The following is a 55,421-nucleotide window of genomic DNA, read 5'->3' as shown; positions in this document are numbered from 1 at the left end:
AAGCGGAGAGAGCTTCAGCGTCGAAATCCCTGAGTTCTTCCTTATTGCGCCTCACGCCCTTCATTAAAAAAACAGGTCCAGTTTTCATTAAAACTCTAGGACTCTAAAACCAAGCTGTGCTAAACCCATTTTCGATTTTGGGAGCGTTATGGCTTGGTTTAAAAATCTAAAAGAACTTTTGGGATTTGATAAAGCACCACACTGTCTTTGTATGGTGGTTTCAGAACAAGAAGGCGCTGAAATTTGGGTGGAAGGCAAAAAGACCAACTACCGGACGCCTAAAGCCATCGCCATTCCCAAAGGCAAAGACGTGAACATCATAATCAAGATGGTCGGCCATCACGATCACCACGCCACCGTTCGCAGTGAGCACACTCTTTCCTATTACTATTGCAACTTAGACCGTGTGCCCCTTAGACTGATCAAGAATGAAATCCATCGATCTGCCTCTTTATAAAAAAACAAAACGCCTGGTGATTCGTCCTTTCGCGGACTATGACTATGAAAACTGGGCCCAAGCGTATTCTTCTCTGCGGCCACCCCAAAACGAATGGGATGAAACCAATTGGGCTGACAGTGAACTCACGAAGAAGAAATTCAAAGAGCTGCTTAAAGAACAGTTGAAACAAAGACAAACGGATAAATTTTATTCTTTTGGGGTTTTCCGCAAAGACGACGGCATGCTTTTGGGTCGCGTGACCTTGATGGATATCTCGCGCGGGATTTTTCAAAACGCCTACCTGGGTTATCAAATCTTCAATATTTACTGGGGGCAAGGCTATGCCCAAGAGGCCTGCAAAGCCACCATCCAACTGGCCTTTAAAAATCTAAAACTGCACCGCGTGGAAGCCGGCATTTCACCTAAAAACAAAAGATCACTAAAAACTGCAAAAGCTTTGGGCCTGCGTAAAGAAGGCGTCAGCAAACGCCGCTTGCACGTCAATGGCAAATGGTCCGACATGGAAATCTGGGCGCTGACACGGGAAGAGTTTTAATTTTTCGAACGACTTCTGTCGATCGACCAGAAAACATTTTCTTTATATTCGGACGTATAGACTCGAATGGAGATCAAGATAAACGGCCGCTTCCTGTTTTCGTCTTGGTCAGGGGTTTTGGAAAAAAAATTCTTAAATTTCTTCCAGATCTCAAGCCATATACTCGTGAAGCTGACATTTAAGCTTGGCCATTCCACGGGAAGAGCGTGAAAGGCTGAGCCCGTTGTCGCCCATTTTTCAGGACCCTTCTCTGTTTTGTATTTAATAATTTCATTAATTATTATCGACCAGTCATCCGTAAGATCAGAAGCTCGCCCTGCTTCAGCTTTAACCAGCGCTCCTAAAAAATTCTTCATATCAAATATCGGCCCAACGTTGCCGCCATCACGATGCTCCAGGCGGGGCGACTTTTCTTGCAAAATCTTTTCCGAGATCTGATCATTCGTTCGCGCATCATCAATAAACCAAAAACCACTTTTTTTGATTTCTGAAGAATTGGAAAAATCGCGAAGCGTTTGTTTGGGATCGATCTGAAGAGGCGTCTCGATGGCAAACTTATCACGCCATTCATAAAGAGCTTTCTGATTCCGGGTCGAAGCATTGTCTTCATTTTCTGTCTGCTTCACTTGAAAAAGATAAGCGCGCTTTTCATTTAAGCGCTTTTGCGGATCACCTGCGACTCCATATTCAAAGTCCAAATGAAACATGACATCGGCAAGTTCGACCACTTCCTTACCAAGAGGCTTCACGCGAGGACTGTTGTGCAAGTGCGCGACACCGATGACGAACTTGGCATTTCGACCAAGAAGTTGCGCCATGATGGCATTGAGGTCTTGCAAGAAGCCATCTTCCAGCAATTTCCGCAAATACTCTGTCTCCCTCATCGACCACCTCGTGTAATCAAGCTTAAGTTTGATTGAAAAACGACGCAACCCCTATCCATGAAGCAGGACTAGATGGACGAAGCCTACAGTTCAAGACTGAAAACGAAAAGGAAGAATCAAGGACTGCGCTGAAAAGTCTTCCAGCCAGAATCTGTTTTTTGATAAATAAAGCGTTCATGCAGACGGCCGCTCAAACCGAACCAGAATTCGATTTCGGTTGGGATTACTCGCCAACCACCCCAATGCGGAGGACGTGAGACCACTTGGCCATCAAATTGCTTTTCATATTCCGCCACACGTCGTGCTAACCAGTCCCGATCCGGGATGACTTCACTTTGATGGGAAGCCCAGGCTCCGATTTGACTCAGACGCGGACGCGTCGCGAAGTAGGCATCGCTTTCCTCAGCCGAAATTTTTTCGGCCTTTCCGGTGATACGGATTTGCTGCCATAAAACAGGCCAGTAGAAATTCAGACAAAGCGTGGGATTGGCTTCAATGTCTTTTCCTTTATGGCTTAGGTAATTGCCATAAAAAACAAAGCCCCCCTTCGACACCTCTTTAAGATAGACGATGCGAACGGAGGGCACACCCTTTTCATCCACTGTGGCCACAGACATAGCATTGGCCTCAGGAACTTGCTTTGCGATCGCCTCTTTAAGGAGGCGATCAAAATGCTGAAAAGGATCTATCGATATATCGATCATTATTTTTTCTTTTTTGTATCTTGTTTAACGATATCGATCAACTCAACGTCGAAAACCAAAACTGAATTTGGTGGGATACCAGGACGACCAGAAGGACCGTAAGCCAATTCAGGTGGGATGAAAAGTTTTGCTTTGCCGCCAACTTTCATCAATTGAAGAGCTTCTGTCCAACCTGGGATCACGCCGCCTACTGGGAATTCAGCAGGTTGACCACGATCGTAAGAAGAATCGAACTGTTCGCCGTTCGTCAAAGTACCTTTGTAGTGAACTTTAACTACGTCTTCTTTTTTTGGCGAAGCGCCTGTGCCTTCTTTTTCAGTGATGTACTGAAGACCAGAAGCCGTGGTTTTCACGCCAGCCGCTGATTTGTTTTTTTCCAAGAAGTCTTTGCCTGCTTTAGCATTACCTTCAGCAGCTTCTTGTTGTTTCTTCATCGCCATTTCTTGAAGTTTCATCATCGCGGCTTGCATGTCTTCTTTAGACATTTCGTTTTTACCCGCAGATGCATCTTTCAAAGCTTGCGCCAAAGCGTCCGCATCGAAATCGATGTTTTGTTGTTTCAAGTTACCACCGATTTGTTGACCGATAGCATAGCTCGCCTTTTTCATATCAGTGTCGAGCTTAACTTTCTTTTGGCAAGCAGTTGTAAATGCCATAGCAGCTACAACGAGACCGCCAAGTACTAACTTATTCATGTTGTCTCCTCATAAGGGTTGTTAAATTTGGCAACGCCCTATCTTGCGACGAAATCTTGCCGTTTCAAACAGATAACGCACCCGGAAAAAAGCAAAAACGTCGCTAACGGGAAAGGCTTTGCAGGAAGGCGACAACGTCTTTTCGAGGACCTTTGAACAGCACATGGACTTGTCGGCGCTCTAAAGACGAAAGGTATAAAGGATCATAGTAGTACTGGAGCAGCTTTTCGATCCACACTTTGTTCGGTTCAAGGTCGGCATGCTGCAAAAACTTAGACTCCGCCTGCTCCAGATCGGCAAGAACTTCCTGACTTCTGGCCCCGCCCAGCTTTCTGTGGATCGACAAAACAGCCTGACGGTATTTCGCAAACAGATTCAACGCCTGACTTCGCAAAATCTGCTCTTCTTCCGCGCACCGAAAATGCGGCGAGGCGCTTCGGCCAATGTCCGTGTTAATCACATAATCAGAAAAGATATTCTGCACTCGTGCCTCAAACGGTTCTTCCAGCCACAAGACCTCAGAACTGCGCAGTCTTTCAAAGAAGTCTTTGGGTTGGCAGACCCGCCCGATCAAGCGACTTTCATCCTCCACCACAGGGCGAACATCTGAAGTCCTTTTGTCCTCAAGCTTTAAACACTCCAAAGCCAAGGAAATTTCGAAGTCGACTTGGGTCGGCTGTGGCGTCGGCAAAGAACCAAAGGCCGAGCCGCGATGACGCGCCAAAAATTCTAAATCCAAAGTTGGACGAAACTTGTTCACCTCTTTCAAGAGTTCGGTTTTACCGCTTCCGGTAGGACCGGAAACCACCAGAAGCTCACGGTGCAGACAAAAGTCATTCAACTGATCTGAAAAAAACTGCCGGGCTTTTTTATAACCACCCGCGATGAGAGGAACCTGAATCCCCACTTCCGCCAACCACGCTTGCGTGATTTGAGAGCGTTTGCCCCCGCGAAAACAGTAAACCACGGTGTCGGGATGGGCTTGCACAAACTGTTGCCACTGTCGCACCCGAGCTTCCTTCACCGATCCAGACACAATCTGATAGCCCAAAGCCACGGCGGCGTCTTGCCCCTCGCGCTTATAGGTTGTCCCGATAAGAGCTCTTTCTTCATCGTTTAAAATGGGAAGATTCACGGCCCCGGGCAAATGCCCTTGCGCAAATTCCACGGGCGCACGCACATCAATTAAAGGAGCGCCGGAAAGGAAAAGATTCTTGTACTGTGAAAATTCAATTCTATTCAAAAATCACCGCGTTATCCTGACGAGGTAAAACCTCACCAATGATTTCAGCAGATTTAAACTTGGCTCGCAAGGCCTGTACAGCGTCCCGACTGATTTCGCGAGAAACACTTAAAAGCAGACCTCCACTAGTTTGCGGGTCGTGAATCAGAAGCTTATGAAGATCATCCAGATTTTTGACATCCATCGAAGCTTCAGTGTACTGGGCATTGGAGCGATGGGCCTTCGTCAAAAAACCCTTTTCAAGGAACGTCAAAGCTTTGGCAAAACGTGGCACCTTTTCCAAAGAAATTCGTAAGCTGACTTGGCTCGCATTTGCCATCTGCATTGCATGCCCCGAAAGGCCAAATCCCGTGATGTCCGTCGCGGCATGCACCGAGGGTTTCGTCACGGGCGTCAAATAGTCGACGGCATTGTTCACGGTCGCCATACTTTGCAAAGCTTCCGCGATGTCCTCTTCAGAGGACTCACGACGTTTCAAAGCCGCCGTCAAAGTTCCTGTCCCCAGAGGTTTCGTGAGAATCAAATGATCTCCCACCTGAGCGCCGGCATTTGTCCACACCTGCGCAGGATGCACAAACCCTGTGACCGAAAGACCGAATTTTAAAGTGTCATCGTCAATTGAATGTCCACCGACGAAGTTGGCATTGGCTTCCGCGATTTTATCACTGGCCCCTTGCATGACATCGACAATCACGGATTCAGGCAGAGTCGCTAAAGGAAAAGCTAAAATTCCTAAAGCCGTTTTCGGCAGACCGCCCATGGCATAGACATCGCTCAACGCATTGGCCGCGGCAATTTCGCCAAAGAGCTTTGGGGTGTCCACGATGGGCGTAAAAAAATCCAAGGTTTGCACCAAAGCCACGTCTTCCGTGACCTTGTAAATCGCCGCATCATCAAAAAGTCCCCCATCCACCAGCAAAGCTGGATGAGCCACCGGAAACTTCACTTGCTGAAGAATGCGGCGAAGTTCCGAGGCGGCCACTTTCGCAGCACAACCTCCCTTTTGCACAGTTTGCGTGAGTGCGATTTTTTCAGAACTCATGATTGTTTATGAGTGTCTTTTTGCTCTTGAGATTGATTCAGAGGTTTTTCTTTGTTCTGAGAAATCTGCGGGTTGGCCTCGCGCTCATGCGGATCTTCATTCAAAGCCTTTTTAAAGCCACGGATAGATTCCCCCAAAGAACGTCCCAAACCGGGAAGTTTGCTTGGGCCAAACAATAGAAGTGCGATGCCGCCGATCAATAGGATTTCAGTCCAACCTAAATTCATAAGGTCTCCTCGTTACAAGGCCCAACCTACTATAAGGCCTATTGCATGGCAACAAAAGGCCGTGCATTATATTGGGAAAGGAGGCAACATGCTAAGTCTCATCTTGACACTCTTTTTGGTGGGTGATGCACATGCTCAAAGTGGCGTGAATTCGACAAAATACTTCGAAGCCGAAGAAGAACCCGAGAAACCCGATGAATCCAGAAGCTTTACTGCAAAGGTCAAAGTCGTCCGCGAGGAAAGCGACGGCGTCGACGTCTTCTTTGAAGGAGAAAAAGCCAAGGGGGCTTACTTCCTTTCCCGATCTGTGGAGCACTACGGCAAAATCGTTAAAGATCTCGAAAAAAGCAAGAAGCCCAAAGGCCCCGCCGTGGCCGTGACCGCTGATAAGAATAAGAACATCAAAAAAGTCGAAATCAAAAAGGTCGAGGCGACCTCGGACTTCAAAATTCCCGATGATCCAAATCAAAAATGGGACTTTGGTAAACCACCGGAATAAGCTCTGAATCCTGTTGCGTAAGCGCCTGGGAAGTGCGATTTTCATGTCCTCAACATGGAAAAATCTCGGGCGCAATGGCTAAAACAATCCTGGCTGTACCTTAAACGCATTCTTATTCTGAATGTGGTTTTTCTATTCATTGGCTTTCTTTGGCGTTTGGGGTTCTTCCTCGTTTATGGAAACATGAATGAGGTCTCTCAGGTCCCCGGGGATGTGGCGCGCGCGTTCGTCCTGGGCGCACGCTTTGACAGCACCATTCTTTTTTATATCAATGCGATCCCGTTCCTGGTGCTGTTTCTGGCCAGTCTTTGTGCCTGCACCAAACTGAGCAAAAAGCTCTTGCAGCAGTTGTTCACCCGCTTTACTCGTTTTCTTATTCCCTATTACACGATCATGCTTCTTATCGTGACCTTCATATCCGCGGTGGATTTTGGTTTTTACAGTTTCTATCAGGATCGTATCAACGTTTTGATTTTCGGTTTTATCACTGATGACACCGTGGCCCTGATCAAAACTATTTGGCGCAATTACCCGATGGTGTGGATCACAGTGGGTCTGGCTCTTTTCACTTATCTTTTGTGGAAGGGTCTGAAAATCAATTTCACGCAAGGCCGAGAGTGGTGGCCTTGGCGCCTGGAGCGTGTCTCTTATCCGGCCTTCGTGCTTTTTTTCTTTGTGGTTTTTCTTGTGAACGGAGTCGGCGCTCGTGGGTCTCTGGGATTATTTCCTTTGAGCGAAATGGACACCGGCATATCAAAATCCATTTTTGTGAATCATTTAAGTTTCAATGGCACGCGGGCCTTCACTCGGGCTATCGAACTCAAAGCTCAACAGACTTCTCAATGGGACAGCAATCTTCGCCATTTTGGTTACGGCGACAATTATCGACAGGCCTTTGCGGACTTCTATCACCTGACTCCGGATCAAGTCCCCGCCGACCCTTTGACGTTGATGAAACACCGCACGCCCAAAAATGCTTGGGCAGAAAAAACCAAACCCCATGTTTTACTTCTGACGATGGAGTCCTTGGGAGCTTACTGGTTCCAATATGATCAGCCCGATTTTGATCTGATGGGTCAGTTCAAAAAGCACCTGCAAGCTGACACTTATTTGACTCACTTCCTTTCTAGCAGCAACGCCACGATTGGCAGTTTAAGCTGCCTGATGATCGGCTCTGCCCAACGCCCCATCAGTGAGTTTCTTTCTGAAAGTGACTACCTTCAGGTGCCCTTCCGAACCAGCCCCGCACGGATTTTTAAAGAGTCCGGCTATAAAGCTCGCTTTCTTTATGGTGGCAATCCAGGCTGGCGCGAAGTGAATAAATTTGCGGTGGCGCAAGGCTTTGACACCGTTGAAGGTGAATTCGAAATGACCGAGGTGCTGGGGGGATTGAAGGAACGTCACGATTGGGGCGTTTACGATGAAGATGTGTTCGACTACATTTTCAAAACCTTGAGTGACGCCAAGGAACCGCAGTTTTTATTGACCATGACGACCACCAATCATCCGCCCTATCAGTTGCCGACAACATACTCGGTGCCTGAACTTAAGCCCCCGCAAGAACTCACGTCGCGCTTAATCGGTGATGCGGCCTTGGCGGAAAAACGCTTTAAGACCTATCGTTATTCAACTGATAAACTGGGCGAATTTCTCACGCGTTTGAAGAACTCGCCCTTAAAAGACAAAGTGATCGTCGCCGTGACGGGCGATCATACATTCTGGATTGTGAATTTTTCTGAACAAGAGCTTTTACAAAAAGGCTCGGTGCCCTTCTATCTTTATGTCCCTTCCGCCGTGCGCAGGAAGCTGGACCCTGACGCTTTCGGTTCACAGGCCGACATCGCCCCCACCCTTTACAATCTGGCGCTTTCCGAAAAGGACTATTATTCGTTGGGTCGTGATCTGTTTGGCAAAGACGGCGACTTCGCTGTCAACGCTTCCAATCTGATTGTGGATCGCACTGGTGGTGTCTTAGCCTCTGGGCATGCCACTGACGATCACGCACTTGACTGGCAAGGAAAGTATGAAAGATTAGTGGCCGGGGAAATGACAGAGTCCAAAAAAGCCCTGTCGTTGAAATACAAATCCCTGATGGGCATTTTGGATTTTTACTTTATGAAAGAAAAACAAGATCAGAAAGGACACCGACACCATGCGGATTCTCGTCGTTGAAGATCAAGTCAAAATGGCGACCTTTCTAAAGAAAGGCCTGGCTGAAGTCGGTTACGCCGTGGACCTGGCTGAAAGTGGCTCGGCGGCTGAATCCTATATGGCTCAAGGCGATTACGATCTTGTCATTCTGGATGTGATGCTGCCGGATCAAAGCGGTATCGACACCGCCCGCCACATCCGTCGCGATGGCTATGAAGGGCCGATTCTGATGCTCACGGCGCTTTCCACAACGAAGGACAAAGTAAACGGTCTTGACGCCGGGGCTGACGATTATTTGACGAAGCCTTACTCTTTCGATGAACTTCATGCCCGTGTGCGCGCCCTCTTACGCCGTAAAGGTGCTGCCAACAATGGCAATCACAGCAACACGTTGAAATACGCCGACCTGGAATTGGATCTGATCCAGCGCAAAGCGCGCCGTTCAGGCCAGGAGATCTCGTTAACTACGAAAGAATTCGCGTTGCTAGAATACTTCATGCGCAATCCTGAGCGACCGCTGGGGCGAGTCTCTATTGCTGAGCATGTATGGGATATCCACTTTGATTCCGAAAGCAATGTGATTGACGTTTATATCAATCTGCTGCGTAAAAAAATTGACGCTCCTTTTGCGAAACGACTGATTCACACAGTTGTGGGCACGGGTTATGTTCTTAAAGAAAATCTATAATTTTCTTTCCAGCTTCAGCATCCGTCTGCGTCTGTCGTTGATCTTCGTGTTGATTTTCGGAGCCACGACCATTTTCTTTAACATGTTTCTTTTTAAGATGATGATCGACACCCTTCAGCAGGACTTTGACGATGCCCTCTTCAACTACTCCGTCGACGTCTCTGAAGGCATCGAAATCGGTGTCAAAGGCGACTTAAGCTTTCCTCCTTTGCGTTTGGATCACGGTAAAATTCTGCCCTTCCCACTGGGAACAGCGCTGATCCAAGTACGTCACAGCTCCGGTGCGGTTTTGGCCCGTGTGGGAAATTTCGGGGAGTTCAATCCACCCTATAAAAAAGACTTTGACCGCATTTGGAAAGGCGAGGAAGCCACTTACCGTACCATTGAGCACATCCGTAACATCCCCTCGGCAGAAGCCGACTCTTATCGCCTGATCTCTTTTCCTCTGGACAATGCCGCCAAGCCTCAGTTGCTGTTGCAAATTGCGGTTCCTATGACTTTGATGGAGACTCAGATTTCCCAGCGCCTGACCTTGCTGCAAGTCGGGATTCCCTTCGTGTTGTTGATTGCAACTTTGGGGGGAATGTTCCTTTCGGCGCGCGCCCTGAACCCCGTCAACAACATGATCAACACGGCCAAGGAAATTAAAGCCAGCGAACTGTCCCAACGCGTCCCGATTCCCAACGCCAATGACGAAATCAAAAAGCTCGCGCTGACACTGAATGAAATGCTGGATCGAATTCAACAAGCTTTTTTAAGTCAGGAGCGCTTCGTCGCGGATGCCTCTCACCAATTACTGACTCCGTTAACGATCATGCGGGGCGAACTGGAGCTTCTGCAAAAAGCAGAAAAGCGGGATGTTGATCAATTCATCAAAAGCGCGCTGCAAGAGGTGGACAATCTTTCCGGCATTGTGCAAGAGATGCTTTTGCTAGCGCGGGTGGATGCGGGCATTGGCGCTTTGAATTTTCAGGATCTAGCCCTGGACGAAGTGATTTTTGAAGTCCTGCCCCGTTGTGAGAAACTGGCCAACTCCAAAAATATCAAATTGAAGCTGAATATTAATAATGAGACCAAAGACGATCGCAAAATGGTCCGCGGTGATAACGATCTTTTACAGAACCTTATTGTTAACATCATTGAGAATGCCATCAAGTACTCCCCCAATAACGAAGTTGTGACGATGACTCTCGTTTGGCGGGATGAATTCACGCAGTTCATCGTTGAAGATCACGGCCCGGGTGTTCCCGAAGATCAACTCCCCTTCATATTTGAACGCTTCTCGCGCGGTTCAAATATGGAAACCCGTGTTAAAGGCTTTGGTCTTGGTTTGGCGATCGCGCAAAAGATCGCCATTCTTCATAACGCCAAGTTAAACGCCCAGAACCATCCTGGACTAGGCGCGCGCTTCACTTTCGAAATTAAAAACATTTAATTCCGTTTTAATCGTGGCTTTAACCTTCTTTGCTAGCATGACTCTTGTCCGATTGAAGCTAACTAAAGAACCAATGGAGGTTACTATGAAAATCGCTTCTGTTTTGATGACTGTTGTATTTGCTGGTGTTGTTGCTCAAGCTAACGAACCTGCTAAAACTGAAACTGCTCCAACAGCTCCTGCTGCTGCAGCTGCTCCTGCTGAGACAAAAGCTCCAGCTAAGAAAAAACACGCTAAAAAAGCTGGCGAAGTTAAAGCTGAAACTAAAGAAGCTGCTCCTGCTGGTCACTAATTCCTTCACGGAATTAGCGAGCGCATAGCTCTCTAGTGAAAAGGGAACCTTACGGTTCCCTTTTTTTATTTTTTCAACTCCGCGCATTCCTTCGCGAAGCTTTGCCAAAAACCTGCAATCAACTCTTGGCTTTTCGGATCGATCAATTTTCCATTTTCGTCAAAGGCCTTCGCGGCATTAAAATAAAACTCGGGCTGCCCCATGGTGGGCATATTCAGGTACGCCAAAACCTGACGAAGGTGATGTTGGGCACCAAAGGTTCCAATATTTCCGATGGAAGCTCCCATCACCGCTGCGGGTTTGCGATCCCAAAGATTCTGTCCATAAGGACGAGACCCCCAGTCAATCGCGTTTTTCAACACACCTGGAAAGCTGCGATTGTATTCGGGTGTGATAAATAACGCCGCATCCGCCTCTTTGATTTTATTTTTAAACTGCTGAGCGATTTCGGGAGGATTGTTTTCCAAATCCTGACTAAAAAAAGGCAGCGTGGCGATATCAAAAGTATCAATTTCAATATCCTTGGGTGCCAGATCCTTGACGGCTTTGAATAATTTTTTATTCAAGGAATTCTTACTGATACCACCAACCAGCGTGAGCACTTTCGTGGGCATGACAGACCTCCTGACTCCAGTTCATCAGAAATCATTCTGTCAGAACTGCCAAGAGGTCAGTCCAAAAAACAAAGCGGGCTCTCAACCCGCTTTTCTTTTACACCAGACTTTCTTCAATCTCTTCCTTAGAAAACTCTGAAGGTCGTCGCACCGATTTCACCTCGCCCGCTGAAATCTCGACGATCTGATCACAATCGGCGATAGTTCCCAGACGGTGCGCAATGATCAGCATTGTCACTCCGGCAAAAGACTGCCGAATGACTTTTTGCAAAATCGCATCCGTTTGCACATCCACACTGGCGGTCGCTTCATCCATCACGATCACCCGAGCTTTGGTCAGAAGGGCGCGAGCTAAACATAGAAGCTGCCTTTGCCCCTGGCTTAAATTCAAACCGCCCTCGCTGACCACCGAATGCAGGCCTTGTGGCAACTCTTTAACATGTTCCCACATCGAGGCATGTTTTAAAGCGGTGATCACGTCCTCGTCCGTGTATTCGTTGTAACGATCCAAGTTATTTCGGATCGTCCCTAGGAATAGCGTGGGATCTTGAGGAATGATCGCCAAATTACGGCGCAGTTGTTCTAAAGGCACAGAGGCAATTTCAACACCATCAATTTTTATACAGCCCTCTTCCGCTTCAATGAAGCGAAACAAGGACTGAAAAAAGGTGCTCTTGCCCGACCCCGTGCGACCGATGATGCCCACGCGTGTTCCGGCGTCGACATGGAAGGTGATTCCCTTAAGGACCAGTGGCAGATGCGCGGCGTAGCGCACTTTCAGATTCTCGACGGAAATTTCTCCTTTGTCCGGCCATGCGGGGGGCAGCGGTGTTTCGCGAGCCACAACGACATCTTTTTCCGCCGGAAGACTCGAAAAAAACTTCAGACGCTCAATCGACGTCATGCGCGATTCAATATCCGCAAAGATACGAACGCCCCAGTTTAGAAAACCCCAGAAGGACAGCGAATACAATGTCACCAACCCCGCCGTCCCCGCATCCATCAGTCCGTAGCGTGCCGACACAGTCACACCTATGGCCGTCGACATTGAAATAAGTCCACCGATCAACGGAATGCGCGACGAGAACCATCGATTGATCATGAAATGCGAATAAAACATTTTCTGACTGTAGGCGAGCTTGTCATAAAAATTTCGCATGAACCACGACGACTTATTGAAGCCACGAATCACCGTCAATCCCTGTAAGGTCTCTTTGAAATGCGCATAGCGTGGAGACCGGGCGACACTGTCAAAACGTTTCACTTCGCGAGCCGGACGACGATAATCACGTTGTAAGACATAGTAGAGCGCCATCACAGGACCGATAACGAAAATCATCATCGGCATCAATCCCAAGATCAAGGCAATGGACACCAGGACCTGCAAAGCGCAGTGCACGGCGGAATCAAAACTCCACTGCAAGTACACGTCCACCGATTCAATGTCGCGCGAAAATCTTTGGATGATTCGACCTACCGGCGTTGAATCAAAAAAGCGGACCGGAGACTTCAAAACACTTTGCAGCATTTTATCGTGCATGCTTTTGCCGGCACGAATTCCCCGCTCTAACCAAATCAAATGGTTCAATAAAGACCCCACCAAGACGGCCAGACCAATCAAACCATAGATGCCTATGGCTGATAACGCAGCCCACTCACTTTGATGACCTGAATAATAAGAAAGCCAAGCTTTTTGCAAAAGCGGGAGCAAAGTAACACCGATAGCTCCAAACAAAAGCACACTCAAAATCAACGGCTTCGTGTACTTTCCATCACCGCCCAAAGAGCTGATGTAGTCCCAATATACTGAGCCCTTCACCGCCCCCACTTCTCTTTCTTCATCCTCGGTCACACGGTTTTTCTTTTCATCGATTTCTTCTGAAGAAGCCGCGGCTGTTTCCGGCGTAGAAACTTCCTGAGGCGGAGTCGGTGCAGAATGCTCCCCTTGGGTTTTTCCATGCTCTTTATAAAACTCTGCGAAGGGCTGACAGATTTTTAGAAGCTCTGCAAAGCTTCCAAGTCCCTTGGCTTCGCCATTTTCAATATAAAGAATCTGATCAAAACGCGGTAAGTGCTCCAGGCGATGCGTCGCCACAATACGTGTGACATCTTTCCAGGCGCCAAACAAAAGGCGGTCGCATAAAAGATTTTCTGTCTCGGCATCCACGGCGGAAAGAGGATCATCTAAAAGAACGATCTGCGGGCGACGCAAATAGGCACGCGCCAAAGCAACCCGTTGTTTTTGGCCGCCAGAAAGATTCACTCCTTTTTCGCCGATTTCGGTGCGCAGCCCTCCTGACCACTCTTTCAGGTCTCGGCTAAGGCAACTGTTATGCAAAGCCCGACGTAAATCTTCTTTGGAAACGTTTTCGCCGAAGGACAGGTTTTCCAATAGCGTGGTGTTAATGATGTAAGCTTCTTGAGGCACGAACGCCATGCGCGGGCGTTCGCCAGCTAGAACCTGCGGAAACAGGATATGTCCCCGAGTGGGAGCCACCTCCCCCAACAGGGTCGCTAACAAAGAACTTTTACCAGCGCCCACGGGACCCACGATAGCTACGGAACTTCCCGCCGGAACTTTTAAGTCAATATTCTTTAGAACCTCTTCCTGTGATTCCGGATAGGTCAAAGACAGGCCCTGGATCTCAAGCCCCAACGGCTGATCCTTCAGGGAACTTTCTTGTGACGAGATCTGCACTTCTTCCTGCTTCAGGAAATTAAGAATACGTCCTGCTCCGACTACTGCCGTGGTGTAACGGGAAATCAAACGCGATAAATCACCAAAGGGCCCTTCCAAAAGACCAAACAGCGAAATGCACGTAAAAATCACAGCCGCATCCAAAATCTGCCCGCGCCAGGCATGCACCGCCAAAGCAACAAACAGAACAAGGGTGGAAACACCCAAGTAACCCAACGATGAAATGACTTCGGCTCGGGCTAAGCGTCGGCGGCTTAAAAGTTCTTGTTCACGAACTTCAGTCACTTCCTTAGACACACTTCGTTCCCAGGCAAAATACTTCACCACGCGAATGGAGTTCAAAGCCTGAGTCATCAAAGTCACACGGCGATCGCGATGTTTCATCATCTCTTCATCCAGATGGGTGAACTTTTTGGCGACATAGCTTGTCAGGGGCGCCAAAGTGAATAACACCGCCAATGCCGCCAAGGCGGACCAGCCAATATAATAAAAAAGCATCGAGACAACACCGACAATCAGAAAGAGTGACGATGCCAGGTCGCCGATGATCTGTGGAAACTCGGACACGGAATCACTATCGGAACTCATGTGGTTCACGATGTCCCCCACCTGACTTTTTTGGCGTGCGGTCTGACTTAGCTTCAGGCTGTGGCTAAAGATTTTCTGATTTAAGATGTTCGTCGTGATCTGATAAGCCTGAAGCAGGTTGTAAAAGTAATGCTGCAAACACAAGCCGGACAAAAAGCCGCACAGCCCCAAAAGCAGACCATAAAGCAATGCTTCCGGAAGCGATTGTTCCGTAACACCTTGAGAAATCAAACCGACAAAACGATTTACAAAAACGGGTGATAACAAAGCCAGCACGGAGCTGGCGAAGTACCAGGAGTAACCGACCCGTAATAATTTCTTCAGTGTGCGAATTATCGAAAACAGAAAGGCTTTCGGCGTCGTCCACTGAAGGGGTTCTAAAGAAACTGGTAAAGTTTCAGGATGAAGATGTGCCGGCAAAGGCAGTAAGTCGCCTTCATCTATATTTTTGGTTTTCGCAAGCTTCACCAATGGGCTGACTTGGGAAAAGAGCATACGTCTAAAGAAGTTCATGCGAGTCCATAACTGCTCATCAATGAGCAAAACTAAATATTAAATTTCAGAGAATCAGATCTTTACGTTTGGGTCGACGTCGGGATCTATTTTTGAACAAGGGAAAGACACATCATTGAAATGATTTTAGATAGAATCATAGTGCCCTCCCCTTGCATTAGTGTGAGATAAAACTAGGTTAAACAAAGGCCACGGTTTTGTCCAGCCCCTAAAAAATAATTTTTTATTGAGTCGGGCCATGCACTGGAATGGTAAAAACAAAGCGAGATCCCTTTCCCAAAGCGCTTTCTACAGCGATCGAGCCGCCCATTTTTTCCACCAGTTCCCTGCTAATACTCAATCCCAGCCCTGTGCCCCCGAAGCGGCGGGTTATCGAAGAGTCCCCTTGATAAAACCGGGTAAAAAGGACGGCCATTTTATCCTGCGAAATTCCAATACCAGTATCTTCCACCGTGAACTGAACTTCGTCGGGTTTTCCCGGACAAAGCGCTACTTTCAATAAAACACTTCCTTCATCCGTGAACTTAAGACCGTTACCGACAAGATTGATCAGAACCTGCTGCAAGCGCTTGGCATCGCCGACAATCGTTTCCGGAACATCGTGATCGATTTCCACGCGCAGCTCTAACTTCTTTTCCTGGGCTTTTATCAATAACAACTCAGCACTTTTTTGCACCGATTCCCGTAGCTTGAAAGGCGTTTTTTCCAAGACCATCTTCCCGGATTCAATTTTTGAAAAATCCAGAATGTCATTTATGATACTTAAAAGGCTTTCCGAAGCGCGACTTAATATCCTGACGTAATTTCTTTGCTCATCATCCAAAGGACTTTCCAAAAGAACTTCCGCCATTCCCATAATGGAATTCATCGGCGTGCGAATTTCATGACTCATATTTGCCAAAAATTCTGATTTTGCTTTGGTCCCTAACTCGGCCTGTTCTTTGGCGCGAATCAATTCCTGTTGATAATGATGAATCTCGGTAATGTCTGTAGAGACACCAGCCATAGCGATAATCTTCCCATGGTCGTCAAGAATAGGAAACTTTTCAGAAATATATTGTTTTTCACTTCCGTCGGGTAAGAGAATCGAGTCCTCGGCTTTTTCCGCTCTTTTCGTGCGAATGATTTGGCGGTCATTCATGACGTGCCGAAGGGCATCCCGTTCCGCGAAGAGTTCAAAGTCCGACTTTCCAAGAAGTTCGTCTTTGCTTTTACCCATAAGTACTTCGAATTGCCGACTGGCCAGGATGTAACGGCCCTCTAAATCCTTCACATAAATTATTGAGGGCGACGATTCTAAAAGACCGTTCAGAAGGCCTTGCTGATAACGCAGAATATTTTCCGTTTCCTTCACCTTGGAAATATCCTGAACGATGCCGAACGCCGTAATCATGACGTTATTTTCTTTAAGGGCCGCGCCCATAATTCGCGCGGGAAAATGGCGCCCCCGCCGCGTCGTCAAAGTCGTTTCGATATCGTATTCTTCCCCCTTCTCGACAAGATTCTTATATTTTTCTTCGATGAAGGCCCGGTCCGCCGCAGGCAACAAAGCCAAAGCCTCTTCAATGACTGAAATTTCATGGGGCTGGATTTCAAAAAGATCACAAAGCTCTTGGGAAAAATGGACCTTCTTTTCGACAAGGTCGACGCTCCAACTCCCGAGCCTCGCGACTTTGTTCGCCCGCTTATAAATCTCGTCGTACACTTTTTGCTGAGTGATATCTTTGGCGACGGCATAAATACGACGCTTCGTGAGATCAATTTGATAATTCCAGCAGAGGTATTTGTAAGAGCCATTTTTGCAACGATAGCGATTGCGTACGTCCTGGACCACTTGCCCGTCGTAGGGAACGCCGATCTTATCCAAGGTATTTGCCAGATCATCGGGATGGATCAGGTTTTTGAAGGATAGCTGGACGAGCTCTTCAGCACTCCAACCCAGTTCTTTAGTCCAAACAGAGTTCAGTTTTAAAGGAACCCAGTCCATTCCAATGACCGCCACCATATCACTGGAAATTTTAAAAAATGCCGAGTCCTCAAATTCCATCAAGAAATTTTAAAGAGGACTCAATAAAAATGCATCCGTTTTTACAAAAACCAAAGACAAAAGATTGCGACGAGGGTGGGAGGCAAAGCTGCAATCAAAAGATTTAAGGGTTTGATTCCTCCCGGAAACTTATGACTGAGAATCGAATACCCAGCGGCATTGGGTGCGTTGGCAATAATCGTTAAGCCCCCGCCCGCAATGGCGCCTGCTACTAAGGCATATTTACTGGAATCACTAAGTCCTTCAACTTGCGATCCCAAATATGTCAAAGCAGCGTTGTCCGTAATTGCGGTCAAACCGACAGCGCCTTTGAACAACAGCAAATCACTCATGCCTCCTAGCATTGGCGCCAGCCACCATTTCTGAAAGGCACCAAACTGAATAATGCCGCCAAGGAACAAAGAGACCAGCAAACTTTCTTTCAGTCTGAGGGCATCGTGATAGCGTTGAGTCACGCTAGCGACCCCTAAAAATAAAAGGAAAATTCCTAAGAAAGCGTTCTGGTAATGACCCGTCATCACAATCCCGGCCAAGAAAAGCAAATGGACCAGAGTCACACTGACTGGAATCGGAGCCTGAGCTCCGGCAAGGCGAGTTTCCACTTCACGCAACGTAATACAGTTTTGCGCAAATTCTTTGCGGAAAACTGCGATCAGAAGCAAGGCATTGATCGTAACAGCGATGGCACTTTTCCAACCAAAATGAGTCAGGACGAAAGAAAAATCCCAGTTCCATTTGCTGGCCACCATAAGGATGGGAGGTGCCGCAAACGGAGTCAGAGCTCCGCCAATAGAGACGTTTACAAATAACACCGCGATCAAAGCATAAATAAGTTTATTCGTTTCCTTTTGCAGCATTGAATTTAACATAAATGCTGTCACGGTCATCGCAGCCGGCTCGGTAATAAAACTGCCACTCAAGGAGCCGAAAACCAATACAACAAAAAGGTCCGTATGAATGGCCGGCGTTTTAAAAATTTTTTGCAATACGCCACTTAAAGACAAAATGCCGTGGCGGGCGGCCGCCAAGATCGGTCGCGTGGAACAAACAACCATGATCGCAAAAATGAAAAAGGGTTCTACGAAATTAAGAGAGGTCTGATAGGTAATCGCCGGTCCCCATCCTTCCAAAGCAATGTAGACCACCATAAAAAGACTGGCCCAAATTGCGAAGACGGCTTCGATCTCGCCCAGAAGATGCAAGACGCTGTTTGCCAGCGAATGTTTAGGGAAATGATGAGACCAATGTAAAATACGTCCCACCATAAAAGTATGAATAACAGCTAAGCCAAAGAAGATCGTTCCTAAAAGTTCAATAGTTGTGTACTGCATGGATCACATGCTAGCGAAAATCTGGCAGAGCTCCAACCAGAACCGGATTGAAGACAGTCGATTTTGCATTGAGCCACTTATTTTTTGACGCAGGCACCATTTCTACAGACATGATCGCCCGCGCAAGTGACTGCTTTTTCAAGCACTTGATCTTTTTCGCACGAAAACTCCAAAAGTTTCTGGGCATCCAAACAACGATCATGCTCTTTGATCATCTGCGTGTAGCACGAGTCTCCCAGACAATTTTCATCTCCTAAGGAGTAGATCACTTTGCCAGCGACCGAAGGGTTGACGCCTTGATCAGAATCCTTACACACACCGGCGCTGACGACACCTGCCCAGCAAACAATAGAAATAAAAATTAAGGACTTCATTACTGCACCTCGCAGCGATACGTCTTGGTCAATGATGCTTGAGTGGTCCAATCACGCTCCTTTTTAGGCGGCCCACAAAGAACGATCAATTCTAAATCCACCTTGGCAGCCTGGTTTTTCAAGCGGATCGTGGAAGAGTACGAACATGGAGACTGACAGTATTTCGACTCCATAAATTCCCCCAGACTGTTATCGCTCATCAAAGTCTCTTGCGCAAAAGTCGTCGCATCGGCAGCATTGGCGAAAGTCTTTTTTATCGCCGAACCGCTTTGTGACACGCCAAATTTTTTCCCCTCGGCCGGAGCCAACTGAATGGAGGTGTATTCTTGCGGGCAGGCCGCATCGGGCACCACGGCACTCGGCCGCGTGGTCACTTCAACAACCGGCGCACTGATACGCGAACAACCTCCCGGGCAGCCCCCGGATTGCTGCATAAAATCTTTCTGTAGATTTTCGAGCTGCGAAAACAAGCCTTTCATTTTTGCACTGGCTGAAAAAACGCCGTAATTGATCGCCGGTAAAGTTTGTTTTTCCGCCTTCACTTTCACATCACAAGCCGCTTTATTCGATTTATTTAAAGCATCACAAAGCTCTTGCAAGTCTTGTGTGGCCGATGTTTTTTTAGAACACGTCTGCTGGGCCTGAGCGCCCGTTCCCAAGGCAAAAATCAAAGTTATGAGAATGTGTTTCATGCCCACTGTATCGGCAGAAAGCGAAGATTTTTTTAGGATTTTTCCAGAAATGAGAAGGACCGTGCCCTATTGTTTCCACATTGTCAGAATGAGGGTCCTAGGTCCAGGACTCCATTATTGGCAAAGATTGATATTATTCGCGATATAACGGCGTTGCGCTGCCAAGTCGGACTGAGAAAAGCTGAGCTCGGCCGCAGTACAGTGATTGGCTTGCGCCAGTTCTTCCACCGCCTTTTTTTCAGACACAGACAATGCTAAAGACCATATCAGCTTTACTTTCAACCACTGCGCCAGATACTGACATTGGTACGCGCGGTTCGGCGGCATATATCCTTCGGGAGTCTTATCACTTTTCGACGAATTTTCCGGGCCATAGACAGAGAGCAGATGATACTCATTCCCCATGTAGTTCGCATATAGACAACGACGCTGCCAATTCCATTTATAAGCCCCACTGATATAAGCATTTTTCAGTGGCACAAAATGATCGATCTGAATCTCTGAAGCGCGCTGATAATCTCGATTGCTATAAGGATCCGCCCAGTGACCTGCAGTCACCGTGCACCCGTTGGCAGAAAAGGACACCTGAACAGAAGAATCGCGAATTAAAACTTTAGCCCGCGTATTGTGACAAGTTCCATCACTATGATCACGCAACCAACTGCCAAAATGTTTAGCACGATTGTAACGCTCACTATAATCTGCATATTTTTCCGAAGAATAAGAAAAATTCAAAAGAGACAAGACCCGGTCCGCCAGTTCATTCCAATCATGTGTTTCGCTTATTAACTCGGCAGAGACATCCAAAGGGTTTAAAGAGGTTTTTTGAGAGGGGGATTGGGGAGATTCTTCAACCATATAGTACTGAGCGCGGGCTTTCCCCCCTGCCAGCAACAACATTATCAGAAACAATGTCTTCATGGAGTCTCCAATCCGTAGAGATTCACCGTTCCTTCAATTAGAAAAGTCCTTGTCACGCTTGGCAACGAGTAATTTGTTAGACTTCCGTCAAGGTGACGTTTACAAAAGACATTATGTTACGTGCTGGTCGATTTCGTCATCGCCTCCTTGACGATTCCTTCTTAAAAACTCAAGGCCCTTGGGCCTATGCGTGCTTACAACCCTTCCTGAATTTGTGGCGACAGCGCCATCTCAGCGATGTGGAAATCGTGGCGGCTTACATATTTATTTTTTCTTTTCTTAGACGACCCAAAGATTTTTTGGGCGGGGTTCATCACGCTTTTGCGGTGCCTGATTCCTCGTCCCCTAGCTTACGCAGTGACGAGTTCGTCGACGTGTTGCGAACAGTTTTGCCGGCGCCTCTTCAGAATGCAAAATCCTTGCAGAGGTTTGCCGCTGCGACGCCATTTGTGGACCACTTCTGTTCATTGAGTTGGCGCTCTATTCCGCTGGCGGTCCCCAGGTCCTTGGTGGCCTGGCGCGAAGGCCTTTATCCACTCGATCTTCTCACGGATGTGCCGACCCCCGAAGAGGTGCTGGACATGCAGGCGCGCGGTCGCCGCTGCCTCAGCATGCTGATAGAAAAAGAGCAGATTTTGAATTTCGTCGAAGAGGGCCGGGATGTTTTAGGCTTTATCGTGCATGATTTAATTCACGCGGATCATTTTTTTGCCGACAGCGAAAAGGCCCAGGCCCAGATTCTGTTTTGCCAACGTCTGCGAATTCTTGCCCAAATGCCCACTATCCAACAAATGTTATATAATGATACACTCTTCCGAGGAGAATTCCATTATCTTATGTCGGATATGAACTCCGTGCCCCTGCATCTTTTAAAAACATTGAAGGCCATACTTTTAGGCTTTTATAAGCGCAAGGAAGGACTTTCTATGGCCGAGTCCCTTCCGGCACAGATCGAACAAGAATTTTCTCACTTTTTTACGCAAGCCCTGCGACCTTGGAATTTTACGCCGGAGCAGCTGAGTGCGGCCCAGAGGCTGAATACGCCTCATTATCAGGGTCGCGACGACGGAGACTTGTTGACCCGAGCCCTCTCAATAAACTTTCATGACGAACCTCTAAATATTTGTTAGGATGGTTAACAAGATGTCGATGAAAAAAGATTGCTCTCCCCAACCCACCACTGAAACCTGCAAATCTTGCGATATGAAAGCAGATTCTCTGATGTGTGCCACACCGGACACGCATGCCATGGTGGAAAAAGCCCGTGTGACCTGCCGTTTTAAAGCAGGTCAGGTGATCTTTTATTCCGGCAACGACTCTTTAGGCATCTTTACGATCCAAACAGGATTAGTGAAATTGGAAGTCACCTCTGCCACTGGCGCGGCCCATACGCTTCGTCTTGTCGGTCCCGGCGGCACGCTAGGCTATCGCTCTCTTTTTGCTGGCGAACCTTATCACGCTTCGGCGGTCGCCGTTGAAGACTGCGAACTGTGCTTTATTCCCAAAGCCGATGTGATGAATATCTTCAAAACTCATCCCGACCTTGCCATGAAACTTCTTTCGCATATTTCGAAAGATCTGCGTATGGCCGAAGAAAAGTGGATGGGACAAATGGACAAAGATGCATCCGAGCGCATTGCTGAAGCTCTGCTGTTTTTACAAGAACATTTTTCGCATCAGAATTGGACCCGCAGAGAAATCGCTCAGTGGGCTGGCACCACACCTGAGACTGTGATTCGTACCCTTGCCAACTTCGAAAAAGAGGGCATCATCGACCAGTCGAATGGTCGCGGCATCCGCATTCTTTCGCGTGAAAAACTTCGCGATAAAGCAGAGCTGAACTAACTCAGCCCTCACTCCTTAAACCTTATATAGCCAATTGAAAGAATCCGGAGCCGTTCCGTTTTGAATGCCCGTGAGTTCTTCGTAAAGACTGGCAGCCACCGGACCCATTTCCCCATTATTCACGGTGATCTTCCAGTCTTTGGCCGCAAGTTCACCGACAGGACTGATAACCGCGGCGGTCCCCGTCCCAAAAATCTCTTTCAGCGTTCCGTTGGCCGCGCCATCGCGCACTTCCTGCAACGTCACCCGGCGCTCTACGACGGGCTTGTTCTTAGCTCGCAAAAGTGTGAGGACTGAGTTTCTGGTTCCGCCGCCAAGAATCGTGCCTTCCAGCGAAGGCGTGACGATTTCATTCTCGAAGACGAAGAAGACATTCATCGTCCCCACTTCTTCGATGTAGCGATGAGTGACGTCCAACCACAGGACTTGTGCGTAAGAATTTTTCTTTGCCTGCAGGGCGGCTTTCAAACTTCCGGCATAATTCGCAGCCGCTTTGGTGGCTCCCAATCCGCCGGGAGCAGCCCGCAGGTATTCTTGTTCTACCCAAATTTTGACAGGCTTGGTTCCTTCGCCGTAGTACGAAGCTACCGGGGATAGAATCGTGAAGAACAAATACTCTTCCGCAGGGCGCACACCCAAAAAGGATTCGCTCCCGATCAGCGTCGGTCGAATGTAAAGAGAGCACCCCTTTTGCGAAGGTATCCAGTCTTGATCCACCTTGATGAGTTCGCGAATACCCTCAAGAAAAACTTCCTTTGGCGGCGCCACCATACAAAGACGTTCCGCTCCTTCAGCCATGCGCGCCCAGTTGAATTCAGGTCGGAATAAAACACAGCTTCCATCTTGATGAAGGAAAGCCTTCATTCCTTCAAACAAGGCCTGTCCATAATGCAGAACACTGGCGCCTGGATCTAGGGCAAGAGGTTCATAGGGAGTGATGCGCAGATCATGCCAGCCTTTTTGCGTGGAGTAAGACGCTAAAAACATGTGATCTGTAAAATAACGACCAAAGCCCAACGACTCGACGGAAGGACGTGGCTTGGGATTTTTCGTCTTAGTTATGGAAATGGTATTCGTCATCTGCTCAATAAATCATGAGCAGGCAGGAGGCGCAACCAATTGATGCACTTTTGTCCACCCGCCGTTCAAATTGAAACAATTGTCACGATTTGTTCACAATTGATTCCCTCATTTTTTAACTGTTATGATCCTCATCATATTTTCATTTTGTCATTTTCCGCAAAGTGAAGGCAAAAGGAGATGACGAAAATGTCTCTAGCCACCCTGAGCCCCTGTCAATATTGTGCGACCCCCACGAATGCGGGGCCGTATTGCTGTCGTGCTTGCGAAGTCTTAGCTACTCAGGTGGGTGCCTTTCCGGTGGTAACAAAAGCGGCGAATCCGTACGCCTATCTTGATCAAAAGGATTTTAAAGACATCTATCGCCACAACGACCAAAGTGAATTTGACTATTTGTTTTATGCCGAAGGCTTGCACTGCTCTTCCTGTGTGCATCTCTTAGAAAATCTGCCTGAATTTTATCCGGGGGTGGAAACCGCCCGCGTGAACTTTGCCCAATCCACAGTGGCCGTTAAAGTAAAACCCGAGGCCTCTTTGGCTCAGATTGCTTACGTCATTAAAGAGCTGGGGTATTCGCCCTCCCTACTTTCAGCACAGGATCATGTCACTGAAAGATTTAAAGCGGAAAATCGCGCCTTCTTAAAAAGAATCGCGGTCGCAGGTTTTTGCGCCGGAAACACCATGCTTTTTGTCATCCCGGTCTATGCCGGCTTAGCGGGTGGCTGGGCGGATGTTTTTAACTGGTTGAGCTTCTTCCTTTTCCTTCCGATCCTATTTTATAGCGCGGTGCCGTTTTATCGAGGGGCATGGAACACCTTGAAATATAAAGTGGTGAATGTCGACTTACCCATCGTCATCGCGATGCTGTCCGGTTTCATTCTTTCCACTTACAGTCTGATTCGCGGCGAAGGTCATATCTATTATGACAGCACCGCGAGTTTTCTGTTCTTTATTCTTTCGGCTCGTTATCTTTTGAAACGTGTTCAACAAACGCATCTTTCTTCTTCGCATCTGAAAACTTTTTTCAAAAATGAACGCTATATCTGTCTTGAAAATGGCGAAGAACGCAGCGTCCCCTGGGAGCATATTGAAAAGGATCAGATCCTGCTGATTCAAAGAGACCAAAACATCCCCGCCGACTGCGAGCTTCTTTCCCCGCAAGCCACTGTCGACATGTCGCTACTTAATGGCGAATCCTTACCGAAGGTCTTTTCGCAGCACATGACTCTACTGGCGGGCACCCGTCCCTTGGAACACGAGATCCAGGTTAAGGTGAAGGATTCTTTTGCAGAGAGCAAATTAGGCAAGCTCTTTGCCCAATTAGAACATGGCGCCGCTGCGAAAAGCCCCTTCGTCGCTCTTACAGATCGCTTGGCGCAAAAGTTAATTATCACTGTCTTTGCCATCGCGATTCTTTTCTTTGCTCTTTACTACACCATCAATCCGACAGAGGGCTTCAACCGCGCTTTGGCTTTGATCGTTCTGGCCTGCCCCTGCGCTTTGGCTTTTGGTTCGCCACTGGCTTTCGGTCTGGCTTTAAGAAAGGGGCAGCGTCAGGGCTTGTTGATCAAGGATGCCAATATTCTTGAAAAAATTCTGACTGTGCAAAACATCTTCTTCGATAAAACAGGAACATTGACGGAAGGCCAGTTGCGTCTTTCTTATAGTGAGCCCAGTTCTATCGATGAAGATCTAAAAAGAGTCATCCTCAGCCTAGAATCCGCGTCATATCATCCCGTGGCCTTTGCGTTGCGGGAAGCCTGGTCAGACACCAAGGTTTTATGCACTGGCGTTCAAGCCGAAGAAATGTTGGGACGTGGTGTCCGCGGCTATGTCAATGGCGACTACTATGAAGTCCGCCATTTAGCGGAAAGCACTCACGAATCTGAAATCGGGATTGAGGTCATTAAGAACAGCCAAAGTCTAGCCCGTCTTTACTTCAGCGATTCCTTGCGCAGTGATGCTCAGGCTTCGATCTCGGCTTTACAGCGCGAAGGTAAAGAATGCTTCCTAGTTTCCGGAGACCGCAAAAACCGCACTCTAAAAGTGGCCGAGATCTGCGGAATTCGCAAAGAACATGCTTACGGCGAGCTTTTTCCAGAGGACAAAAAACAGATCCTGGATAAGTACTCCAACACCTGCATGATTGGTGATGGCGCCAATGACTCTTTATGTTTGAAAAGTGCCGATGTGGGTATCGCCGTTAAAGGCAGCGTGGACCTAAGTCTGCACAGCGCCGACATCTATCTGACTCGCGGTGGGCTGACTCCGGTTTTGGATCTTTTCAATCTGGCACAACAAACCCGTCGCGTCCTGGTACGCAATCTCAGCATTTCCATTGTTTATAATATTGCTGGCGGTGTTTTGGCTCTTTGTGGTTTCATTAATCCGATGATGGCGGCGATCTTGATGCCGGTCAGTTCCGCAGCCCTCATTCTTTCATCACTATGGGGGTTCCGATGAATATTATAACGATCATGATTCCCATGGCCCTTTTATTGGGGATAGGTTTCGTCGTCGCTTTTATCTGGGCTACGTCCCAAGGACAGTTTGACGATTTAGAGACTCCGGCACACAGAATTTTGAAAGATGACAACGAAAGGAAACAGTTGTGAAAACTAACAGTAGTATTGTCGAGAAAATTTACTACGATGATGACATAGTGAAGAAGTTCGTCTTGGCCACCATGGTTTGGGCCGGTGCCGCGTTCTTATTCGGTCTCATCGCAGCTTTGCAGTTGGCATATTGGCCACTTAACGCCAATTTAGAGTGGATCACGTTTGGTCGACTTCGTCCGCTGCACACGAACGCCGCGATTTTCGCTTTTGCCGGAAACGCGATCTTTGCCGGGATCTATCATTCCTCGCAAAGACTTTTAAAAACCCGCATGCTTTCAGACGTGCTTTCGAAAATGCACTTCTGGGGCTGGCAGTTGATCATTCTTTCAGCTGCGATCACTTTGCCCTTGGGCTACACACAGTCCAAAGAGTACGCCGAACTTGAGTGGCCGATTGATATCGCCATCGCGGTCGTATGGGTGATCTTCGCGATCAACTTCTTCGGAACAATTCGTAAACGTCGTGAAAAACACATGTACGTTGCGATCTGGTTCTACATTGCGACAATCATTACCGTGGCGGTTCTGCACATCGTGAACTCGATTGAGATTCCGGTCGGAATGCTTCAGTCCTATCCCGTCTACGCAGGTATTCAGGATGCGCTGGTTCAATGGTGGTATGGTCACAACGCCGTGGCTTTCTTCTTAACAACTCCCTTCTTAGGTTTGATGTATTACTATGTACCTAAAGCAGCCAATCGTCCGGTGTATTCATACCGTCTATCGATTGTCCACTTCTGGGCATTGGTCTTCATCTATATCTGGGCGGGTCCGCATCACTTGCTTTACACTTCTTTGCCAGAATGGGCACAGACACTGGGAATGATTTTCTCTGTGATGCTTTGGGCACCATCTTGGGGTGGTATGATCAACGGTCTTTTGACGTTGAAAGGATCATGGCATCTTTTGCGTACTGAACCTTTGATCAAATTCTTCGTGGCCGCTTTGACGTTCTACGGAATGTCGACTTTCGAAGGTCCACTTCTTTCCATCAAATCCGTTTCTGCTTTGGGACACTACACCGACTGGATTGTTGGTCACGTGCACTCCGGCGCTTTGGGATGGAATGGTTTCTTGGCTTTCGGGATGATTTATTATCTGGTTCCACGCCTTTGGAAGACAGAGCTTTACTCTAAGAAACTATTAGAGAATCACTTCTGGATCGGTTTGACTGGTGTGCTTCTTTATTACATCTCCATGGTCACTGCGGGTATCACGCAAGGTTTGATGTGGAGAGCGGTCACTCCAGAAGGTCAGTTGGTCTACCCTGACTTTATCGAGACTGTGGTTCGTATCGTTCCACTTTATTGGGTCCGCGCTTTAGGCGGTCTATTGTTCATCATCGGTTACTTCATGATGGCGTACAATATCTATAAAACCATTCAAAAAGCTCCAAAAGCTGTTGCACCAACTTCTGTCGAAGTACAAAGAACAGGTTACGACGAGAAAAATGAAGGTTCTCATAGAAAACTGGAAGGCATGGGCCTGACATTCTCTGTGTTGGCTTTCTTGGCCATCGCCGTTGGATCTGTGATCGAGATCTATCCGACTCTTTCATTGCATCGCTATGTGAATCCGGCGAATATCGTTAACCCTTACACTCCGCTAGAAATTGCGGGTCGCGATATCTACATCCGTGAAGGTTGTTATGTCTGCCACTCTCAACAGATCCGTCCTATCGCTGCGGAAGTTCTGCGCTATGGAAATGCGTCGACAGTAGAAGAATCTATGTACGATCGCCCATTCCAATGGGGTTCGAAACGTACCGGTCCAGACTTGTCTCGCGTCGGCAAAAAGTATCCGAATCTATGGCACTACAGCCATATGATTGATCCTCGTGCCGTGACGCCAAAAAGTATCATGCCGAACTATCCTTGGTTGGTTGAAAAGGACACGGACTTCCTTGTTCTTCGCAAAAAACTTTCTGTGATGAACAAACTAGGTGTTCCTTACGAAGCTGATGTGGTTGCTAACGCCGACATCCATGCGCAAAAACAAGCGCAGGAAATCGCTGCAGATCTAGCCGCTAACGGTGCGCCTAAAGGTCTTGAAAAGAAAGAAATCGTCGCATTGATCGCTTATCTTCAGTCCCTTGGACAGAAAGGCAAAGGCCAATGAAACAAGAAGGATTAAGATTTTTCACCGACACACACCTCACCGCCCTTGGCCTCTTGATTTTCTTCTTGTTTTTCGTTGGGGTCATCGTGTGGGTCTATCGCAAGAACAGCAATAAACTTTATCACCGCATGGAACAAATGCCATTAACTGACGGAGATTCCTTATGAGCGACCAAGAACAAAAGTTTCACGAATATGATGGCATCATCGAACACGACAATCCCCTACCAACGTGGTGGTTGTGGACGTTCTTTCTAACCATTATTTTCGCGTTCATCTATTATGTTCACTATGAACTTGCCGGCGGTCAGACCCTGCAAGACGAATTGAAAGTGGCGATGGCGGAAATTCAAAAAACGCAATCCCAAGCCCAGACTTCGGCTCCTCTGGAAACAGAAGAGTCCTTGGCGCAAGAGTTTAAAAAGGACGGCCTGCTTGAAGTAGGGGCTGCTCAATTCGCGGCAAAATGCGCCGCCTGCCATGGTCAACAACTTGAGGGTATGATTGGCCCTAACCTTGTGGACAAGTTCTGGATTCATGGAAAAGGCACGCGCATGGACATCGTGAAGGTGATCCGTGATGGCGTTGCTGACAAAGGTATGCCACCATGGGGCCCTGTCCTTAAAAAAGAAGAACTCTATGCTGTCAGCGCCTACATTCTTTCCAAAAAAGGCTCAGCCGTAAAAGGAAAAGAACCTCAAGGCGAAGCGGTAGAGGATTATCTAAAATAGGTTGTATATATGAACAGACTGGATCCAGGAAAACTGACAAGTGTTGATGAAAATGGCGATCGCCTTTACTTAATTCCCGCTGAAGTTCGCGGATTTTTTCGAAGGCATCGCACCTGGAGCCAGTGTGTTTTGTTAGTGATTTTTCTGCTTTTGCCTTGGACGACCATCAACGGTCACCAGACAATTCTGATCGATATCCCGAAAAGAGAATTTGCACTTTTCGGGATTCTTTTCCGCTCACACGACGCTCCCCTTTTATTCTTTGTCTTAGGCACGCTGACTTTAGGATTAGCCTTCGTGACCTCCATTTGGGGACGGGTCTGGTGTGGCTGGGCTTGCCCGCAAACCGTCTTTATTGACGGCGTCTTCCGTCGCATTGAACAGTGGGTGGAAGGTTCCTACATCGAAAGACGACGTCTGCGCGATGCCCCCATGTCCTTTGCGAAGTTTCGCAAGGTTTCGTTAAAGTGGTTCTTGTTCTTTGTCGCCTCCTCTTTAATCGGTCACAGCTTTATGGCCTACTTCGTGGGCTCGCGTGACTTGATGGAGATGGTGCAAAACAGTCCTTTCCAAAATCCAACGTACTTTCTGTTGGTCGCCTTCTTCACGGCACTGGTGCTTTTTGATTTCGCCTGGTTCCGTGAACAGTTCTGCGTCATCATGTGTCCTTATGGACGTATTCAATCCGTTCTTTTAGACAGTAAATCCATGGCCGTCGTCTATGACGAAAAACGCGGTGAGCCCCGTAAAGGCACGCCGACCAAAGACAAAGTCGGCGACTGTGTGGCCTGCAATCGTTGTGTGCAAGTTTGCCCGACGGGAATTGATATTCGTAACGGCTTACAAATGGAGTGTATCGCCTGCACCGCCTGTATCGATGCTTGCGATGAAATCATGGAAAAAGTGAAAAAGCCCAAAGGCCTTATTCGCTATGACACCCTGGATGGCAGCCCCATCCAACTGAAAAAACCACGCTCTTTGATTTACATGACAGCAATCGCTGTCTTAGTGGCGGGCCTTTCATGGGCGATCGGCACCCGAGATTCTGCGCACTTCACCGTTCTGCGAGGCGCGGGACTACCTTACTCATTTGTGAAAAATAATGAGCAGGAAATGATCCTGAACCAATTCCGCATTCATATTCAAAATCAAAGCGGCAAAGAGGCTCTTTATAAACTGAGTCTGGAAGAGGAGCTTTTGAAAAAAGGCGTCGAGTTCAGTGTCGCCGAAAACCCTTTGGCTCTGAAGCCAGGCGACAGTCGTGAATGGTACTTCTTTGTGCGAATTCCTCCGGCTCTTTTCAAAGACAGTGGTAAGATTAAAACCACAATTGAAATCCAAGATGTCGGTCCTGAAAAATCTCTGAATAGCAGTCGGGAGCTGATCTTAGTAGGACCTAAGTAATGACCACCAGCACACTTCTTCTAGCACTGGGAATTCTTTCCGCCAGCTTCTTCGGAAGCTGGCATTGTGCTGCGATGTGTGGCCCGATCGCCAGCTTGATGAGCGCACGACGATCTTTGTTAGCTTACAACTTGGGAAGAGGCTTGGCTTACACCCTTTTGGGGGCCTTGGCGGGATATCTAGGACAGCTGTTTCTGCAGAATGACTGGTCCTTGTTTCGGGCGATAGGCACATCTCTGCTAGCGGCGGTTTTAATACTGTACGGACTTTCGATGATCTTGCCGGCCAGTTTAAAATTCCCCGCCTCTCACTTCGTTCTGCCTCTTATCAAAAAAATTCAAGGACGCTTTCTAAGTCGCTCGGGTTTTGTCGTCGGCATTCTGACGGCCTTTCTTCCCTGCGGCTGGCTTTACACCTATGTACTGGCCGCCGTCGCCACCAAAAGTCCGTGGGCGGGCGCTTTGACGATGGGACTTTTTTGGCTGGGAGGCCTTCCCACCTTGAGTGCCGTTCCGTCAATGGTGCGCACCACGATTGATCACGCGGGACTTCGTCATCAGAAAATTGCGGGGGGAATCTTGGTCGCGTCTGGACTTTACTCCCTTGCCAGTTTCATGTTTTTCCATTGAATCCGGCAACGCTTTGTTTACACTTAAAGTCCTATGCTAAACAAAATGCTTATTTCAACAATGACAGCCCTTTTAATAACCACCTCTGCTTTCGCGCAAGAGACAAAGCCAGAGACAACCACACCCACTTCGAGTGAGCCTGAAGCCGCCGCTCCGGAAATGACGCCAGAGGCACCTCCTTCTGATCACAGCCAGTGGCCACGCAACCTTTGGGGTGTTTATGGTGGATTGGGTCTGCCCCATGTTTTGAACTTCGGCGTCGAGTTTTTAGATCAATCAAAAACCTGGGCGGTCGCTTTGGATGTGGGTGGTTTTTCTTACAAGCCGAAAGATGAAGAAAACGACAAAGAAGAGATCAGTTTAGGCAGTTTTGCCCTAGAAGGTCGCTATCACCCGTTCACAAGCTCCTTTTATATTGCCGGCGCTGTGGGAACACAAGGTGTAGAAGCCAAAAAGACCGCGTCTTACAGCGGACAATCTGTCACACCCAAAGTAAAAATTGGCAACACTTTCGTTACGCCGAAGGTGGGTTGGTTCTGGCAATTCAATTCGGGGCTTAATTTCGGCGTCGAATTGGGCGCTCAGATTCCTATTTCCAAAAAAGTGGATGTCGAAGACGGTACGACGGATCCTGTAGTCATCAATGATCCTGAATATATCAAGAACAAGCAGGATGTCGTGGATATCGCAGAGAAGCTTGGCGAACAAGTTCTTCCCCATGCCCTTGTCCGCGTCGGTTACGCGTTCTAAATATACTTAAAATAAAAGGCTGGTTTGTTCTATTTTTGATTCACAAGCCAGCCAAATAGAAGGAATCGGGAAATAAAAAAGCCCTCTGTGAAACAAAGGGCTTTCATCAACAGTGAAAGGGACCAGCTTTTTAGCTTTTCGTACAAAGGAAGAGCTCGTGAATACAATCCCCCTGCCCATCCTGATACTGATCCAAAACTCCCGAAATAGCTTCACGCAACCTCTCCTTAAACTCCGGCAACTGGTGGGATTGAATTGAAAAGGCCGTGTAGAACAAAGAGTTTTTTGGATCCTGGGGAATGTCTTCAGCATCCGTCAGCATTTGCGAGCAGAGGGCCTTTAAAAGATCGGCTAAGCTAGTCGGCGTGGACCTTCTTAAGAAGTCCATTTGCATTGACGGAGAGAAATAGCGATCGTCTTGAAACACCACCACTCCCTCCTGCATGAGAACTTGCAAGTATTCCGCCGCATTTCCTGGCGTCAGTTTTGTTCTTGTCGCTATGTCTTGTAGAGTTGCGCCCTGTTCTTCCGTGCCCAAAGCGGCAAAGACGCGAAAGAGGATGGGTGAAGAAATCAAACGCTCGGGGTTTTGAATTCTCTCTAAGATTTCTGTCTGACGCACAATCGAACTCTTGATCGCAGCGATTTTCTTTTCGAGTTCTTCCGGCGTGAACTTCTGGTTTATAAGCTCAGGTTGATCTCGGTACGCTAAAAGAGTGAAAAGATCCTTATAGTGTTTTGGCAATTTTAAGGTGGCTTTCAGTTGGTTCAGGCTTTCTCGAGAAAGTCCTTTCTTGCCCGAAAGATATTCAGAAATAAAACTGCGTGAAGAAAAGCCAGCACGTCTTGAAAAATCCGCAAGGTTGATGCGACCTCTTTTTCTATAGCGAATCTCAAGCGCGATTTTTAAAAATGTCCGGGCTTCTGACGCCCCAAGAAGATCCGTTGGGGTGTGATCGTTATTCGGTAGCATGTAAATCTCCTTCAAATTGTAATGGAAAGTGAACTTCGAGAAGGAGAATTACAAAAAGGCAAAAAGTCTTCTACCGACTATTTATACTGAGAATTCATGTGTGATTTTGGTTATTTAGAGGTTTTTTTCTATCAGGTGTCAGGATTTAATCGTCGCTAGCCGGTAGGTCCACGTCTCCCTCCAGACGTCTTAGGATTGATCTTTATTAAAAGGCCGCGCTTCGCAGGGAGGTGCCGCTCCGCTGGCCATGAGGTCATATTAAGGTCGCTAACGAAAACAGCTTCTTGCAGGGTTCGCAACGAAAGCATTGATGATGGGGAATTGTCAGATTTTCTGACCCGTAGGAAACGATGACGTCCCAGGATTCAGTGCGGAAAAGTTGGTTTGGTGACAATAAGGACAATGAATAGGCATAATGGCAAAGAGTTGAGCAACTCTTTGCCATCAACAGTTTAAGGAACCCGTTTTGGGATTTCCGCTACTTGTCGTTTGGCGGAACTCTCAAACAAATATCCACCAACCTTAACCTCCACTTTTTCCTCTAAAAAAACATAATACGATTTTTTATTCATATCGTACCATGTGCTTTTCGTGAGCATGATTCGCACAGGATACTTGCCGTCAGCGGGCTGCTCATTGAACAGTTCTTTAGGCTCTCGCACTTTTGTGCTTTTCAGATTCCCCTCTTTCTCTCCGGTCCGGCGATGGTCGAAGATCAACTGGGACTGTAATTCTGGAAGAAAAATTTTCGTTACCCAGCGATGGCCATGACTGTCTTCAAAATAATGCTCCGTCTTTTCTGTATCGATCACCAGATGCACTGTACGGTCTGAAACAACCACACTGTCTTCGGCTCGGGCGCCATGAGAGACGAAAAGAAACAGACCTAATAAAGCCATTTTTTTTAACATGATAAGTCCTTTTACTTTTTGATTATTTTCTCAGTTACGAATCTTTTAAAAATCAGCAAGGTAGGCACGGGGCCCACCTTGCGAAGTTCTATTATTCAAATGCCAGCGAAGACATGAACTTCGGAAGAATCCTTCCAAATTCAGGGTCTCGGCGCTCTGTCACTTCGACAAAGACAATTTTAGTTTGCGCGTCTGCGCTCACTACCAGCCCCCGGCGAATGCCACCATTTTCCGATGAAAAAAGAACTTTTTTGCCCTGTTCAAAACCTGGGACATTCGTTTTGCTCATCTTTTTGACTTGTTCCATATTCAGAACCTGGTCGGCATCGACCAAAACATCTGATTTTCCCAGTCGCAATCGATATTTCAATTTCCCCTGAGAAATGACGCTGGCGTAAGGAATCCGTAACAAAGAATTTCCATTTTTGTCCTTTAGAAGAATCGAATTTCTGCTGTCAGTCACGTCAATGGCCCTGACTGATGTGAAGTAATCCGCGAGACGGCAGGCCACTGACAGTCCTTGTACCGTATGTTCAACATTTTCTAGAATCAGCCAATTCGTTTTATAAATGGCTGCGACCTGTCCCTTGATAGTGCCAAGTTTTGTATTAGCGCAGTAGCCCGTCTCTCCCACGGCGACACCTGCGTAGTTTGTCGTCAAAGAGCTATCAATGATAACATCGTCCGCAGAAAACGAATGTACTAACGATTGCGCAGAGGCATCTTCTGCAACGGCTGTTCCCCGGCAGTCTGTCGGATTCGCCAGAGATTGCATTGCGCGGATATTGGTCATATTGAAAAATATCCCGTTAATGACCAGCTTTCCGGTCCCACCGGTTTGCAGCACACCGCAACTCGACACCATCTTGTATGCCTTATCGGCGTCAATAGCGTCACTTTCCCTAGAGATAAATACGCGTCCTTTTTGATCAACGTGAGTGACCTTCGAAATCTCATTTCTATAAAAAATTTCGTCACCCGACTGCACAAGTGGCGTCGTCGCCTGCGCTACTGATCCGAAGCCCACAAATCCTAATAACCCGACAGAACAAATTAAATTCTTCATATACTTCCTTTGATAGATTTTCATGAAACATGATGGAATATGATGTATCACTCGAGTGACCGGCGAAACCAGCGACGAATGAGTCTTAAAATTGTTGTTGAATTCCGCCAAATTAGCGCCTCTTTAAACAACGTTGTCCAATTTCTTAACACATCTTATTGCGTTCAAACATTGCAAACCCTTCACGAAGTCCCCCGCCAATTATCCGCATCCTTGCTATTAAACAGCAGGCACGTCTCAGACATTCGGTTTAGCCTTAAATAAGAACCCCCAGCCTGGCAGCGTCACCCTTGTGTGCCTTCGCCAGCCGTAAAAGGAGATGCATATGAGATCGCGTATTTCTAAATACTTCGCGGCTCTGGTTTTAACTCTGGCAGCTGCGGGCTGCGCAACAACGCCCCCTAATGTCACTTCAATCCCGAGCAGTGCAAACCCCACCACGGAAATTGAAAAAACCGATCAGCTTTTAAAAGAGGCGCAAGATCGACAGGTCGACGCACTTTCACCTGAAAATTATGCGGATGCACAAAAGGCTTTACATAAAGCCAAAGAGAAGAAAGCAAAAAATAAATCCAATGAGGATATTTTAAAGCAAGTTTCCTATTCCCGAGCGTGGCTTGATCAGGCCAATGCTAAAGCAGAACTTGCCCAAACTTCCATGAAGGACATCACCGATGCCCGCGCCGGGGCCCTTCGCGCCGGGGCTCCTCAGATGTTTGAAAAAGACTGGAAAAAGGCCGACAAACAATTAGAAGATATCACCAAATCCATTGAAAAAGGAAATCTGAAACCCGCAGACAAAAAGGGTGAAGAGTTGACGGCCTACTATCGCGATTTGGAAATTCAATCGGTAAAAAAATCACACTTGGAAAAAGCAGAGGACAATATCAAAGCGGCTAAAAAAGACGGCGCCGACAAGCGTGCCCCCAGAACCTACAGCTTAGCTGAAATGAAATTTGAAAATGCCGACAAATTAATTCACTCGGATCCACGCAATAGTGAAGCAATCCGCAGAGCCTCGGAGGATGCCACCCGCGAATCTATTCACCTACTGGAAGTGACCCGCAAAGTGAATGCCGGAAACACCGAGGACCTGGTTCTTTTGTCTGAACGACAACAAAGAACAATTTCGAGTCTTCGTAACGAATACTCTTCGACAGAACAAGAATTGCAACAGTCGCAACATCAACTCAGCCAATCCGAACAAGAGCGGGTCGCTCTTGTTGGACGCCAAGCCGAACTTGAAAAGACTCAGATAGTAACCGAAAAAGCTGACAAACTTCGCAGCCAGTTTAAGCCTAATGAAGCGGAAGTGTACGTGGAAAACGGCAAAGTCATGGTTCGTCTGAAAGGGCTGCAATTTGCATCGAACAAATCGACACTGAATCCTAAAAGCCAGGCGTTATTAAAGAAAGTGGACACCGCGCTTTCGGAGATCGACGCCAACAAAGTGACAATTGAAGGACATACGGATTCAACGGGTTCCTGGGAAAAGAACAAAGAGCTTGCAGAGAAGAGGGCTGCCGCCGTGGAAAAATACCTCGTGGTTAACGGCGCCATAGCCGAAGAAAAAGTTGATGCTGTAGGGGTTGGACCTGAAAAACCAATCAGTGACAACACCACGCCACAGGGCCGAGCGCAAAACCGACGCATTGACCTTGTCATTGAGTAAGGAGGTACATATGGCAACACACCTTCCAGGATGGACCGAACTGAAAAGAGAGCTCATGGAAAAATGGCATGAACTCAAGGAACGAGACCTTGAGAACACTCGTGGAGATGCGCAGTCCATCGTCGATCTACTGGAAAAAAAGGTGGGTCTGGCCATGGATGAAGCGAGTGAAAAATTCGCAGAAATAGCCTCTCACTATCACCTTTACGATGAACCCGAAGAGCGTCCAGCAAATATCGAAAAGGAAAAGAAAGAGAGAGTCCTAGAATTAAAGCCTAAAAAGCCGGCGAATCGGGATCGCAAACCGAAAGACGATTTTTTAGCCTAGTGGCCGGGTCCTGCTCACCTACGCAGGGGGTGTGTCCGCATCCCCTGCACTTTTACGAATCACTGACACAAAGGAACAAGGAATCGTCCGTAAGACCAACGGCATGCCATTGCCCTGCTTTTCAATCAGCTCTAAAAAGTCATAGCCAAGATCGTTTTCACGAACAAAAATCATCAGCCCTCCAATCTTCAACTGATCGAAAAGCTTTTCGGGAAATTCATTTGCTCCCGCCGTAAAGATGATTCGGTCAAAGGGTGCCTCTGAGGTATCGCCCTCAAACCCATCCCCCAACTTAACCAGAGCATTAAAGATCCTATTTTTTTCCAAGTATTTTTGTGCGCGAATGGCAAGCTCGGGAATAACTTCGACTGAAATGACTTTCCCAGACTCGCCAACTAAATAAGCCATCAAGGCTGTGTTCCAGCCGCTTCCTGAGCCTAATTCAAAAACACGGTGCCCGTGGTGAATTTGCAAAAGGTCCAAAATCTTTAAAACAAAGCTTGGCTGTGAAATTGTCGATATATAGGGAGGTTTGTTCCACAAAAGAAGAGGATGATCTGAGTATGCTTCGGCCATCGTGTATTCAGGAACACAAAGATGACGAGGGTACCGATAAAAAGCCTCTACCACCTTTTCCGAGAGGGGAAGAGCTTTATCCAGAACACGCTTTTGATACTGCTCGATTCGTGTAGACATTGATTAAGCTTGCAATGTTTTTGGCGAAGGAACAAGCTTGTATCATGACACTGACTCAACTCGAATACATTCTTGCCGTCGCCGATACTGGAAGCTTTAGCCACGCTGCCCGCCAATGTCACGTGACGCAGCCGACGTTGAGCATGCAGATTCAAAAACTGGAAGACGAACTGGGCGTGGTTCTTTTCGACCGCACCAAACAACCTATTAAAGCCACCTCGATTGGCGAGGAAATTATTCTTCAAGCACGCCTGGTGGTGCGCGATGCCCAACACCTGAAAGAAATCGTTGATGATGCCAAGGGGTCTTTAAAAGGCGAGTTGCGTATTGGCATCATTCCGACTCTCGCTCCCTACCTGCTTCCCTTGTTTCTCAAACAGATGAAAGATCTTTATAAAAATCTGCATCTGACTTTTGAAGAAATCCAGACCGAGAACATGGTCGAGCGAATTCGCAATCACAGTCTGGATTTAGGCATTGTCGTGACTCCGATTGACGATTTGAATATCGCCAACCATGTTTTATTTTACGAACCTTTCAGCGCCTACTTCGCCAAGGGTCACCCTCTGTTGGCCAAAAAGACCATCGACGAAAAAGATCTTTCTATTGATGACGTGCTTTTGCTGAACGAAGGTCATTGTTTCAGAGAACAAAGCCTTGCCCTTTGTCGCAATAAAAAACAGCTCATTTCTGCGGACCGGACTTTCACATTTGAAAGTGGCAGTCTGGAAACCTTAAAAAAGCTTGTCGATCAAGGCGAAAACTTCACCCTGCTTCCTTGGCTTGCGACCTTGGATGTGCAGGATAAAAAGCGTTTAAGAAATTTTTCAGACCCGGTTCCAACCCGGGAAGTCAGTCTCATTCATGGACCCCATTTTCAAAGAAAAGCTTTACTCAAAGCGCTTATTGAAAACATAAAGAAAAACCTGCCCGAAGGATTGAGCTCGGTTCGATCTAAAAACCAATTAAAAGTGGACAATCCGCTAGGCAGTCTCAAATAGCTTTCATCTATGGTGACAGATGACATATAGATTTTTCCTATAGGGCCTATAGAAAAAGAGAACTGTTTAAAATTCTCACCTTTTTCTATCCTATTACTATACAGGAGGAATCCTTTATGAGATCACAATCAGCCCATTCATCAAAAGAACTTACCCGAAAGCTGCAACCGGTGGGCCAGGAAGAGGCAGGTACGGAGAGTGTCGTGGAAACTCTGAAAAAAACTCTTTCTGACGAATACTTTCTTTATCTGAAAACACAAAACTGCCATTGGAATGTCGAAGGGCCCTTATTCTTCTCTTTGCATAAACTTTTTGAAGAGCAATACAATGAACTCGCCGAATTCGTCGATCGCACGGCCGAAGTGGTCAGAGCTCTGAAGGCTCGGGCGCCGGGGTCTTTCAAAGAATTTAAAGAGTTTTCTTCTATTCAAGAAGCCTCAGACAAGATGAACGCCAATCAAATGATAGATGTTCTTAGCCAGGACCACACGAACATGGCGATTGCTCTGAAGTCTCGGCTTGAAGTTGCCGAAGATGCGGAAGAAACAAGTGCGGTGACTTTGTACGAAGATCTTATCGGCTTTCACGAAAAAGCGGCTTGGATGATTCGCAGTCATAGGTCGTAGTTTAAAAATTTGCCAGAGGGGCTTTTATGGGCAGTGCTTTGTTAGGTTTAGCGGCAGGAATTATCACCGGTGGTTCCACCATGCTGGGGGCCCTGCCGATTTTGCAGAAAGAAACTAAATCATGGAATCCTTGGCGCAGCTTGAATCTGGACTTCGCTATCGGCATGATGTTGGCGGCCGCTGCCTTTAATTTGATCGGGCCCGCTTATACTTCCGCATCGGGAGCCTTTGGAGTTTCCTTGGCATTGCTCTTGGGAGTGGTCTCCATCTATGGAATCAGTCATTTCATTCATAGCTTTAGCCCCGCCCAATATTCTCTGCACCGTCGGGCATGGCTCTTTGTCACGGCGATGATGCTGCACAATTTGCCGGAGGGACTGGCCTCTGGAGCCGCACTCAGCGCCGACAGTCTTTCCCATGCTAATGGCTGGACAGTTGTGGGGGCAATCGTGTTTCAAAATTTTCCGGAAGGACTGGCCACGGCAGCGGCCTTTCTTTCTATCGGCCTATCCCGTCGAGCCGCATTTATGGGAGCTGCCATGACTGGCGTGATGGAAATTTTAGGTGGCGCTGCTGGTGGTGTTTTTGCATCCATGACAAATGCCAGCCTGCCCTACATCTTGGCCTTTGCTGGGGGCGCTATGATCAGTGTGACTCTGGAAGAAATTTTCGCCAAGTTGAAGGAAACGAAAATGCGCTACCTAATGCAGAAAGAATTTGTTTTAGGAGCGATGTCGGTTATTTTAATGAACTGGATCGTCACTTAACGCAACCGACCAAGACACAGTGCTGGGGTTCCGCTTAGGCTATAAAGATGGAACTTACAGCACTACAAACTCTCGCCTTTTCAGCATTGGTTGTTTATTTTGGTCGCTTCTTAAAAAAGAAGATCCACTTCATCGAAAAATACAATCTTCCGTCACCCGTCATCGGCGGCTTTGTTGTGGCCCTTGTTCTCGCTATTTTAAAAAGTCATGGTCTTTTTGAAATTCGCTTTACCAAGACATTTGAAGAAACCCTGATGATCGCTTTTTTTGCATCCATCGGTTACTCGGCTTCTTTAAAGCTTCTAAAGGAAGGCGGAAGAACGGTGGTATTTTTTCTGGCTTTAACAGTCGGAGGTCTTATTCTGCAGATTCTTGCCGGAATAGGCGCCGCCAAAGCCATGGGTCTTCATCCACTCATGGGAGTTTTAACGGGCGCAGTTTCACTTACGGGAGGACCTGGAACATCCCTGGCTTTCGGACCTCTTTTTGAAGCCGCAGGAGTACAAGGTGCCTCGGCGATCGGCCTTACCACAGCCATGGGGGGAATTCTTTTAGGAGGTTTGGTCGGCACCCCTTTAGCCACTCATCTAATTAATAAACGGCGTCTTAAAGCGAGCCTGGGAAGTGAAGTAGATGCCTCTAGCGACGCACCGGTGATTCAAGCACGTATCGGAAGCGACCTTCTTTATCACTTTCTTGCCATCGCTTTAATTATGGGATTTGGCACGACATTAAGTTCATGGATCAATAGCCTGGGAATCACTCTACCTATTTACATTGGCTCTATGCTCATTGCCGCCTTGTTCAGAAATATTGAAGATATTAAACCCGTTTTTAAAATTAAAGCCGAGTGGATTGAAGAGATTGGAGCTGTCTCTTTGACACTTTTTATCGCGACCGCTATCATGTCGTTGAAACTTGATGAACTTCGCCATGCCGCTTTACCGATATTGATCTTCTTAACTCTACAAGTGGTTCTCGTCGCTCTTACCGCCATCGGACCGGCATTTTGGGTTGCGGGAAAAGATTATGAAGGGGCCATCATCAGCGCAGGTTATGTCGGTTTTATGATGGGCACATCCGCAAATGCTATGGCCAACATGTCTTCTTTGGCGCACAAATATGGTCCCGCGCCAAAGGCCTTTCTTGTCGTGCCTCTGGTCGGTTCGTGCTTCATTGATTTCATCAATGCCGCGTTGATTACTTTTTGTATTAATTATTTAAGCTAATCAGACAACCAGTTCGATGATGGCGCGGAATCCATGATTTCCCGCCATCGCGCCGATGATGTTACGAAGAGCCGTAATGTTTTTCCCCTGCGAGCCGATTAATTTTCCCCGAAATTCCTGCGGCAAAATCACTTTGTAAATCGTCGTTTTTTCGCCCGCATTGAACGTGACTTCGATGTTATCTTGGCAAGATGTCATTTCCTGAATAACACTTTGAAGTACTTTAGCCAGTCGCTCCCTAATTGCATTTTCCTGTATTGTCGTATCCGTTAACACGAAATATTTCCTCCACTCGCACCCTACACCATCATGCAAATGCACGAGATCGCGAGCAATGATCTCGTGGTTATCCAGTCCACTTAGTGTTCCACCAATATAACATATACTGGGGGATACTCCGCAAAGTGTTAACACCAAAGGTTCCCTTGCCGACTCGCTATGGCTAGAGTTCTTTTTGTGCTCACAGAGATTCTGAAAAACACGAATAAGTCCTATGATAGCTGTTAAAATTCAGTTTCTTCGCAGACGGAGATATTTAAAAAAGCTCGTCTTATAAAAATACTTTGTTCGTCACCTAGCTCTTTCAACCTTGGGCGTTTGAAGCCCTAATTGGGACCCTGTCTAATAAAGTGACAGTCAGAATCCCCTAATACGTTTTACCGAGGGAACAATGTTTGCTGCAGAAGTTTTCGGAGGTCCTTTTATGCGCCGCTGGTTCTTACTTCTTTTAGCTCTGATCACAAGTTTTCAAGTCTTTAGCTCGAGCGCGCTGGCCTGTAACTGCATAGCCGATCCTTACTCCAAGAAATACATCTATTATAAAAAAACCTGGTATGGCACAAAACGCAAATGGACCTGTGAATACAAGTGCCAGGATTTACGCCAACAGCAAACCATCGTCGTCGGCACTCATGAAGACTGGTATGTTAGCGACAAAGGCCTGGAGGGTATTTGCGACGGTCTTCACTACGTCAACCGCTACAACAACTATGTTCAGGACTTTGTCTGGGCTTTGGAAGAAGCCCGTTATTTTGACGCCTCCGAGTCCACGGCAGCGGAATTGAAAAAATGGAATAGTGAATCCTGCCGCTAGGCCCAGCCTGTTGTCGGGGTTTCATCTTTGGCCCCCCTTTCGTCATCGTCTTTGCTATTCTAAGTGGAAGGAGTCCCAAATCCGAGTCCTTCCCCGAATACGGCTGCAACTGACGAACTCGCAAACTGAACAACTGAATGAAACCAATCGCCTTATTGGCTCTGTGCGCTTTTTTTGCATCCGCGTGTGCCCGCCTCGATATCGCCGTGAACTGGGCCGACACCTTTATTGCCGCGAAAGTGGATGACTACTTCGACATCTCTTCTGAGCAAAGCAAAAGTCTGAAAAAATCATTACAAAGCGATTTTAAGAAAATAAAACAAGACGTTCTACCCCAGTGGATCAAGAGCGCCAAAGATTTGGAACGAGATGTCGCCAGTGATTCTCTTAGTCAGGAAAAAATCCAGCGGACTTTCGAAATGGTGACTTCCAGCTTTGAACACTTCACAGCGCACTTTTCCAGAACGGCTGTGGACTTCATTGGCACGACCAAGAACGACCAATGGACCTACTTCGCAAAGGCTTTTAATGAAAAAAATGAAGACGATCTGAAAGAGATCTCTTCTTCGCACTATGAAAAAAAACAGAAAAAACGCTACTTCAAGTATTTTGAAATGTTTCTTGGAGATTTAACCGAAGAACAAACACATCTTATTGAAAAACATCTGCGGGAATCCCCTTACCCTGCCGAATTAAAGATTAAGAATCGAAAACATATCTATCAGGTCTTTGTTGAAAAACGTCAGCATCCCGACGGGCTAAAAGAATTTGTCGCCAAGTTTTCCGAAAAGCCCGAAAGTTTCAATCTACCTGAATACAATCAGGCGGTGCACACCTATCAAGTGAATCTTAAAAATCTGCTGACGGCCGTCCTGAAGACCTTAAATAAAAATCAAAAACGGGAACTCTGTGACAACCTTCTGGAAAAAGTGGCACAACTTGAGAAAATTCGCGGCCGCTCCTAGGTCCAGTTCCTTAAACGACCTGTGAATATTCCAGACGGATACGCCGATAAGAAAGAGCTATGAAAATGGTGCTCGTTTTTCTTATCACGTTGAGTTTTAGTCTGGCCTGGGGGCAAGAAAACCTTCATTCGTTCGTAAATGGCCTGGATAAAACTTTACAACATCTTCAGGATGCAAAGACGCCCCCCTGTACTCATGAACCTTTAGCGCCACGAACGGCTCAGACGACGAAGTACGATGGGAAAGAGGTCACTTCACTGTCTGAGGCGGAGGCGCAGGCTCTTTTTAAAGATATGCAGTCTCATACCGAGATTCCTTTTGAGTTCGCGATAGCGGGCTGCGAAGAGCGTGCCCATGAAATGTCCCGGCTGATGCTTTTAAAAGGCATTCGTCCTTTAAAGATGTTTGCTTCGGTCGATGAAAACAAATCCCCCCGTCTTGAGATCCCGCATCCCAATGGCAAAGACATCCGACGCTGGAAGTTTCATGTCGCACCCTTAATCATGGTGCGAGTTCAAGGAAAAGAAGTCCCGTACATTCTTGATCCTTCGATAGAAAAAAAAGCGGTGCCCTTAAGCGAGTGGAAAAAGCATATGACCCGTCACGAGCCACAAATGCCCGTTCAGATGGATGCGACCGTCGCCGAGCAGTACGATAAGGCGGGCCGCTATGTTCGCCCCTTCAATGATGAAAACTCGAATCGGGAAAATCAGGAAAGACTGAAAGAATATAAAGAGTATGCAAAAGATCCCGAGGGTGAGAATCTGTATCTCTTTCAAATGGAACGAGACCTGGAGCGCATGGGATACTAGCTGCCAATCAACAAATCAGAATCTTGTTTAAATGAATAATAATTAATACTTCATTTTTTCCTACTGAAGCCTGCTGTTCCGTCAGATATTTAAGCCAGAAGAGGCTTAGAGGCTTCCATGAAAATAAAACTTGCAGAAAAAACGAAACGTATCGGGTTCTTTCTTATCGGTCCTCTTTGGGTCGCACTGATTGCCGGTTTAATGCACCTCACCCAGTACACCTCGTGGGAAATTCCCAATCCTGCACCCTTCCTGGTACTCGGTGTGATTTTATCTTGCTATTATGGTGGATTCAAACCAGGGATTATTACCAGCTTATTGTCTTGGCTTTATATCGCTTATCATCTGACTTACCTAAGCCCTCCAATCATTGATTTAGCGGCCGACACCCATAAGAGACTCGTCAACTGGGGCCTCACTCTGCCGATCGTAAGTATTGCTGTTGGTTTATTAAAAGCCCGTTCCGAGGCTCATTTGCAAAGAGAACTTACACAAAGACGATTGAGAGAAGAAGAATTACAAAGCTCTGAAGAACGTATGCGCGCCATCCTGAATTCGGCCAATGATGCGTTCGTTGCCATCGACATCAATAGTCAAATTCGTGAGTGGAACAATCAGGCTGAAAAAACTTTTGGCTGGACCCGGGATGAGGTCTTAGGACGTTCTTTGACGGAGGTGCTGATTCCCGACGACTATCGGAATGCGCACTTACAAGGGCTAAAGCGTTTCCAACTGACAGGCGAAGGCCCCATCCTCAATAAACGCATTGAAGTGCCGACAAAACATAAATCGAATCAGGATATCTCTGTCGAGCTGACGGTCTATCCCATTCGGCAAAAAGAAAATCTTATGTTTGGGGCCTTTCTGCGCGACATCACCGAAAAGAAACAGGAAGATCGACTTAGTTTTTTACAATATCAGGTTACGCGAATTTTAGCCGAAGAGTCGTCTTTAAAAGCGGCCGTGCCTCGCCTGCTGGAAACTTTGGTTCGCGGCGTGAATTGGCCTTTGGCAGAACTGTGGCTCACAGACAAAAAGCGCCAGAATTTTTATTATACTGATAACTATTGCCTGTCTTCGGAGTTGCGTGAAAAATTTCTGACTCTTAGCCATCCCCTTTTTCTGCCAAAAGACCAAGGGTTGTTTCCTCAGACGGAAGGAGCTGCGCATCCACTTCATATCGTCAAAGCCCTGAAAAACTCGGACTATCCGCGTGCGCAGTTGGTTCAGTCCGCAAATTTTCAATCATTACTTTATTGCCCCTTGATCGATAATAACGAAGTGATTGGCGCGTTGTGTTTCCTGCACGACGAAAAGATCGACACCGACCAAAATCTGTTAAACAGTCTGGATGATATTTCCAAACACATAAGTCTTTTCATCTTAAGAACCTGGGCCGAGGAAGATTTGACTCGCCTTTCAAAAGATCTGGAAATAAAAGTCCAACAGCGAACCGAAGAACTTGGAATCGTCAATACACAGTTGAAAAAAGAGATCGCAGAAAAGCAGATTCTCTATGAGCAAGCCCAGACAGCAAACCGCCTGAAAGATGAATTTCTGGCAACTATATCGCACGAATTGCGCACCCCTATGAATGTGATTTTAGGACACAGTGAACTTCTTTACGGCGAAGAACTTAGCGAAAGTGAAAAGCAAAAATCGATTGAGGCGATCTACAGAAATACGAAAGCTCAGGTCCACATCGTCAGTGATATTCTGGATGTTTCCCGCTTTATTACCGGCCGCGTGCAACTGCATCTTGAATTGGTTGATATGTCCGAAATCGTCGCAGTAGCCGTGGAATCCATCCTGCCTGCCGCAAGTGCGAAAAACATCGAGGTGAAAGAAGATGTCGGTTCGTCGAAATGTTATGTCACTGGTGATCCCACACGTTTGCAACAAATACTCTGGAATCTTCTTTCAAACGCGGTCAAATTCACATCACATCACGGCAAGGTTCTGGTTAAGCTAGAACGACAATCTTCCAACATTGTGGTCAGTGTGCGTGATTCCGGAAAAGGCATCGATCCTGTATTTCTACCCTACGTTTTCGAACGCTTTCGTCAAGAGGACTCTTCCACCACACGGAAGTTTGGCGGTTTAGGACTGGGGCTGGCTATCACAAAAAACCTGGTTGAAGCCCATGGTGGAACCATTCAAGCGAGCAGTGATGGCAAGGGGCTGGGGGCGACCTTCACCATCACCCTGCCTGTCACCGTCCTGGAAATCCCCGAAGAGCCCACGACACGAGAACCTTTCCACTTAAATTCTTTGCGCACACCTTTAAAAGGCTTGCGAATTTTAGTCGTCGACGACCAGCCCGACGCGCAAGCGCTGATTCGAACGATCCTAAAAAAGTCCGGAGCGGAACCTACGATCACATCCACGGCCACGGAAGCTTTTAAGCTTTTGATAAAACTAAAACCCCATGTGCTCATCAGTGATGTGGGAATGCCTGATAAAGACGGTTATGAATTGATCGGAATGATCCGTCGCTTGCCGACTAACATGGGGGGAGGCGTGAAGGCGATTTGCCTGACCGCTTATGCGCACGACGAAGATCACAAAAAAGCGTTAGACATGGGCTTTGACGAACATCTAGCAAAACCGGTTGAGGCAAAACAATTGATTCGTTCCATCAGTAAGTTGGTGGGACGTTATTTTGCGCATCACTAACTATTTCTCTTCCTGATTCCGCATATGATCCGCAAGACGCAACAGCGCGTGAAGAAGTTCTGAACGCAAAGGCTCCGGAACATTTTCGTCTTCAAATGCCTGCACCATACAAAGCATCCATTGATCCCGCTCGGATTTGCCAATCTTAAAAGGCATATGCCGTGCACGCATGCGCGGATGCCCATACTTTTCCACGAAAAGACTGGGACCGCCCAACCAACCACTTAAAAACATAAAAAGCTTGTCTTCAGAGCTTTGCAGGTTACCGGGATGCATTTCCCGCACACCACGGGCCTCGGGCACGGAGTCCATGATTTGATAAAAGCGTTTGACGATTTTGCGAAGAGGCTCTTCGCCACCTAAAAGTTCGTACGGTGTTTTACTAGTGTCCATTTACTTCTTCGATATATTTAAAATAGGCCTTGCAATAGGCGGTCTCTGTTTTAGCACGATTGAAGCGAATTGCCTTGTCCATTTTTCTGGCACTGCACCGATTCAATCCCGGGCCTAGAAGTCCTGTGGGCCGACTCTTTATCAGATCTGCCATTTCGATCTGACAATCTCCACGGGCTTTTTGCCATAACGAAACACAAAGCCCGTGATCTAAATTATAACAAACTCCTTGCGGGGTCGCTGAACCGCAAGGCTCTTTCGCCAAATCCTCTTCGATCATCGCCGGTGAAATATAGGTCGCAAGGACATAGATAAACAGAATGATGAGTATCGCTGTGCCAAGGCCGTAATCGACGTACTGCGAGCTCAAGGTGTATTTTGAGACGGGCTTAAAGAACATCAAAAGCAGGCAGGCTATGAGGATCAGAATGTAAACTATGGTCTCCAACATGCTTTTAGTATAGGGGGCAAAGGATCTTCCGCCAAATTACTTTTGACGAAACCTGCGTCGACTTCAATAATTATACAGATGAGACAGAGCGCGGTTGTTTTCATATTTTATGTATTTCTTTTGTGCAGCTGCAAGGGCGACGGCACCGTCCCTGAATTTACCCCTGCCCCCTCAGAATCCGCAAAAGTGGCGGCCGCCCAAACCACCGCAAACACCAATACAAACTGCACCGCGATCGTGCCCTTTTACTGGGAAATCGGGAACGGGAGTAGCACCTTGGCGTCAGGCTCTACCGGCAACGGCAGCATTACCCGCACAACCTCTTTGGCTATTGCCTCGGCTTCAAAGTGGCTTTTCGGAGCTTATGTCGTGCAAAAGCGTGGCGGCACTTTTGACTCGACCACTGAAAAACATCTTAAAATGCTGTCGGGATATACGAGCTTTGGCAATCTCTCTTGCATCGGCACGAACACCGTGCAGGAATGCGCCAATGTCGGAACCAATTCACAGTACAACGCCGCGGACGATAACAAATTCTATTATAATGGCGGGCACTTTCAGAAGTGGGCCGTAGACAACGGCCTTGCCACCATGACACGGGCTCAGCTTCGTACGGAATATCAGTCGCAACTGGGCACGGACTTTGACTTCATTTTCGCCTCGCCTCAGCTTGCCGGAGGCGTCAACACGGATGCTGCCAACTATGCCCTATTTCTTCGCAAGATTTTAAACAATCAACTTCTGATTCGAACTTATCTGGGAGCAAATTCAACTTGCACTCTTCCCAGTCAATGCACGACGGCAGTCAGCAGCCCGTTGGCAGTGAACTGGCACTACTCTTACGGTCATTGGGTTGAAGATGATGAAAACGGCGATGGCAGTTTTAGCAGTGCCGGCCTTTTCGGATTTTATCCTTGGATCAATGCTTCTAAAAATCTTTATGGTCTTATTTCACGCTACGAAGTGCCTTCAGGTGGGAACGAGATCGGTTCGGGATGGGCCTCTTATCTTTGCGGTCGTGAGATTCGCAAAGCCTATGAAACCGGTGTCGCACGATAATCCAGTAACACAATCCTTGAGCAGGACAACTGCCCAAGGACCAACTCTTTACATCATATAAAAGAATTCTTCTTTTACGATTTTACCATTGGCAACTGTATAAAGCGCCACTTCTTCCATTTGATAGCGTTTTCCCGATTGCTTTTCACTCACATCCATTTTGTAGTGAACAGCAAAACGGTCACCGTGCGGAAATGGCCCCGCAACATCCATCGAGTGCACTTCCATTTGCTCTATCCATTCCTTATTCTTTTTGCGAATAGCTTCGATGCCGCGCATTTGCGCCGGCATACCAGGCATCGCTGCCGCTTCTTGGCTTTCAATATTTTCCGCATAAAGCCAGTCAATGGCCTTCATATTATCGCCACGCTTACAAAGTTCGACCAACTTTTTACCTACTTCCAGGGTTTCCTTGGAAGGTTGTGATTCATTTTGTCGTGAAGTCTCCATGAGATCTCCTTTTCATAGCACTTATCATGCTGTGAAAAATGCAGCTTGAGCACATGTAACTCTACAGTCCCACTTCCGGCTTCCGTGCTACATCAATTTCGAGATCTTCGAAGAATGACAGATTTCTTTCTTCGACGGTCTTTCGCGCTTCCCGAGATTGTGATGCTTTCGTCGACAGCAATTTATTTTTGAAAGGATCCACTTTCGTGATGCTGAATTCACGCACCCGTTCTTCTGCTACTTTGCAATACTCTTCGGCAATATCAATGCCGATAAACTGCCGTCCCCATTTTTTTGCGGCAACCGCTGTGGTTCCCGATCCCACAAAAGGGTCCAGAACAATCTTTGCTTCTGTGGAAGAAATGATTCGTTCCGCTAGGGCCAACGGGAATGGCGACGGATGATCGTTATTCATTTCTTGCGAAAAACTCCAGACGTCGCCACACGCGTTGGCCTGAGGCGAAAGTTTGAACTCTGGCTTGGCGATAAGATAGATCACTTCGTAAGTAGGAAGAAAATAGCCTGGATTAAAATTAATGCCTCCGGCTCTTTGCCAAATGATAATCTGGCGCACGGGAAAGCCACTGACGATATCTTGCCGATCCTGAAGAATCCCATTCTGGACACGCCATTTATGAATATAAAAAAGAGCGCCCTCGGACTTGAGTGTTCGCAAGGTTTCCGCGATCACGGCCCTTTGCCAGGCCACGTATTCCGAGTGTGGCATATTGTCATCGTGATTAGGATAACCTTTCAGCAATGCGGCCTTTGACCACTTGCCTCCCCGTCCATCCTTCAGACCGTTGCCCGTGGAATTCTTCAGATTGTAGGGCGGAGAGGTCACCGCGAGATCAATCGAGTTGTCTGGGATTTTTTCTAAAGTCTCTAAAGCATCACCACAAATGATTTGATCCAGAAATGAAGCCAGCTTGCCTGCATCCATTGTTTTTCCTCCGCAACGTCCTTAGAATCCTTCTTCCTTTTAGTATGCCCAGAGAATATTTCTTCGAGGACTACTTAGGCAAAGACCTCGACCATTTCCTTCAATGACCTCATCGGACCTGTTGGTATTCCGACACTCAGTGACTTCATAAGACGCTGAAACGACGGAAATCCAACATCGTCAGCGTCAAAAGTCAGGATGAGGGCTGCGAGTTTGACAGACAAAGCCGTTTCTTGAATCATAAACCGTACAAGCAATTCCGTCATATCACGTAAGTAGAAATCAGAACGAGGAGCCTTTATGACACCGAAATTTGATACGTGGGTCATCATTCAAAAACCCGTGGCCGAAGTCTTCGACGCCGTCTACAACCCGAAAAAATTAAGTGCCTACTTCATCACAGGAGGAGCGACCGGTCCTCTGCAAGAAGGCACAACGGTGCAATGGGAGTTTGCCGATTTCCCCGGGGCATTTCCTGTGCACACGAAAAACGTGCTCAAAGACAAACTGATTGTGTTTGCGTGGGGTTCCGCAGAAGGTGGCAAAGACAACCGAGTCGAATTTGTTTTTGAAGCTCTAAATCCAAAAGAATCCAAAGTGACAGTGACAGAAGAGGGCTGGAGCCCGTCGGAAACAGGTATGAGCGCTGCATTTGGCAACTGCAAGGGTTGGTCGCAAATGCTCTTCGCGATGAAAGCCTATCTGGAATATGGGATCAACCTGCGCCAGGGCGCCTATAAGGAAGTTTTGAAATAGCGTTCAATATTCTTACGAAGATTTATCTTCATAAGTCGAACCGGGACGAAGATCTTCCACGCGTACTTTGTTCTGCCGGGGGACGCGTTTTATTTTTTTAGGTGATTCTGCTTCGTAAAAATCGCCACGCAGATTTCGTAAAGGTATTTGATCAAGTTCTTTTATCACTTCGTAAACCTTAAGCACGCGGCCCTTCAGGGCCGCCAAAGTTTTCCGCATTTTCACTCCTCGGAGACATCGATAGAGGCTCAGTGTATGAAATGCCACGGCTGTTGTCGGAAATTTTAATGTTGAACGAGCCCTTTCCTGGACCCTCGTGCAAAACTTGGATTGCTTTTCAGAGGGCTGCTCGCAAAAAACTATTCCAGGACGGGATGCAGGCCATGGACTTGGTCTTTGGGAAGAGCATTAAAATGCCACCATTCATGCTCTAGAACCTTAAATCCCTGTGACTCTAAAAGCTCTCGAAGCAGAAGTCGATTGGCATGTTGTTGAGGGGTTAATTCTCCGGAGGCCAAAAACTTCTGCTCAAGCTTGGGCTGGGCAAGGTCACGAAAATCATCAAACCCCGTCCCCATATCAAGCGGTTCACCCTCTTTCGTCTGCAGAGTTAAATCCATCGCCATACCAAAATTGTGCAAAGAGCCTGGAAAAGGTGCTGCCACGTAATTTTGGAATGGAGTTCCCTCAAGGTGCGCATAAAACAAAGATTGAATACTGCGCGGACGAAGGGTGTCCCAAATCAGAAATTGCAGGTGCGGATGATTTTCCCGCAACACTCTACAGGCATTCTCGAACATCGTATAAGCGATGGGAGCCAGAAAACAACGCTGAAAACCTTGGTAAACATCCTTCTGCATAAAGTTGTCTTCGCTGGCGTATTTCAGGTCTAAAGCCACCTCTGAAGAGGGCTTGATTTCACGAAAGGTCTGTTCAATCCATTGAATTTGTGCGCGAAAAGATGTCATCCCCTAAGCCTATGGACCTCGTCCCCCACAGTCAAACGACTTAAAATGCGATTTCGTTTTAACAAACGGCCTTCTGTGAAGACGGTTTCGCGTTGAACCCCCTGAAAATATTAGAAGATTTTCTAAAAATCGTCGCTAAGACTACCCGAATGCTGAAAAGTTCACTATAAGAGTCGCATTTAAAGGAGCACTTATGAAATGGACTATCGTCGCCACTTTTCTTCTTTCCCCTCTATTTTCTTTCGCACAAACGCAAGTTTGCGAAGCGGAGGCCGTCGCCTACGCACGAGACTATATGGATGAAGTTCATGCCACTGGAGCAACACCCGTGAATGTCTTTGGCTCGGGAAAAGCAGACGCTCGTGGCGTCGTTTCTTACGGCGTTGAGTTCCTTCTTGATAACGGCGAAGGCATTATTGTTGTTCCGATGATGTCAGCAGATTGCACCCTGCTTGAAATCCAAGGCTTCTAATAACAAAAAAGCCCGGAAGTTCCGGGCTTTTTAATATCTCGTGGTGGGGATTTTTATTTAAACTTCACGGTCACGATATCGCAGATATTTCCCTGCAATAACGAGCCTCCGCGATAAATGGTCGCATCTAAAACAGAACCGTCACGCAAAGCCTCATCACGAACGGCTTCACATTCATCGAAATAATGGGCGCACACACCGGCACTATCTTTGTTTTCGCAGACCCAGAAAAATCTTTTTACTGACTTAGTCTCAAACTTCACTTCAGGCAACTCTGAATGCAACTCAACGGCGCAGACAATCTTTGCTCGTCCGTCTTCTTGGATCTCATTAGACCACGAATAAGTGAAGTTCTTATACTTCAACTCGACTTTTTGGCTTTTCGAGATTTCGTTCTTGCGCGCTTCAATGTTGTTAATGAATTTTTCGCAGCGCTCGCCCAGCTCTTGTATGGTTCCTTTTTTACTCCAATTCAAGACACGTCCCGATGGTTTTCCGAAGGTACAACGTGTCCCTTCTTCATTACAACCCACACCCGCATAATAGGGGGCCGCTTGTGCCATATTGCCAGCCATCAATAAGAAAAGAACAGCTAAAGTCTTCTTCATAGCAAAACCTTTCATTTTTGAGTTTCCAGAACATGAGCCCTTATAGCGAAATGCGCGCCACGACGAGGGCGCCAATAGAGACGTTTCGGAAGCAGACATCTGACAATATTTTTGACAGTGCCCGGGAAGGGCCAACACAATACCAGTATTCAAGGAGCTGTTATGTCTGCGGGAGACTGGAAAGAGATGTATTCGGCCGCTCAACGCGGCGACATGGAATTAGTGCGCTACCATATCGAAAATGGTGTAAATCCTAACTATCAACACCCCGAAATTTTGGCGACACCCTTGGTGGCGGCGATCGCCGCCGGACACACCGAGGTGGCTCTTTATCTTTTGGAACACAAAGCAGATCCCCGCTTAAAGTCATTTTTCGACGATCAAACGCCCCTTGAGGCCGCGACTTTTTATAAAAACAAAATTGTTTTGGAAGAGTTGCGAAAAAGAGGGGTTCAACCAAAGCTCTCCTTCTGGAGAGCTCTTTTCGGGGGGCGCTTTTGACTGAGGCTGGAGGCCGTGCTGAACGGAGCACCGCTAAAGTATTTCCTCCGCACCAAATCCCCCGCGCTACAAACAGACTGCTGGATCAGTTTAAATTTTATAAACCCGGCTTTCATAAGGACGAAGAGTCAGTTGCTCGGTGTCTCCCAATGCCAGGTCTTCATAGTTTGCCAAAAGAAGATTTTCAGACTTCAAGATAATTCCCTTTTCCGCAAACAGGGCCGACTTATCCGAAATATTGCAAATCACCAAGACCTGCGTTCCCTCAAAAGTTCGCGTGTAAGCATAGACTTGAGGATCAGACTCCATTACAAGTTTATAGGTGCCATAGACAAAGACGGAATGTTGTTTGCGAATTTGAATCAACTTTTTATAAAAGTTGAAAACAGACAGGCGGTCCTGGAGCTGGGCTTCGACGTTGATCGATTTATAGTTCGGATTCACCTTCAACCAAGGTGTCCCTGTCGAAAATCCGGCGTTGACTTGGCCATTCCATTGCATCGGTGTGCGCGCATTGTCGCGCGACGAGTTGGCCAGTTCTTTGGTGATTTCCGCATCCGTCGCGCCCTGTTTTCGGCGAATCGCAAAGTGATTTTTTGCCGAAACATCATTAAAGTCCTCGGGCCCCTGAAAGGTCGTGTTGGTCATTCCGATCTCTTGCCCCTGATAGATCAGCGGTGTCCCTTGCATCAGGAAATACATCGCCGCAAGGGACGTCGCACTTTCACGCCAGTGGTTTTTAGTGTCTCCCCATTTCGAAATAATTCGGGGCACGTCGTGGTTTTCTACGAACAACGCATTCCAGCCTTTGTTCTCTAGCTCTCTTTGCCAGCGTCCAAAGACTTCTTTGACTTTTAATAAATCAATGCGTTTTTCGGGATTTGCATCCCACAATCCGACATGCTCGAACTGAATCACCATGTTGAATTTCTTTTGCGATTCACCGACCCACTCTTCCGCATTTTCAGCGGAAACACCATTGGCTTCGCCGATGGTCATGATGTCGTAGTGAACAAAAGTATTTTTGCAAAGATCAGTGATATAGTCCTGAATGCCCGGCACGTTCATGTGTTTGGCATAGGAGGGCACATACTCCAATCCTTGCGGATTCGGCATATCGGCGAGTCCCGCCTCTTTCTTGGCGTGGCTGATGGCATCGATGCGAAAACCGTCAATGCCTTTATCCAACCACCAGCGAATCATTTTATAAACTTCCTGACGCATTTCCAGATTTTCCCAATTCAAATCCGGCTGCTTGGCGGAAAAGATATGCATAAAGTATTGATGTGTTTTTTCATCATACTTCCAGGCGGAACCACCGAAGATACTCTCCCAGTTATTCGGCTCTTTGCCGTTCTTTCCATCTCGCCAAATATACCAGTCTCTTTTCGGATTGTTTTTGGATGAGCGCGATTCAATAAACCACGGGTGCTCGTCACTGGTATGATTGATCACAAGATCGATCAGCAGCTTCATACCCCGCTTATGAACTTCTTTTAAGAGGGTATTAAAATCTTCCATCGTGCCAAATTCGGCGTGAATTTCTTGGTAATCACTGATGTCATAGCCATTGTCATCCTGCGGAGACTTATACATGGGACAAATCCAAAGCACATCCACGCCCAGATCTTGCAGATAATCCAGTTTCGCCGTCACTCCTTGAAGGTCCCCGACACCGTCCCCATTCGAGTCCATAAAACTGCGCGGATAAATTTGATAGACGACGGATTCTTTCCACCATTTTTTGGACGGAGTCATGTTGCCACCTTTTTGTTAAAAAACGATGGCAACAATAGAATCAAAAACGGACTTTCCTGTCACTTGGCGCCGTGTCTTATCTTAGGAAAAATCTAAAGGTGCAAGAGCCTTTGCCGCTATAACAAACCTCACTGGCTTTGTAGGCGGGCACAATCCCTTCATTCCCCGAATTAACGGCGATGTTAAAGGCATCAGAGCTATTGTAGTTATCATTGGCGTTTTGACCGGCACATCCGGCCGTGCGACTGGTATGACGAAGGTTGCCAGTACACTTAGTGCTGTTATAATTCCAGGTGCCCCCAGCCAAATCCACAATAGCGGCCCCTGCGTTATAGCTGGGGGAAATAAACATGGCATCCGTGGTACTTGCCAAGGTCGAAAACTGTTCAGGATTCAAAGAGGCCTGCGTATTGGGAATTCCCGGTTTAGCCACTGACGCCA

General features: G+C 47.2%; 61 protein-coding genes (2 of these 61 running past the window's edge). 32 read left to right on the top strand and 29 right to left on the bottom strand.

What is annotated here, in order from left to right:
* From apaG to OM95_RS09900, 3 genes are all read left to right on the top strand, one after another.
* Positions 1–67, top strand: the 3' portion of a protein-coding gene (gene apaG, locus OM95_RS09910) for a Co2+/Mg2+ efflux protein ApaG (RefSeq protein ID WP_291516047.1). 323 nt of this gene lie to the left of the window's left edge; 67 of the gene's 390 nt are visible here — the last part of the coding sequence; the start codon falls outside the window, past its left edge; the stop codon is at positions 65–67.
* 81 nt (positions 68–148) lie between these two features.
* Positions 149–457, top strand: a complete 309-nt coding sequence (locus OM95_RS09905) for a hypothetical protein (RefSeq protein ID WP_041873126.1) — start codon at positions 149–151, stop codon at positions 455–457.
* Entirely contained in the window at positions 429–995 is a 567-nt protein-coding gene (locus OM95_RS09900; protein ID WP_041873124.1) for a GNAT family protein, read from the top strand. Before OM95_RS09905 ends, OM95_RS09900 begins: the two co-directional genes overlap by 29 nt.
* Here the strand turns inward: OM95_RS09900 and OM95_RS09895 are convergent.
* The 6 genes from OM95_RS09895 to OM95_RS09870 all read right to left on the bottom strand — a co-directional run bounded on the left by OM95_RS09895 (position 992) and on the right by OM95_RS09870 (position 5,790).
* Positions 992–1,861, bottom strand: a complete 870-nt coding sequence (locus tag OM95_RS09895) for a hypothetical protein (RefSeq protein ID WP_291516045.1) — start codon at positions 1,859–1,861, stop codon at positions 992–994. The genes OM95_RS09900 and OM95_RS09895 overlap by 4 nt on opposite strands.
* A 134-nt stretch (positions 1,862–1,995) precedes the next feature.
* Entirely contained in the window at positions 1,996–2,583 is a 588-nt protein-coding gene (gene pdxH / locus OM95_RS09890) for a pyridoxamine 5'-phosphate oxidase (RefSeq protein ID WP_041873120.1), read from the bottom strand.
* The gene (locus OM95_RS09885) at positions 2,583–3,278 is read right to left on the bottom strand and encodes an FKBP-type peptidyl-prolyl cis-trans isomerase (protein WP_041873119.1); all 696 of its coding nucleotides are present in this window, start codon (positions 3,276–3,278) and stop codon (positions 2,583–2,585) included. Before OM95_RS09885 ends, pdxH begins: the two co-directional genes overlap by 1 nt.
* 103 nt (positions 3,279–3,381) lie before the next feature.
* The gene (gene mnmH / locus OM95_RS09880; protein ID WP_291516043.1) at positions 3,382–4,521 is read right to left on the bottom strand and encodes a tRNA 2-selenouridine(34) synthase MnmH; all 1,140 of its coding nucleotides are present in this window, start codon (positions 4,519–4,521) and stop codon (positions 3,382–3,384) included.
* Positions 4,514–5,563: a selenide, water dikinase SelD gene (gene selD, locus OM95_RS09875; protein WP_041873117.1), complete on the bottom strand. Its 1,050-nt coding sequence runs from the start codon at positions 5,561–5,563 to the stop codon at positions 4,514–4,516. Before selD ends, mnmH begins: the two co-directional genes overlap by 8 nt.
* Positions 5,560–5,790 (bottom strand): twin-arginine translocase TatA/TatE family subunit, encoded by a 231-nt coding sequence (locus OM95_RS09870; RefSeq protein ID WP_041873116.1) that lies wholly within the window; start codon positions 5,788–5,790, stop codon positions 5,560–5,562. The genes selD and OM95_RS09870 overlap by 4 nt, the downstream gene beginning before the upstream one ends.
* Positions 5,791–5,878: 88 nt before the next feature.
* Between OM95_RS09870 and OM95_RS09865 the strand changes: the two genes are divergently transcribed.
* The 5 genes from OM95_RS09865 (at position 5,879) to OM95_RS09845 (ending at position 10,855) form a co-directional block, all read left to right on the top strand.
* The gene (locus OM95_RS09865; RefSeq protein ID WP_041873115.1) at positions 5,879–6,289 is read left to right on the top strand and encodes a hypothetical protein; all 411 of its coding nucleotides are present in this window, start codon (positions 5,879–5,881) and stop codon (positions 6,287–6,289) included.
* A 54-nt stretch (positions 6,290–6,343) separates the two neighbouring features.
* A complete protein-coding gene (locus tag OM95_RS09860) occupies positions 6,344–8,461 on the top strand; it encodes an alkaline phosphatase family protein (protein WP_041873114.1) in 2,118 nt (705 codons plus the stop codon).
* Positions 8,442–9,128, top strand: coding sequence for a response regulator transcription factor (locus OM95_RS09855; RefSeq protein WP_041873112.1), 687 nt, complete (start codon positions 8,442–8,444; stop codon positions 9,126–9,128). The genes OM95_RS09860 and OM95_RS09855 overlap by 20 nt, the downstream gene beginning before the upstream one ends.
* On the top strand, positions 9,106–10,563 hold the full coding sequence (locus tag OM95_RS09850; protein ID WP_041873111.1) for a HAMP domain-containing sensor histidine kinase: 1,458 nt from the start codon (positions 9,106–9,108) through the stop codon (positions 10,561–10,563). Before OM95_RS09855 ends, OM95_RS09850 begins: the two co-directional genes overlap by 23 nt.
* Positions 10,564–10,648: 85 nt before the next feature.
* Positions 10,649–10,855 (top strand): hypothetical protein, encoded by a 207-nt coding sequence (locus OM95_RS09845; protein WP_291516041.1) that lies wholly within the window; start codon positions 10,649–10,651, stop codon positions 10,853–10,855.
* 65 nt (positions 10,856–10,920) lie between these two features.
* On the opposite strand, the gene OM95_RS09840 is transcribed toward OM95_RS09845, so the two are convergent.
* The 7 genes from OM95_RS09840 to OM95_RS09810 all read right to left on the bottom strand — a co-directional run bounded on the left by OM95_RS09840 (position 10,921) and on the right by OM95_RS09810 (position 20,633).
* Positions 10,921–11,469: an NAD(P)H-dependent oxidoreductase gene (locus OM95_RS09840; protein WP_041873108.1), complete on the bottom strand. Its 549-nt coding sequence runs from the start codon at positions 11,467–11,469 to the stop codon at positions 10,921–10,923.
* Between the two features lie 97 nt (positions 11,470–11,566).
* On the bottom strand, positions 11,567–15,268 hold the full coding sequence (locus OM95_RS09835) for an ABC transporter transmembrane domain-containing protein (RefSeq protein ID WP_041873198.1): 3,702 nt from the start codon (positions 15,266–15,268) through the stop codon (positions 11,567–11,569).
* Between the two features lie 223 nt (positions 15,269–15,491).
* Entirely contained in the window at positions 15,492–17,315 is a 1,824-nt protein-coding gene (locus OM95_RS09830) for an ATP-binding protein (protein ID WP_041873106.1), read from the bottom strand.
* Between the two features lie 41 nt (positions 17,316–17,356).
* Complete coding sequence (locus OM95_RS09825; protein ID WP_041873105.1) at positions 17,357–18,646, bottom strand: putative Na+/H+ antiporter; 1,290 nt, start codon at positions 18,644–18,646, stop codon at positions 17,357–17,359.
* 77 nt (positions 18,647–18,723) lie between these two features.
* On the bottom strand, positions 18,724–19,020 hold the full coding sequence (locus tag OM95_RS09820) for a hypothetical protein (protein WP_041873104.1): 297 nt from the start codon (positions 19,018–19,020) through the stop codon (positions 18,724–18,726).
* Positions 19,020–19,712 (bottom strand): hypothetical protein, encoded by a 693-nt coding sequence (locus OM95_RS09815; protein ID WP_041873103.1) that lies wholly within the window; start codon positions 19,710–19,712, stop codon positions 19,020–19,022. Before OM95_RS09815 ends, OM95_RS09820 begins: the two co-directional genes overlap by 1 nt.
* A 114-nt stretch (positions 19,713–19,826) precedes the next feature.
* Positions 19,827–20,633, bottom strand: coding sequence for an HNH endonuclease family protein (locus OM95_RS09810; RefSeq protein WP_041873101.1), 807 nt, complete (start codon positions 20,631–20,633; stop codon positions 19,827–19,829).
* Positions 20,634–20,746: 113 nt separating this feature from the next.
* Here OM95_RS09810 and OM95_RS09805 point away from each other — a divergent pair, with 113 nt between their 5' ends.
* Together OM95_RS09805 and OM95_RS09800 are read left to right on the top strand one after the other, a co-directional pair.
* Positions 20,747–21,763: a hypothetical protein gene (locus tag OM95_RS09805; RefSeq protein ID WP_041873100.1), complete on the top strand. Its 1,017-nt coding sequence runs from the start codon at positions 20,747–20,749 to the stop codon at positions 21,761–21,763.
* Positions 21,764–21,836: 73 nt separating this feature from the next.
* A complete protein-coding gene (locus OM95_RS09800; RefSeq protein ID WP_291516039.1) occupies positions 21,837–22,478 on the top strand; it encodes a Crp/Fnr family transcriptional regulator in 642 nt (213 codons plus the stop codon).
* A gap of 15 nt (positions 22,479–22,493) precedes the next feature.
* Here OM95_RS09800 and OM95_RS09795 read toward each other — a convergent pair whose 3' ends face one another.
* Complete coding sequence (locus OM95_RS09795; RefSeq protein WP_041873098.1) at positions 22,494–23,558, bottom strand: branched-chain amino acid aminotransferase; 1,065 nt, start codon at positions 23,556–23,558, stop codon at positions 22,494–22,496.
* Between the two features lie 189 nt (positions 23,559–23,747).
* Between OM95_RS09795 and OM95_RS09790 the strand changes: the two genes are divergently transcribed.
* Genes OM95_RS09790 through OM95_RS09760 form a run of 8 tightly spaced genes read left to right on the top strand, consistent with a single transcriptional unit; the run spans position 23,748 to position 31,806 of the window.
* Positions 23,748–26,021 carry a heavy metal translocating P-type ATPase gene (locus OM95_RS09790; protein ID WP_291516037.1) on the top strand — a complete coding sequence of 758 codons (2,274 nt, stop codon included), beginning with the start codon at positions 23,748–23,750 and terminating at the stop codon, positions 26,019–26,021.
* On the top strand, positions 26,018–26,173 hold the full coding sequence (ccoS, locus tag OM95_RS09785; protein WP_041873096.1) for a cbb3-type cytochrome oxidase assembly protein CcoS: 156 nt from the start codon (positions 26,018–26,020) through the stop codon (positions 26,171–26,173). Before OM95_RS09790 ends, ccoS begins: the two co-directional genes overlap by 4 nt.
* On the top strand, positions 26,170–28,293 hold the full coding sequence (gene ccoN / locus OM95_RS09780; protein ID WP_041873094.1) for a cytochrome-c oxidase, cbb3-type subunit I: 2,124 nt from the start codon (positions 26,170–26,172) through the stop codon (positions 28,291–28,293). Before ccoS ends, ccoN begins: the two co-directional genes overlap by 4 nt.
* Positions 28,290–28,460 (top strand): CcoQ/FixQ family Cbb3-type cytochrome c oxidase assembly chaperone, encoded by a 171-nt coding sequence (locus OM95_RS17255; RefSeq protein ID WP_291516035.1) that lies wholly within the window; start codon positions 28,290–28,292, stop codon positions 28,458–28,460. The genes ccoN and OM95_RS17255 overlap by 4 nt, the downstream gene beginning before the upstream one ends.
* Positions 28,457–29,023 (top strand): cbb3-type cytochrome c oxidase N-terminal domain-containing protein, encoded by a 567-nt coding sequence (locus OM95_RS09775; protein ID WP_041873092.1) that lies wholly within the window; start codon positions 28,457–28,459, stop codon positions 29,021–29,023. Before OM95_RS17255 ends, OM95_RS09775 begins: the two co-directional genes overlap by 4 nt.
* Positions 29,024–29,032: 9 nt before the next feature.
* Positions 29,033–30,427 carry a cytochrome c oxidase accessory protein CcoG gene (gene ccoG / locus OM95_RS09770; RefSeq protein ID WP_041873090.1) on the top strand — a complete coding sequence of 465 codons (1,395 nt, stop codon included), beginning with the start codon at positions 29,033–29,035 and terminating at the stop codon, positions 30,425–30,427.
* Entirely contained in the window at positions 30,427–31,056 is a 630-nt protein-coding gene (locus OM95_RS09765) for a sulfite exporter TauE/SafE family protein (protein WP_041873089.1), read from the top strand. Before ccoG ends, OM95_RS09765 begins: the two co-directional genes overlap by 1 nt.
* 45 nt (positions 31,057–31,101) lie before the next feature.
* Complete coding sequence (locus OM95_RS09760) at positions 31,102–31,806, top strand: hypothetical protein (RefSeq protein ID WP_291516033.1); 705 nt, start codon at positions 31,102–31,104, stop codon at positions 31,804–31,806.
* 130 nt (positions 31,807–31,936) lie between these two features.
* On the opposite strand, the gene OM95_RS09755 is transcribed toward OM95_RS09760, so the two are convergent.
* From OM95_RS09755 to OM95_RS09745, 3 genes are all read right to left on the bottom strand, one after another.
* Positions 31,937–32,779, bottom strand: coding sequence for a helix-turn-helix domain-containing protein (locus OM95_RS09755; RefSeq protein WP_041873087.1), 843 nt, complete (start codon positions 32,777–32,779; stop codon positions 31,937–31,939).
* A gap of 452 nt (positions 32,780–33,231) precedes the next feature.
* Entirely contained in the window at positions 33,232–33,690 is a 459-nt protein-coding gene (locus OM95_RS09750) for a hypothetical protein (RefSeq protein WP_041873086.1), read from the bottom strand.
* A gap of 91 nt (positions 33,691–33,781) precedes the next feature.
* On the bottom strand, positions 33,782–34,756 hold the full coding sequence (locus OM95_RS09745; protein ID WP_041873084.1) for a hypothetical protein: 975 nt from the start codon (positions 34,754–34,756) through the stop codon (positions 33,782–33,784).
* Positions 34,757–35,081: 325 nt separating this feature from the next.
* On the opposite strand from OM95_RS09745, the gene OM95_RS09740 reads away from it, so the two are divergent.
* Entirely contained in the window at positions 35,082–36,428 is a 1,347-nt protein-coding gene (locus OM95_RS09740) for an OmpA family protein (RefSeq protein ID WP_041873083.1), read from the top strand.
* Positions 36,429–36,438: 10 nt separating this feature from the next.
* On the top strand, positions 36,439–36,756 hold the full coding sequence (locus tag OM95_RS09735) for a transcriptional regulator (RefSeq protein WP_291516031.1): 318 nt from the start codon (positions 36,439–36,441) through the stop codon (positions 36,754–36,756).
* 18 nt (positions 36,757–36,774) lie between these two features.
* On the opposite strand, the gene OM95_RS09730 is transcribed toward OM95_RS09735, so the two are convergent.
* Positions 36,775–37,452, bottom strand: coding sequence for a protein-L-isoaspartate O-methyltransferase (locus tag OM95_RS09730; RefSeq protein ID WP_041873082.1), 678 nt, complete (start codon positions 37,450–37,452; stop codon positions 36,775–36,777).
* A 44-nt stretch (positions 37,453–37,496) separates the two neighbouring features.
* Here OM95_RS09730 and OM95_RS09725 point away from each other — a divergent pair, with 44 nt between their 5' ends.
* From OM95_RS09725 to gltS, 4 genes are all read left to right on the top strand, one after another.
* Positions 37,497–38,453, top strand: a complete 957-nt coding sequence (locus tag OM95_RS09725) for a hydrogen peroxide-inducible genes activator (protein ID WP_041873081.1) — start codon at positions 37,497–37,499, stop codon at positions 38,451–38,453.
* A 116-nt stretch (positions 38,454–38,569) separates the two neighbouring features.
* Complete coding sequence (locus tag OM95_RS09720) at positions 38,570–39,079, top strand: ferritin-like domain-containing protein (RefSeq protein WP_291516029.1); 510 nt, start codon at positions 38,570–38,572, stop codon at positions 39,077–39,079.
* Between the two features lie 26 nt (positions 39,080–39,105).
* Positions 39,106–39,846 carry a ZIP family metal transporter gene (locus OM95_RS09715; RefSeq protein WP_041873079.1) on the top strand — a complete coding sequence of 247 codons (741 nt, stop codon included), beginning with the start codon at positions 39,106–39,108 and terminating at the stop codon, positions 39,844–39,846.
* Positions 39,847–39,893: 47 nt separating this feature from the next.
* Positions 39,894–41,075, top strand: coding sequence for a sodium/glutamate symporter (gene gltS / locus OM95_RS09710; RefSeq protein WP_041873078.1), 1,182 nt, complete (start codon positions 39,894–39,896; stop codon positions 41,073–41,075).
* Here gltS and OM95_RS09705 read toward each other — a convergent pair whose 3' ends face one another.
* Positions 41,076–41,351, bottom strand: a complete 276-nt coding sequence (locus OM95_RS09705; RefSeq protein ID WP_041873076.1) for a KH domain-containing protein — start codon at positions 41,349–41,351, stop codon at positions 41,076–41,078. It abuts the gene before it with no gap.
* Between the two features lie 427 nt (positions 41,352–41,778).
* On the opposite strand from OM95_RS09705, the gene OM95_RS09700 reads away from it, so the two are divergent.
* From OM95_RS09700 to OM95_RS17250, 4 genes are all read left to right on the top strand, one after another.
* On the top strand, positions 41,779–42,168 hold the full coding sequence (locus OM95_RS09700; RefSeq protein WP_291516027.1) for a hypothetical protein: 390 nt from the start codon (positions 41,779–41,781) through the stop codon (positions 42,166–42,168).
* 137 nt (positions 42,169–42,305) lie between these two features.
* The gene (locus tag OM95_RS09695; RefSeq protein ID WP_291516025.1) at positions 42,306–43,133 is read left to right on the top strand and encodes a DUF6279 family lipoprotein; all 828 of its coding nucleotides are present in this window, start codon (positions 42,306–42,308) and stop codon (positions 43,131–43,133) included.
* Between the two features lie 59 nt (positions 43,134–43,192).
* Positions 43,193–43,945, top strand: a complete 753-nt coding sequence (locus OM95_RS09690; RefSeq protein WP_041873075.1) for a protein-glutamine glutaminase family protein — start codon at positions 43,193–43,195, stop codon at positions 43,943–43,945.
* A gap of 117 nt (positions 43,946–44,062) precedes the next feature.
* Complete coding sequence (locus OM95_RS17250) at positions 44,063–46,621, top strand: ATP-binding protein (RefSeq protein ID WP_291516023.1); 2,559 nt, start codon at positions 44,063–44,065, stop codon at positions 46,619–46,621.
* Here the strand turns inward: OM95_RS17250 and OM95_RS09680 are convergent, their stop codons facing one another.
* Together OM95_RS09680 and OM95_RS09675 are read right to left on the bottom strand one after the other, a co-directional pair.
* Complete coding sequence (locus tag OM95_RS09680) at positions 46,622–47,014, bottom strand: group II truncated hemoglobin (protein WP_041873073.1); 393 nt, start codon at positions 47,012–47,014, stop codon at positions 46,622–46,624.
* Complete coding sequence (locus OM95_RS09675) at positions 47,004–47,465, bottom strand: hypothetical protein (protein WP_041873072.1); 462 nt, start codon at positions 47,463–47,465, stop codon at positions 47,004–47,006. The genes OM95_RS09680 and OM95_RS09675 overlap by 11 nt, the downstream gene beginning before the upstream one ends.
* A 78-nt stretch (positions 47,466–47,543) precedes the next feature.
* Between OM95_RS09675 and OM95_RS09670 the strand changes: the two genes are divergently transcribed.
* On the top strand, positions 47,544–48,524 hold the full coding sequence (locus OM95_RS09670) for a hypothetical protein (RefSeq protein ID WP_041873070.1): 981 nt from the start codon (positions 47,544–47,546) through the stop codon (positions 48,522–48,524).
* A 48-nt stretch (positions 48,525–48,572) separates the two neighbouring features.
* Here the strand turns inward: OM95_RS09670 and OM95_RS09665 are convergent, their stop codons facing one another.
* From OM95_RS09665 to OM95_RS09655, 3 genes are all read right to left on the bottom strand, one after another.
* Positions 48,573–48,974, bottom strand: coding sequence for a nuclear transport factor 2 family protein (locus OM95_RS09665; protein WP_291516021.1), 402 nt, complete (start codon positions 48,972–48,974; stop codon positions 48,573–48,575).
* Between the two features lie 61 nt (positions 48,975–49,035).
* Positions 49,036–49,917, bottom strand: coding sequence for a site-specific DNA-methyltransferase (locus tag OM95_RS09660; protein ID WP_291516019.1), 882 nt, complete (start codon positions 49,915–49,917; stop codon positions 49,036–49,038).
* A 74-nt stretch (positions 49,918–49,991) separates the two neighbouring features.
* On the bottom strand, positions 49,992–50,183 hold the full coding sequence (locus OM95_RS09655; RefSeq protein ID WP_041873069.1) for a hypothetical protein: 192 nt from the start codon (positions 50,181–50,183) through the stop codon (positions 49,992–49,994).
* A gap of 34 nt (positions 50,184–50,217) precedes the next feature.
* On the opposite strand from OM95_RS09655, the gene OM95_RS09650 reads away from it, so the two are divergent.
* Positions 50,218–50,673 carry an SRPBCC domain-containing protein gene (locus tag OM95_RS09650; RefSeq protein ID WP_041873068.1) on the top strand — a complete coding sequence of 152 codons (456 nt, stop codon included), beginning with the start codon at positions 50,218–50,220 and terminating at the stop codon, positions 50,671–50,673.
* Positions 50,674–50,685: 12 nt separating this feature from the next.
* Here OM95_RS09650 and OM95_RS09645 read toward each other — a convergent pair whose 3' ends face one another.
* Complete coding sequence (locus OM95_RS09645; RefSeq protein ID WP_041873066.1) at positions 50,686–50,892, bottom strand: hypothetical protein; 207 nt, start codon at positions 50,890–50,892, stop codon at positions 50,686–50,688.
* A 140-nt stretch (positions 50,893–51,032) separates the two neighbouring features.
* The gene (locus OM95_RS09640; protein WP_041873065.1) at positions 51,033–51,641 is read right to left on the bottom strand and encodes a M15 family metallopeptidase; all 609 of its coding nucleotides are present in this window, start codon (positions 51,639–51,641) and stop codon (positions 51,033–51,035) included.
* Positions 51,642–51,834: 193 nt separating this feature from the next.
* On the opposite strand from OM95_RS09640, the gene OM95_RS09635 reads away from it, so the two are divergent.
* A complete protein-coding gene (locus OM95_RS09635) occupies positions 51,835–52,113 on the top strand; it encodes a hypothetical protein (protein WP_041873064.1) in 279 nt (92 codons plus the stop codon).
* A gap of 53 nt (positions 52,114–52,166) precedes the next feature.
* Here OM95_RS09635 and OM95_RS09630 read toward each other — a convergent pair whose 3' ends face one another.
* The gene (locus tag OM95_RS09630) at positions 52,167–52,721 is read right to left on the bottom strand and encodes a hypothetical protein (RefSeq protein WP_041873183.1); all 555 of its coding nucleotides are present in this window, start codon (positions 52,719–52,721) and stop codon (positions 52,167–52,169) included.
* Positions 52,722–52,883: 162 nt separating this feature from the next.
* Here OM95_RS09630 and OM95_RS09625 point away from each other — a divergent pair, with 162 nt between their 5' ends.
* Positions 52,884–53,222: an ankyrin repeat domain-containing protein gene (locus OM95_RS09625; protein WP_041873063.1), complete on the top strand. Its 339-nt coding sequence runs from the start codon at positions 52,884–52,886 to the stop codon at positions 53,220–53,222.
* 90 nt (positions 53,223–53,312) lie between these two features.
* Here OM95_RS09625 and OM95_RS09620 read toward each other — a convergent pair whose 3' ends face one another.
* On the bottom strand, positions 53,313–54,980 hold the full coding sequence (locus tag OM95_RS09620) for an alpha-glucosidase (protein WP_041873062.1): 1,668 nt from the start codon (positions 54,978–54,980) through the stop codon (positions 53,313–53,315).
* Between the two features lie 76 nt (positions 54,981–55,056).
* Positions 55,057–55,421: the end of a fibrinogen-like YCDxxxxGGGW domain-containing protein gene (locus OM95_RS09615; RefSeq protein ID WP_041873182.1), read on the bottom strand. It continues 1,060 nt past the right edge of the window; only the last 365 of its 1,425 coding nucleotides appear in the window; the start codon falls outside the window, past its right edge; it ends in the stop codon at positions 55,057–55,059.

This window comes from Bdellovibrio sp. ArHS (assembly GCF_000786105.1).
In the GTDB taxonomy this organism is placed as follows: domain Bacteria; phylum Bdellovibrionota; class Bdellovibrionia; order Bdellovibrionales; family Bdellovibrionaceae; genus Bdellovibrio.
The sequence above is the reverse complement of the archived record's forward strand: the minus strand, read 5'-3'. Positions and strand labels throughout refer to the sequence as shown.

Excerpts from the sequence above, each read along its gene's own strand:
- OM95_RS09730 (WP_041873082.1), bottom strand. The coding sequence starts at position 37,452 with ATGTCTACACGAATCGAGCAGTATCAAAAGCGTGTTCTGGATAAAGCT.
- OM95_RS09765 (WP_041873089.1), top strand. The coding sequence starts at position 30,427 with ATGACCACCAGCACACTTCTTCTAGCACTGGGAATTCTTTCCGCCAGC.
- OM95_RS09665 (WP_291516021.1), bottom strand. The coding sequence starts at position 48,974 with ATGGAGACTTCACGACAAAATGAATCACAACCTTCCAAGGAAACCCTG.
- OM95_RS09815 (WP_041873103.1), bottom strand. The coding sequence starts at position 19,712 with ATGAAACACATTCTCATAACTTTGATTTTTGCCTTGGGAACGGGCGCT.
- OM95_RS09640 (WP_041873065.1), bottom strand. The coding sequence starts at position 51,641 with ATGACATCTTTTCGCGCACAAATTCAATGGATTGAACAGACCTTTCGT.
- OM95_RS09805 (WP_041873100.1), top strand. The coding sequence starts at position 20,747 with ATGTTACGTGCTGGTCGATTTCGTCATCGCCTCCTTGACGATTCCTTC.
- OM95_RS09620 (WP_041873062.1), bottom strand. The coding sequence starts at position 54,980 with ATGACTCCGTCCAAAAAATGGTGGAAAGAATCCGTCGTCTATCAAATT.
- OM95_RS09680 (WP_041873073.1), bottom strand. The coding sequence starts at position 47,014 with ATGGACACTAGTAAAACACCGTACGAACTTTTAGGTGGCGAAGAGCCT.
- OM95_RS09715 (WP_041873079.1), top strand. The coding sequence starts at position 39,106 with ATGGGCAGTGCTTTGTTAGGTTTAGCGGCAGGAATTATCACCGGTGGT.
- OM95_RS09725 (WP_041873081.1), top strand. The coding sequence starts at position 37,497 with ATGACACTGACTCAACTCGAATACATTCTTGCCGTCGCCGATACTGGA.
- OM95_RS09650 (WP_041873068.1), top strand. The coding sequence starts at position 50,218 with ATGACACCGAAATTTGATACGTGGGTCATCATTCAAAAACCCGTGGCC.
- OM95_RS17255 (WP_291516035.1), top strand. The coding sequence starts at position 28,290 with ATGAAACAAGAAGGATTAAGATTTTTCACCGACACACACCTCACCGCC.
- OM95_RS17250 (WP_291516023.1), top strand. The coding sequence starts at position 44,063 with ATGAAAATAAAACTTGCAGAAAAAACGAAACGTATCGGGTTCTTTCTT.
- OM95_RS09790 (WP_291516037.1), top strand. The coding sequence starts at position 23,748 with ATGTCTCTAGCCACCCTGAGCCCCTGTCAATATTGTGCGACCCCCACG.
- OM95_RS09670 (WP_041873070.1), top strand. The coding sequence starts at position 47,544 with ATGAGACAGAGCGCGGTTGTTTTCATATTTTATGTATTTCTTTTGTGC.
- OM95_RS09755 (WP_041873087.1), bottom strand. The coding sequence starts at position 32,779 with ATGCTACCGAATAACGATCACACCCCAACGGATCTTCTTGGGGCGTCA.
- OM95_RS09625 (WP_041873063.1), top strand. The coding sequence starts at position 52,884 with ATGTCTGCGGGAGACTGGAAAGAGATGTATTCGGCCGCTCAACGCGGC.
- OM95_RS09830 (WP_041873106.1), bottom strand. The coding sequence starts at position 17,315 with ATGGAATTTGAGGACTCGGCATTTTTTAAAATTTCCAGTGATATGGTG.
- OM95_RS09855 (WP_041873112.1), top strand. The coding sequence starts at position 8,442 with ATGCGGATTCTCGTCGTTGAAGATCAAGTCAAAATGGCGACCTTTCTA.
- OM95_RS09840 (WP_041873108.1), bottom strand. The coding sequence starts at position 11,469 with ATGCCCACGAAAGTGCTCACGCTGGTTGGTGGTATCAGTAAGAATTCC.
- OM95_RS09760 (WP_291516033.1), top strand. The coding sequence starts at position 31,102 with ATGCTTATTTCAACAATGACAGCCCTTTTAATAACCACCTCTGCTTTC.
- OM95_RS09720 (WP_291516029.1), top strand. The coding sequence starts at position 38,570 with ATGAGATCACAATCAGCCCATTCATCAAAAGAACTTACCCGAAAGCTG.
- gltS (WP_041873078.1), top strand. The coding sequence starts at position 39,894 with ATGGAACTTACAGCACTACAAACTCTCGCCTTTTCAGCATTGGTTGTT.
- OM95_RS09870 (WP_041873116.1), bottom strand. The coding sequence starts at position 5,790 with ATGAATTTAGGTTGGACTGAAATCCTATTGATCGGCGGCATCGCACTT.
- OM95_RS09900 (WP_041873124.1), top strand. The coding sequence starts at position 429 with ATGAAATCCATCGATCTGCCTCTTTATAAAAAAACAAAACGCCTGGTG.
- OM95_RS09690 (WP_041873075.1), top strand. The coding sequence starts at position 43,193 with ATGAAAATGGTGCTCGTTTTTCTTATCACGTTGAGTTTTAGTCTGGCC.
- ccoS (WP_041873096.1), top strand. The coding sequence starts at position 26,018 with ATGAATATTATAACGATCATGATTCCCATGGCCCTTTTATTGGGGATA.
- OM95_RS09630 (WP_041873183.1), bottom strand. The coding sequence starts at position 52,721 with ATGAAGAAGACTTTAGCTGTTCTTTTCTTATTGATGGCTGGCAATATG.
- OM95_RS09845 (WP_291516041.1), top strand. The coding sequence starts at position 10,649 with ATGAAAATCGCTTCTGTTTTGATGACTGTTGTATTTGCTGGTGTTGTT.
- pdxH (WP_041873120.1), bottom strand. The coding sequence starts at position 2,583 with ATGATCGATATATCGATAGATCCTTTTCAGCATTTTGATCGCCTCCTT.
- OM95_RS09800 (WP_291516039.1), top strand. The coding sequence starts at position 21,837 with ATGAAAGCAGATTCTCTGATGTGTGCCACACCGGACACGCATGCCATG.
- OM95_RS09835 (WP_041873198.1), bottom strand. The coding sequence starts at position 15,268 with ATGAACTTCTTTAGACGTATGCTCTTTTCCCAAGTCAGCCCATTGGTG.
- OM95_RS09820 (WP_041873104.1), bottom strand. The coding sequence starts at position 19,020 with ATGAAGTCCTTAATTTTTATTTCTATTGTTTGCTGGGCAGGTGTCGTC.
- OM95_RS09885 (WP_041873119.1), bottom strand. The coding sequence starts at position 3,278 with ATGAATAAGTTAGTACTTGGCGGTCTCGTTGTAGCTGCTATGGCATTT.
- OM95_RS09745 (WP_041873084.1), bottom strand. The coding sequence starts at position 34,756 with ATGAAGAATTTAATTTGTTCTGTCGGGTTATTAGGATTTGTGGGCTTC.
- OM95_RS09795 (WP_041873098.1), bottom strand. The coding sequence starts at position 23,558 with ATGACGAATACCATTTCCATAACTAAGACGAAAAATCCCAAGCCACGT.
- OM95_RS09750 (WP_041873086.1), bottom strand. The coding sequence starts at position 33,690 with ATGTTAAAAAAAATGGCTTTATTAGGTCTGTTTCTTTTCGTCTCTCAT.
- ccoG (WP_041873090.1), top strand. The coding sequence starts at position 29,033 with ATGAACAGACTGGATCCAGGAAAACTGACAAGTGTTGATGAAAATGGC.
- OM95_RS09860 (WP_041873114.1), top strand. The coding sequence starts at position 6,344 with ATGGAAAAATCTCGGGCGCAATGGCTAAAACAATCCTGGCTGTACCTT.
- OM95_RS09645 (WP_041873066.1), bottom strand. The coding sequence starts at position 50,892 with ATGCGGAAAACTTTGGCGGCCCTGAAGGGCCGCGTGCTTAAGGTTTAC.
- OM95_RS09655 (WP_041873069.1), bottom strand. The coding sequence starts at position 50,183 with ATGACGGAATTGCTTGTACGGTTTATGATTCAAGAAACGGCTTTGTCT.
- OM95_RS09810 (WP_041873101.1), bottom strand. The coding sequence starts at position 20,633 with ATGAAGACATTGTTTCTGATAATGTTGTTGCTGGCAGGGGGGAAAGCC.
- OM95_RS09825 (WP_041873105.1), bottom strand. The coding sequence starts at position 18,646 with ATGCAGTACACAACTATTGAACTTTTAGGAACGATCTTCTTTGGCTTA.
- selD (WP_041873117.1), bottom strand. The coding sequence starts at position 5,563 with ATGAGTTCTGAAAAAATCGCACTCACGCAAACTGTGCAAAAGGGAGGT.
- OM95_RS09675 (WP_041873072.1), bottom strand. The coding sequence starts at position 47,465 with ATGTTGGAGACCATAGTTTACATTCTGATCCTCATAGCCTGCCTGCTT.
- OM95_RS09905 (WP_041873126.1), top strand. The coding sequence starts at position 149 with ATGGCTTGGTTTAAAAATCTAAAAGAACTTTTGGGATTTGATAAAGCA.
- OM95_RS09695 (WP_291516025.1), top strand. The coding sequence starts at position 42,306 with ATGAAACCAATCGCCTTATTGGCTCTGTGCGCTTTTTTTGCATCCGCG.
- OM95_RS09735 (WP_291516031.1), top strand. The coding sequence starts at position 36,439 with ATGGCAACACACCTTCCAGGATGGACCGAACTGAAAAGAGAGCTCATG.
- OM95_RS09660 (WP_291516019.1), bottom strand. The coding sequence starts at position 49,917 with ATGGATGCAGGCAAGCTGGCTTCATTTCTGGATCAAATCATTTGTGGT.
- OM95_RS09850 (WP_041873111.1), top strand. The coding sequence starts at position 9,106 with ATGTTCTTAAAGAAAATCTATAATTTTCTTTCCAGCTTCAGCATCCGT.
- OM95_RS09635 (WP_041873064.1), top strand. The coding sequence starts at position 51,835 with ATGAAATGGACTATCGTCGCCACTTTTCTTCTTTCCCCTCTATTTTCT.
- OM95_RS09865 (WP_041873115.1), top strand. The coding sequence starts at position 5,879 with ATGCTAAGTCTCATCTTGACACTCTTTTTGGTGGGTGATGCACATGCT.
- OM95_RS09740 (WP_041873083.1), top strand. The coding sequence starts at position 35,082 with ATGAGATCGCGTATTTCTAAATACTTCGCGGCTCTGGTTTTAACTCTG.
- OM95_RS09700 (WP_291516027.1), top strand. The coding sequence starts at position 41,779 with ATGCGCCGCTGGTTCTTACTTCTTTTAGCTCTGATCACAAGTTTTCAA.
- OM95_RS09775 (WP_041873092.1), top strand. The coding sequence starts at position 28,457 with ATGAGCGACCAAGAACAAAAGTTTCACGAATATGATGGCATCATCGAA.